The sequence below is a fragment of the Helicobacter pylori genome (assembly GCF_003636935.1).
In the GTDB taxonomy this organism is placed as follows: Bacteria; Campylobacterota; Campylobacteria; order Campylobacterales; family Helicobacteraceae; genus Helicobacter; species Helicobacter pylori_CH.
Window position 1 is genome coordinate 170,584 of record NZ_MVVH01000001.1, and the last position, 57,671, is coordinate 228,254.

General features: G+C 39.0%; 48 protein-coding genes and 3 pseudogenes (2 of these 51 only partly in view). 24 read left to right on the top strand and 27 right to left on the bottom strand.

The window, feature by feature from the left end; all coding sequences use genetic code 11:
- Positions 1-667 carry the 3' portion of a DNA-methyltransferase gene (locus EAL87_RS00860; RefSeq protein ID WP_120912593.1) on the top strand. 158 nt of this gene lie to the left of the window's left edge, so the window shows 667 of its 825 coding nt (coding positions 159-825); its start codon lies beyond the left edge, outside the window; it ends in the stop codon at positions 665-667.
- Between the two features lie 19 nt (positions 668-686).
- Here EAL87_RS00860 and EAL87_RS00865 read toward each other — a convergent pair whose 3' ends face one another.
- Positions 687-1,583, bottom strand: coding sequence for an alpha-1,2-fucosyltransferase (locus EAL87_RS00865; RefSeq protein WP_120912594.1), 897 nt, complete (start codon positions 1,581-1,583; stop codon positions 687-689).
- Between the two features lie 99 nt (positions 1,584-1,682).
- The gene (locus tag EAL87_RS00870; protein ID WP_120912595.1) at positions 1,683-2,213 is read right to left on the bottom strand and encodes a hypothetical protein; all 531 of its coding nucleotides are present in this window, start codon (positions 2,211-2,213) and stop codon (positions 1,683-1,685) included.
- Between the two features lie 72 nt (positions 2,214-2,285).
- Here EAL87_RS00870 and EAL87_RS00875 point away from each other — a divergent pair, with 72 nt between their 5' ends.
- From EAL87_RS00875 to EAL87_RS00890, 4 genes and pseudogenes are all read left to right on the top strand, one after another.
- A complete protein-coding gene (locus EAL87_RS00875) occupies positions 2,286-3,230 on the top strand; it encodes a D-2-hydroxyacid dehydrogenase (RefSeq protein WP_120912596.1) in 945 nt (314 codons plus the stop codon).
- 115 nt (positions 3,231-3,345) lie between these two features.
- Positions 3,346-3,723, top strand: a pseudogene (locus EAL87_RS00880) (site-specific DNA-methyltransferase); the annotation flags it as partial.
- A gap of 2 nt (positions 3,724-3,725) precedes the next feature.
- Entirely contained in the window at positions 3,726-4,868 is a 1,143-nt protein-coding gene (locus tag EAL87_RS00885) for an HNH endonuclease (protein ID WP_240444216.1), read from the top strand.
- Between the two features lie 179 nt (positions 4,869-5,047).
- Entirely contained in the window at positions 5,048-5,812 is a 765-nt protein-coding gene (locus EAL87_RS00890; RefSeq protein WP_120912597.1) for a glycosyltransferase family 2 protein, read from the top strand.
- Here the strand turns inward: EAL87_RS00890 and EAL87_RS00895 are convergent.
- The 3 genes from EAL87_RS00895 to tlpA form a co-directional block, all read right to left on the bottom strand.
- Entirely contained in the window at positions 5,809-6,570 is a 762-nt protein-coding gene (locus EAL87_RS00895) for an outer membrane beta-barrel protein (RefSeq protein ID WP_120912598.1), read from the bottom strand. The genes EAL87_RS00890 and EAL87_RS00895 overlap by 4 nt on opposite strands.
- 510 nt (positions 6,571-7,080) lie before the next feature.
- A complete protein-coding gene (locus EAL87_RS00900) occupies positions 7,081-8,187 on the bottom strand; it encodes an epoxyqueuosine reductase QueH (RefSeq protein WP_120912599.1) in 1,107 nt (368 codons plus the stop codon).
- Positions 8,187-10,214 (bottom strand): methyl-accepting chemotaxis protein TlpA, encoded by a 2,028-nt coding sequence (gene tlpA, locus EAL87_RS00905; RefSeq protein ID WP_120912600.1) that lies wholly within the window; start codon positions 10,212-10,214, stop codon positions 8,187-8,189. Before tlpA ends, EAL87_RS00900 begins: the two co-directional genes overlap by 1 nt.
- Positions 10,215-10,417: 203 nt before the next feature.
- Here tlpA and thrC point away from each other — a divergent pair, with 203 nt between their 5' ends.
- Positions 10,418-11,872 (top strand): threonine synthase, encoded by a 1,455-nt coding sequence (gene thrC / locus EAL87_RS00910; protein ID WP_120912601.1) that lies wholly within the window; start codon positions 10,418-10,420, stop codon positions 11,870-11,872.
- 104 nt (positions 11,873-11,976) lie between these two features.
- Positions 11,977-12,690 (top strand): hypothetical protein, encoded by a 714-nt coding sequence (locus tag EAL87_RS00915; RefSeq protein ID WP_120912602.1) that lies wholly within the window; start codon positions 11,977-11,979, stop codon positions 12,688-12,690.
- 94 nt (positions 12,691-12,784) lie between these two features.
- On the opposite strand, the pseudogene EAL87_RS00920 reads toward EAL87_RS00915, so the two are convergent.
- From EAL87_RS00920 to EAL87_RS00945, 6 genes and pseudogenes are all read right to left on the bottom strand, one after another.
- Positions 12,785-14,429, bottom strand: a pseudogene (locus EAL87_RS00920) (DNA methyltransferase); the annotation flags it as partial.
- 178 nt (positions 14,430-14,607) lie between these two features.
- Positions 14,608-16,305 (bottom strand): methyl-accepting chemotaxis protein TlpB, encoded by a 1,698-nt coding sequence (tlpB, locus tag EAL87_RS00925; protein ID WP_120912603.1) that lies wholly within the window; start codon positions 16,303-16,305, stop codon positions 14,608-14,610.
- Positions 16,306-16,503: 198 nt separating this feature from the next.
- Entirely contained in the window at positions 16,504-18,249 is a 1,746-nt protein-coding gene (locus EAL87_RS00930; RefSeq protein ID WP_120912604.1) for a bifunctional metallophosphatase/5'-nucleotidase, read from the bottom strand.
- A gap of 168 nt (positions 18,250-18,417) precedes the next feature.
- A complete protein-coding gene (locus tag EAL87_RS00935) occupies positions 18,418-18,885 on the bottom strand; it encodes an S-ribosylhomocysteine lyase (RefSeq protein ID WP_162972500.1) in 468 nt (155 codons plus the stop codon).
- A 37-nt stretch (positions 18,886-18,922) separates the two neighbouring features.
- Entirely contained in the window at positions 18,923-20,065 is a 1,143-nt protein-coding gene (locus tag EAL87_RS00940; protein WP_120912605.1) for a cystathionine gamma-synthase, read from the bottom strand.
- 20 nt (positions 20,066-20,085) lie between these two features.
- Entirely contained in the window at positions 20,086-21,003 is a 918-nt protein-coding gene (locus EAL87_RS00945) for an O-acetylserine-dependent cystathionine beta-synthase (RefSeq protein WP_162972502.1), read from the bottom strand.
- A gap of 113 nt (positions 21,004-21,116) precedes the next feature.
- On the opposite strand from EAL87_RS00945, the pseudogene EAL87_RS00950 reads away from it, so the two are divergent.
- A pseudogene (locus EAL87_RS00950) lies at positions 21,117-21,692 on the top strand (hypothetical protein).
- 238 nt (positions 21,693-21,930) lie between these two features.
- On the opposite strand, the gene dnaK reads toward EAL87_RS00950, so the two are convergent.
- Genes dnaK through EAL87_RS00965 form a run of 3 tightly spaced genes read right to left on the bottom strand, consistent with a single transcriptional unit; the run spans position 21,931 to position 25,223 of the window.
- Positions 21,931-23,793: a molecular chaperone DnaK gene (gene dnaK, locus EAL87_RS00955; protein WP_120912607.1), complete on the bottom strand. Its 1,863-nt coding sequence runs from the start codon at positions 23,791-23,793 to the stop codon at positions 21,931-21,933.
- A 30-nt stretch (positions 23,794-23,823) separates the two neighbouring features.
- Positions 23,824-24,396 carry a nucleotide exchange factor GrpE gene (gene grpE / locus EAL87_RS00960; RefSeq protein ID WP_120912608.1) on the bottom strand — a complete coding sequence of 191 codons (573 nt, stop codon included), beginning with the start codon at positions 24,394-24,396 and terminating at the stop codon, positions 23,824-23,826.
- Positions 24,396-25,223, bottom strand: a complete 828-nt coding sequence (locus tag EAL87_RS00965) for an HrcA family transcriptional regulator (RefSeq protein WP_120912609.1) — start codon at positions 25,221-25,223, stop codon at positions 24,396-24,398. The genes grpE and EAL87_RS00965 overlap by 1 nt, the downstream gene beginning before the upstream one ends.
- 210 nt (positions 25,224-25,433) lie before the next feature.
- On the opposite strand from EAL87_RS00965, the gene EAL87_RS00970 reads away from it, so the two are divergent.
- Entirely contained in the window at positions 25,434-26,072 is a 639-nt protein-coding gene (locus tag EAL87_RS00970) for a class II aldolase and adducin N-terminal domain-containing protein (protein ID WP_120912610.1), read from the top strand.
- Positions 26,073-26,092: 20 nt separating this feature from the next.
- A complete protein-coding gene (locus EAL87_RS00975; RefSeq protein WP_120912611.1) occupies positions 26,093-26,389 on the top strand; it encodes a hypothetical protein in 297 nt (98 codons plus the stop codon).
- Positions 26,390-26,399: 10 nt separating this feature from the next.
- Here the strand turns inward: EAL87_RS00975 and EAL87_RS00980 are convergent, their stop codons facing one another.
- Both EAL87_RS00980 and EAL87_RS00985 read right to left on the bottom strand, forming a co-directional pair.
- A complete protein-coding gene (locus tag EAL87_RS00980) occupies positions 26,400-28,283 on the bottom strand; it encodes a motility associated factor glycosyltransferase family protein (RefSeq protein ID WP_162972505.1) in 1,884 nt (627 codons plus the stop codon).
- 60 nt (positions 28,284-28,343) lie between these two features.
- Positions 28,344-29,888 (bottom strand): flagellin B, encoded by a 1,545-nt coding sequence (locus EAL87_RS00985; protein WP_000010011.1) that lies wholly within the window; start codon positions 29,886-29,888, stop codon positions 28,344-28,346.
- Positions 29,889-30,052: 164 nt separating this feature from the next.
- On the opposite strand from EAL87_RS00985, the gene topA reads away from it, so the two are divergent.
- Entirely contained in the window at positions 30,053-32,263 is a 2,211-nt protein-coding gene (gene topA, locus EAL87_RS00990) for a type I DNA topoisomerase (RefSeq protein ID WP_120912613.1), read from the top strand.
- Positions 32,256-33,182: a radical SAM protein gene (locus EAL87_RS00995; protein WP_120912614.1), complete on the top strand. Its 927-nt coding sequence runs from the start codon at positions 32,256-32,258 to the stop codon at positions 33,180-33,182. Before topA ends, EAL87_RS00995 begins: the two co-directional genes overlap by 8 nt.
- A gap of 130 nt (positions 33,183-33,312) precedes the next feature.
- Here EAL87_RS00995 and EAL87_RS01000 read toward each other — a convergent pair whose 3' ends face one another.
- On the bottom strand, positions 33,313-34,383 hold the full coding sequence (locus EAL87_RS01000; RefSeq protein ID WP_120912693.1) for a DUF874 family protein: 1,071 nt from the start codon (positions 34,381-34,383) through the stop codon (positions 33,313-33,315).
- A 103-nt stretch (positions 34,384-34,486) separates the two neighbouring features.
- A complete protein-coding gene (ppsA, locus tag EAL87_RS01005; protein WP_120912615.1) occupies positions 34,487-36,919 on the bottom strand; it encodes a pyruvate, water dikinase in 2,433 nt (810 codons plus the stop codon).
- A 185-nt stretch (positions 36,920-37,104) separates the two neighbouring features.
- On the opposite strand from ppsA, the gene EAL87_RS08320 reads away from it, so the two are divergent.
- From EAL87_RS08320 to EAL87_RS01045, 8 genes are all read left to right on the top strand, one after another.
- Positions 37,105-37,236, top strand: a complete 132-nt coding sequence (locus EAL87_RS08320) for a hypothetical protein (RefSeq protein WP_001892720.1) — start codon at positions 37,105-37,107, stop codon at positions 37,234-37,236.
- Positions 37,237-37,292: 56 nt separating this feature from the next.
- Complete coding sequence (thrS, locus tag EAL87_RS01015; RefSeq protein WP_120912616.1) at positions 37,293-39,131, top strand: threonine--tRNA ligase; 1,839 nt, start codon at positions 37,293-37,295, stop codon at positions 39,129-39,131.
- Positions 39,128-39,739, top strand: a complete 612-nt coding sequence (gene infC / locus EAL87_RS01020; protein ID WP_120912617.1) for a translation initiation factor IF-3 — start codon at positions 39,128-39,130, stop codon at positions 39,737-39,739. Before thrS ends, infC begins: the two co-directional genes overlap by 4 nt.
- Positions 39,720-39,914 carry a 50S ribosomal protein L35 gene (rpmI, locus tag EAL87_RS01025; RefSeq protein WP_001125542.1) on the top strand — a complete coding sequence of 65 codons (195 nt, stop codon included), beginning with the start codon at positions 39,720-39,722 and terminating at the stop codon, positions 39,912-39,914. Before infC ends, rpmI begins: the two co-directional genes overlap by 20 nt.
- 94 nt (positions 39,915-40,008) lie before the next feature.
- A complete protein-coding gene (rplT, locus tag EAL87_RS01030) occupies positions 40,009-40,359 on the top strand; it encodes a 50S ribosomal protein L20 (protein ID WP_050825700.1) in 351 nt (116 codons plus the stop codon).
- 198 nt (positions 40,360-40,557) lie between these two features.
- A complete protein-coding gene (locus EAL87_RS01035) occupies positions 40,558-41,421 on the top strand; it encodes an outer membrane protein (RefSeq protein ID WP_120912618.1) in 864 nt (287 codons plus the stop codon).
- 372 nt (positions 41,422-41,793) lie between these two features.
- Positions 41,794-42,225 carry a DUF1104 domain-containing protein gene (locus EAL87_RS01040; protein ID WP_120912619.1) on the top strand — a complete coding sequence of 144 codons (432 nt, stop codon included), beginning with the start codon at positions 41,794-41,796 and terminating at the stop codon, positions 42,223-42,225.
- A 279-nt stretch (positions 42,226-42,504) separates the two neighbouring features.
- The gene (locus EAL87_RS01045) at positions 42,505-43,329 is read left to right on the top strand and encodes a hypothetical protein (RefSeq protein WP_423750100.1); all 825 of its coding nucleotides are present in this window, start codon (positions 42,505-42,507) and stop codon (positions 43,327-43,329) included.
- Between the two features lie 279 nt (positions 43,330-43,608).
- Here EAL87_RS01045 and EAL87_RS01050 read toward each other — a convergent pair whose 3' ends face one another.
- From EAL87_RS01050 to EAL87_RS01065, 3 genes are all read right to left on the bottom strand, one after another.
- Positions 43,609-43,788 (bottom strand): hypothetical protein, encoded by a 180-nt coding sequence (locus EAL87_RS01050; RefSeq protein ID WP_162972506.1) that lies wholly within the window; start codon positions 43,786-43,788, stop codon positions 43,609-43,611.
- Positions 43,789-44,239: 451 nt separating this feature from the next.
- Positions 44,240-45,607 carry an L-serine ammonia-lyase gene (locus tag EAL87_RS01060; protein ID WP_120912622.1) on the bottom strand — a complete coding sequence of 456 codons (1,368 nt, stop codon included), beginning with the start codon at positions 45,605-45,607 and terminating at the stop codon, positions 44,240-44,242.
- Positions 45,607-46,848: a serine/threonine transporter gene (locus EAL87_RS01065; RefSeq protein ID WP_120912623.1), complete on the bottom strand. Its 1,242-nt coding sequence runs from the start codon at positions 46,846-46,848 to the stop codon at positions 45,607-45,609. Before EAL87_RS01065 ends, EAL87_RS01060 begins: the two co-directional genes overlap by 1 nt.
- Before the next feature lie 180 nt (positions 46,849-47,028).
- On the opposite strand from EAL87_RS01065, the gene EAL87_RS01070 reads away from it, so the two are divergent.
- Complete coding sequence (locus EAL87_RS01070; RefSeq protein WP_120912624.1) at positions 47,029-48,378, top strand: class II 3-deoxy-7-phosphoheptulonate synthase; 1,350 nt, start codon at positions 47,029-47,031, stop codon at positions 48,376-48,378.
- Between the two features lie 261 nt (positions 48,379-48,639).
- On the top strand, positions 48,640-48,774 hold the full coding sequence (locus EAL87_RS08325) for an HP0135 family lipoprotein (RefSeq protein ID WP_001222814.1): 135 nt from the start codon (positions 48,640-48,642) through the stop codon (positions 48,772-48,774).
- A 231-nt stretch (positions 48,775-49,005) separates the two neighbouring features.
- On the opposite strand, the gene EAL87_RS01080 is transcribed toward EAL87_RS08325, so the two are convergent.
- Genes EAL87_RS01080 through EAL87_RS01095 form a run of 4 tightly spaced genes read right to left on the bottom strand, consistent with a single transcriptional unit; the run spans position 49,006 to position 52,304 of the window.
- A complete protein-coding gene (locus tag EAL87_RS01080; RefSeq protein WP_000412952.1) occupies positions 49,006-49,464 on the bottom strand; it encodes a peroxiredoxin in 459 nt (152 codons plus the stop codon).
- A gap of 9 nt (positions 49,465-49,473) precedes the next feature.
- Positions 49,474-50,109, bottom strand: a complete 636-nt coding sequence (locus EAL87_RS01085; RefSeq protein WP_120912625.1) for a LutC/YkgG family protein — start codon at positions 50,107-50,109, stop codon at positions 49,474-49,476.
- On the bottom strand, positions 50,102-51,547 hold the full coding sequence (locus EAL87_RS01090; RefSeq protein ID WP_120912626.1) for a LutB/LldF family L-lactate oxidation iron-sulfur protein: 1,446 nt from the start codon (positions 51,545-51,547) through the stop codon (positions 50,102-50,104). The genes EAL87_RS01085 and EAL87_RS01090 overlap by 8 nt, the downstream gene beginning before the upstream one ends.
- Before the next feature lie 28 nt (positions 51,548-51,575).
- The gene (locus EAL87_RS01095) at positions 51,576-52,304 is read right to left on the bottom strand and encodes a (Fe-S)-binding protein (RefSeq protein ID WP_000867258.1); all 729 of its coding nucleotides are present in this window, start codon (positions 52,302-52,304) and stop codon (positions 51,576-51,578) included.
- 221 nt (positions 52,305-52,525) lie between these two features.
- Here EAL87_RS01095 and EAL87_RS01100 point away from each other — a divergent pair, with 221 nt between their 5' ends.
- Positions 52,526-54,175, top strand: a complete 1,650-nt coding sequence (locus tag EAL87_RS01100) for an L-lactate permease (protein ID WP_120912627.1) — start codon at positions 52,526-52,528, stop codon at positions 54,173-54,175.
- A gap of 57 nt (positions 54,176-54,232) precedes the next feature.
- Complete coding sequence (locus EAL87_RS01105; RefSeq protein ID WP_120912628.1) at positions 54,233-55,888, top strand: L-lactate permease; 1,656 nt, start codon at positions 54,233-54,235, stop codon at positions 55,886-55,888.
- A gap of 23 nt (positions 55,889-55,911) precedes the next feature.
- Here EAL87_RS01105 and EAL87_RS01110 read toward each other — a convergent pair whose 3' ends face one another.
- Positions 55,912-56,898, bottom strand: coding sequence for an adenine-specific DNA glycosylase (locus tag EAL87_RS01110; protein ID WP_120912629.1), 987 nt, complete (start codon positions 56,896-56,898; stop codon positions 55,912-55,914).
- On the bottom strand, positions 56,899-57,671 hold the 3' portion of the coding sequence (locus tag EAL87_RS01115) for a DASS family sodium-coupled anion symporter (RefSeq protein WP_120912630.1). Its footprint extends 676 nt past the window's final position; only the last 773 of its 1,449 coding nucleotides appear in the window; the start codon falls outside the window, past its right edge; its stop codon occupies positions 56,899-56,901.

Below are 57,671 nucleotides of genomic sequence, written 5' to 3' on the forward strand. Positions count from 1 at the left end.
CATACAGAGCGGCAAGATTGTGAGCGTCAATAAAGGCGATTGGGATAAAGAAAATGGGATTAACGATATTGATGAGTTTAATTACCAGTGGATCAACAACGCCAAAAAGGCTTTAAAAAACACAGGAAGCCTTTTAATCAGCGGGACTTACCACAACATCTTTTCTTTAGGGCGCATTTTACAAAAATTGGATTTTAAGATTTTAAACCTCATCACTTGGCAAAAAACCAACCCCCCGCCCAATTTCAGCTGCCGTTATTTGACGCATTCGGCTGAGCAAATCATTTGGGCGAGGAAAAGCCGCAAGCATAAGCATGTTTTTAACTATGAGGTTTTAAAAAAGATCAATAACGATAAACAAATGCGTGATGTGTGGAATTTCCCAGCGATCGCTCCTTGGGAAAAAGCAAATGGCAAGCACCCCACTCAAAAACCTCTCGCGCTGTTGGTGCGATTGCTTTTAATGGCGAGCGATGAAAATTCCCTCATTGGCGATCCTTTTAGCGGGAGCTCCACCACAGGCATTGCGGCTAATCTTTTGAAGAGGGAATTTATCGGTATAGAAAAAGAAAGCGAGTTTATCAAAATATCCATGAACAGAAAATTAGAATTAGACGCTCGCTACAAAGAAATCCGATCTAAAATCAAAGATTTGAATTTCCAATAAGCCCTTTTTTTAAGCCACTTTAAGCGTTATACTTTTGGGATTTTATCTCAAAATGGGATTCTATTTTCACCCATTCCTTACAAAGGATATTTTCATGCCCAAAAAGCCAGTGTTTGGGGCCAATAATGATTTTTTCTGGATTGTTTATCAAATAGGCCGCCCACCAGCTATAAGTGCTGTTAGCGATAATGCCATGCTGACAGGATTGCATGAGCAGCATGTCCCAATACGCCTCTTCTTCTTTATCCCTAGTGGTCATGTCCATAAAAGGGTAGCCAAGATCAAGATTTTGTGTGAATTTTAAGTCTTCGCAAAACACAAAAAGCTCCATGTTTGGCACGCGCTTTGCCATATACTCAACAGCCTTTTTTTGATAGTCAATACCAAGCTGACAGCCAATCCCCACATAATCCCCTCTTCTTATATGCACAAACACGCTGTTTTTAGCGGCTAAAATCAAAGAGAGCTTGCGGTGGTATTCTTCCTCTTTTTTTTTATTATTTCCATTTTCGGGGGGGGGTAGGGTGAAGGTTTGCTTGATTAAAGGGGATATAGCATCAAAATATCGTGGATCTTGGAAGTAACCATAAAAATAAGTCAAGCGGCTTGGCTTTAATAATTCAGGCTCGTATTCAAAAACGATTTCTTTGCTCACCCTATCAAACCCCATGCATTTGAGTGCGTCTCTTACTAGCTTGGGGAGGTGTTGCATTTTAGCTATAGCGATTTCTTTAGCGCTCGCATAGGGCAAATCAATAGGGAAAAGCTCTAATTGCATCTTCCTATTACTCCAATCAAAAGAAGTAATATCTAACAGCACAGGCGTGTTAGAGTGTTTTTGCAAACTTTTAGCGAAAGCGTATTGGAACATTTGATTCCCAAGCCCCCCGCAAATTTGCACCACCTTAAAAGCCATTCAATCCCTTTATATTGTCAAATGAAACGCTCATTTTAGCTCATTTTAAAGCCCTTTTTCAATAAAAGCCTAAAAAGTGGGGTGAGTAACGCTTTCAAGTCATTTGAATTTTTTATTTGAAAAAGACGCATGTGAGGGTTCTAGCAAGCGTTCTTGGTATTCTAAAAGAACCCTGTCTTCGCTATTGAGCGAGTAGGCTTCATCGTATTTGCGCTTGATGATGCCCTTTAAAATGGTGTATTGGACCTGGTATTTATCTTCTTTAAGCATTTCATCTACTAAAGCGTAAAGCTGGATGTCTTGAATGAGTAAATCCGAAATTTTAACGCTCTCTTTATCAAACAATTCTTCATTAGCGCAATATTCATTCACCAAAATAAGCACTCGGCTATACACATCAGATGCGATCTTAGCGTTTAGGGTTCTATAAATGTAGTCCTTGATTTTTTTGAGTTGCTCTTCTAAATCTTCACTAGCCTTGCTCGCTAAAGCTAAAATGCTTAAAATTTGAACCAGCGTCATCATTTTATGGCTTAAAGAGCGGGTGCGCCATTTAATGAGAAAGCGCATGAAATAAGACATTTTGACAGAAAGGCTACAAGGGAGGGTGTTTTTCTTGGGTTTTGGCATGTTCAGTTTCTTTAAAAAAGGGATTTTGTGGTTTAATTATATAACTTTAAAATTAAATCTAGGAGTAAAGGCATGAAAATATTCAAAAAAGGCGTGGTCTTAGACGCTAAAAGCGTGGGGTTAAAAGCGCTAGAAGTTTTAAAAGAAGTGGCGGATTTTGATTTTTATGAGGTTACTTCGCCCAGTCAAATCGTTGAACGATCAATTGAAGCTGAAATCATGGTGTTGAATAAAGTCGTTATCACTCAAGAGGTTTTAAGCCAATTACCCAAGCTCAAACTCATTTGCATCACCGCTACAGGCACGGATAATGTGGATGTGAAAAGCGCGAAAGCTTTAGGCATAGAAGTCAAAAACGTGAGCGCTTATTCTACGGAATCCGTAGCCCAGCACACTTTAGCATGCGCGTTGTCTTTGTTAGGGAGGATCAATGATTACGATCGTTATTGCAAAAGCGGGGAATATAGTCAAAGCGATATTTTTACGCACATTAGCGATATTAAAATGGGGCTTATTAAGGGGGGTCAATGGGGGGTTATTGGTTTAGGTGCCATCGGTAAGAGAGTCGCTAAGCTCGCTCAGGCTTTCGGGGCAAAGGTGGTGTATTATTCCCCTAAAGATAAAAAAGAAGAATATGAGCGCTTGAGTTTAAAAGAATTGCTTAAAACAAGTGATATTATCAGCATTCATACTCCCTTGAATGAAAGCACGCGCGATTTAATCGCTCTAAAAGAATTGCAAAGCTTAAAAGATGGGGCGATTTTAATCAATGCGGGGCGTGGGGGCATTGTGAATGAAAAGGATTTGGCTTTAACTTTAGAAACTAAAGATTTGTATTACGCGAGCGATGTGTTTGTGAAAGAGCCTTTTGAAAAAGATCATGCGTTTTTGAACCCAAAGATCCAAAATAAATTGCTTTTAACCCCCCATATCGCATGGGCGTATAGCGACAGCTTGAAAACCTTGGTAGAAAGAACCAAAGAAAATATCCAAGATTTTTTAGCTTCTCAAAAATAAACGCAAAAAAAAGGGGGGTTGAGCGTTTGGATTTTCTCCACACTGACGCTAATGTTTTTTAGCGTTTTTTAAAAAAGCGGACGATAGTTTTTCATGAAGCGGTTTTAGTATGCAAGCTTTAAAACAACAAGATAAAATAGAGAATATATCACTCAATCACACATTAGAAATTCTTAAAAATAAAGGTATAGAATCAAGCACTTTGACAATGTTGAATAATTATTTTTTTGATATGCAAAAAGTTTTAAAAAATTGTTTTGAAGTTCTTAATGATGGAGGATTTTGCTTTATTGTAGTTGGAAATTCTTGCTATAAAGGAGTACCGATACAAACTGATGAAATCTTGGCACAAGAGACACAAAAATTAGGCTTTAAATGCAAAGAAATTATTGTTGCTAGGAAGCTTAAAACATCTAGTCAGCAGATGAAGATCATTGATTCTAAATCTAAATTTTATTTACGAGAGAGCATAATTGTTTTGCAAAAGGGGTAATGATGGAATATGTTAATATGCGATATAAAAGGAATAGTACGGGTTTATTTTTTGACTCTTTCAAACATTTTAAGCACAATCTTTCCAATCTTATAGGAATAGAATTGCCCACACTTATTCATCTTGGTGCTAAAAGATATTTAAACACAAGCCTTTCTACCAACTATAAGTTAAAATATCCCGATATGAGAAAAATAGGACTTATAGATTATAATAAACCAAGTGATTATGATTTTGTTCTAACCAAAGAAGCGAAGCAAATAATAAATGCTTTTGATCGTTCTTCTATTAATGTTTATGATGAAAATATATCAAAAAGTGATAGAAAAAATATTGATTCTTTGTCGCCTAAAGACTTATTTTTATCTATTGTTAATTGGAAGCAATATAAGAAGTCAATTTTACAACTTATTTTATCCTACTATGATACTGCAGATTCCATTCGCCCATATTTGGTGCTTTTAAATTATATGAGAAATTACAATATAAAAATTTTAAAAAAAGAGTTTTTGCAAAATATCTTAGCCCATACAAAAGAAGATGTTTTACTTATGCAATACAATCAAGATGCTTTTAAAGATCTTAATTTGGAAACGCAAATAGAATTAAATAGACCCGTTTCATATATTTACAACTTTCTTATAACAGCTTTGGTGTTGGATGATTCTCATAATGTGATCGTTGATTTTAATTTTGTAGATATATTAAATGCTAGCATGAACAATATTTCATATTCTTATTATACTAAAAATAGTTTTAGACCAGTAGGAAAACAACAACTATTTAGAGAACATGTTTTAGAGGCTTATGATTATAAATGTGCCATAACCGGCAAATCATTATTTATTGATAGTAGATGTTTGCTAGAAGCAGCGCATATTATCCCATATAGAGACGGTGGATCTTTTGCTGTGAATAATGGCATAGCTTTAAGTTATGAGATGCACAAAATGTTTGATAATGGGTTATTTAGTTTTGGATATGAAAATGATGGTGAAGTGGTTATAATCACTTCATCATCAAATCGCATAGTGGATAGACAGGGCATTTTAGCCAACCTTAATCGTAAATCCATATTCTTGCCAGAACAATTAGATTTGCGTCCAGACCCAATCGTAAATCCATATTCTTGCCAGAACAATTAGATTTGCGTCCAGACCCACTAGCTTTGCAGTATAATAGGGATAAATTCTTGTTGCGGTGATGTTTTGGCAAATCACAATTCCACCTTATTTTAATGTCAAGGATTATGTAAAATAGCTATCAAGATTCTGTGCATTCTTATTCTAAAAATTAGAGAGAAACTTATCAAAAAAGGGTTTAATTGCTAAAAGTTTCTGTGATTACGGCGTGTTTTAATAGCGAAAAAACCATTGAAGACACCATTCTTTCCGTGCTTCATCAAACTTATAAAAACATTGAATACATCATTATAGATGGGGCTAGCACGGATAGCACTTTAGAAATCATTCAAAAATACAGGGATCAAATCGCTTGCGTGGTGAGCGAAAAAGACAAGGGCATTTATGATGCCATGAATAAGGGCATAAAGCGTTCTAGTGGGGATATTATCGCTTTATTGAACAGCGATGATTTTTACAAAGATGAATTTGTGGTAGAAAAAGTGGTGCATGAGTTTGAAAACAAAAATTGCGATAGCGTGTATGCGGATCTGGTTTTTGTCAAACCGGATCGTTTAGAAAAAGTGGTCCGTTATTATGAAAGCGGGGAGTTTAACCCTAAAACCTTGCTTTATGGCGTGGTGCCAGCCCACCCTACGCTTTTTGTCAAAAAAGCCATTTATGAACGCTATGGGCTATACAAAACCGATTATAAGATTTCAGCGGATTTTGAGATGATCATCCGCTTGTTTGTGGTGCAAAAAATAAGCTTTTCTTATTTGAAAGAAGTGCTAGTTATCATGCGCACCGGTGGGGTTAGCGCAAATGGGTTTAAAAGCCTTTTATTAAGGAATAAAGAAAACATAAGAGCATGTAAAGAAAACGGCATTCAAGCGAATGTTTTTTCCATGCTTTTAAAATACCCTAGGAAAATCATGGGCTTATTGAAAAGGGGAAAAGGGGATTAAAACGAAACGATTAAAGAAAGATTAGCGTTAAATCGTGGCTTGAATCTTTCTTGATGGTTGTTGTAGGTGTAAAAAACATTCCTCACTAAGGGCATTTCAATCCCTAACTGCAAGGACAAATAGCCGATAAAATCCACGATAAAACCAAAACGAAAGGGGGCTTGGAAAAAGGTTTTTTTGGTTCTTGGGATAATCGTTGTGATAGCGCCTGGTTTAATCGTATCCACTAACAACACCCCTTGTTCTAAAGCGATACCCAAATAACTCCTAAAACGATAAATATTTTTATCTACAAAAATCCAAGAAAAATCTAACGCGCCCCCATAATTTTGCACCATTAAGGTTTGAGGCTGAGAGAGCGAAACAGAATGGAAATAGTTATAGACGCTAAAGATTCTAAAACCGACTTTAGGGTGGTTTCTTAAAAAATGCTCTAAACCGGTAGCGGTGTTAAACCCTATGCTATTGGCTACAAAAGTCAAGCTTTGATTAGAAGTTGAAAAAGTGGCTTGCGAATAGTTGTATCCAAAAATGAAAAAGAATTTAAGGCTTTTTTCTAAAGCCCTTTTTAAGATTTGCTGGTTTTTGTCTAAGACTGGCTGTTTTTCGCTATTTTTATCAATGGTTAGGGGTTCAGGTTTGTCGTCTTCATTCTTGTTTTTAAAGTTTTCTAAGAATTTAGACCAAGTGATTTCATTAGCTTCTAAAAAGAGTGGGTTCAACGATAAAAAAAGATAAACAACAAACAGAGTTTTCAAATACAACCTTAATTTTTTAGTGTATTGTGCCTAATTATCTTAAATTAACTTTAAATTACTTGCATGTTTTGACTAATCATGACCCCTAATTATACACAATACTATATTTTACAATATGATATATTGCTTTAATTTTTGTTCTCACCAAGTATGGATCACTAAGCCAACTTTAACATTCTTTAATTTTTAAAAAATGGGGTTTTTAGGTTTTATCTTAAATTTATTTTGGGAATAAGTGAGGTATAAAAAACGCTAGCAACCATAGATTTTAACTCTAGCTTGCACCAAAACTTTAGTATAATGGCGTTGTGAGAACCATTAAAACTATGATTACTAATAATAATCTCATGGTTGGTTATCACCTTTTTAGGATAACCATCCACTTATCCCAAAACCTAACATGCTCCAAATGATTGCGACAAAGGAAAAACCTACAAGTTATTGTTTGCCTATACTATAGTTTAAAAACAGACTAAAAAGCCATAAAATGGAACAAATAAACCCCCGTGCTTACAGCAAATAAAACACCTTTTCTTCTTGAAACACGCTTTTAATTTCTACAAAAAGGGTTTTTTCTGTGCGTTCTTCTAGCACGATAATAGGGTTAATACTCTCGCTCCCGCTCACTAACGCCCTTAAAGACAACTCTTCTTCATAACTTAAGGGGTTAAGGTTGAGATCTTTTAAATTATCGTAGTTTTTTGCCATAAGAGTATTAAGGCCTTCTAAAGTTAAAAACAAGGTTTCATCTCTTTGGCTATAACCCACTAACGCGCTCAAACGCTGAGAAAAAACCCACCTTAAATCGTTGATTCTCACTTTAGCCTTACTTTTAGAGCGTGCCAGAATGCAGCAATTCAAGGGGTTTGAATTTTTAGAAAGCCACACGCCTCCATTTAATAAGCGGTAAGTTGCGATCGTTTTTTGGGCTAAAAAAGGCTTATTAGCGTCCTTTTTAGCTGCGTCTAGTGTTCTAAAAACTTGCGTTCTTTCTTCAACGCTTGCGGGTAAAATCTGGCGTTTTAAAGGCGAATAAAGTTCAAAGGGGCTTCTGTTTTGGGATTCTTTTTGGATTTTTAAAGCGAATTGGCAACCGCAATAATTTTGCCTGTAAAGCTCGTTTTCTCTCGCTAAAGCTTGCAAATTTAAATCCAACTCGCTCTTAAAATGTTCAAAATTATCGTTTCTAAACACAACAAATTCCAAATTGTGCCTTTGCGCAATGTGTTGCCCCTTAGCGATGAGCTGGTTAGGGTCTTTTTTAGGGCTTGTGAGTAAGGTGGTGGTGAATTTTTCTTCCCCTAATTCAAAGGCTTTCAACGCGCTCGCTTCTAAGCGTAAATCAAAGCACTCAAAACAGCGTTCGCTTTTTTCCCCTAACAATTCCTTACCCTTAGCTTTATCTAAAAATTTTTCTAATTCATAATCGCCCTCAAGCAATTCAATTTCTAGCATCTCACAAGTGCGTTTCACGTCTTCTAAACGCAACAAGTATTCGCTATAAGGGTGGATATTGGGGTTATAAAAAAACCCTATCATTTTTTCACCCACAAAAGCCTCTTTAGCCTTTTTTAAAAAATAGAGGTTATCCACTGAGCAGCAAATATGAATGAGCATTAAAACTGCTTTTTGTTCACATCTTCTAAAATATCGTTAGAGACTTTGTCAATTTCTTGACTGATTTCTAACGAATCGCTAGCGATTTTTAGATTGCCCTCAGTAACCGATCTTAAGGCTTCAATAGAGGCGTTGATCTCTTCTACTTCTTTAACCTGGTTTTTAATGCTCTCGCTCGTGTCTGAAATGCTTTGAACTAAAATATTAATATTGGCTTCAATCTCGCTGAGCGATTTTTGCGTCCTTTCAGCGAGCTTCCTCACTTCATCAGCCACCACCGCAAAGCCTCTGCCATGCTCACCAGCCCGTGCGGCTTCAATAGCAGCGTTTAGGGCTAATAGATTCGTTTGATCAGCGATGTCTCTAATGATTTCTACAATGCTTTTAATGTCTTGCCCTTGTTCAATCATGGCTTCACTTTGAGAGCTCACGCCTTGAATGGAAGTGGTGATATTTTCTATCGTTTTAGAAGTTTCCATCAAGCTTTTGTGTTGGGAGTTTGAAGCCTTTTCTAAATTCTGCACGCATTCTTTCAAATTCACGCTATCGTTCGCTAGATCTTTGGCAAAATTAGACGAAGTTTCTAGCATTTTTTGGATTTCTTGCCCTAAAGCGTTAGTAACCAGTTCCACCCTACCTGAAGCGTTTTGGATCCGCCCTCTAAAGTCCAAACCAGAATAGCTTTCAAAGATTTTGAAAATGCTTGGCATGTGAGTCCCCACGCTTTCTTGCAAATAATCCATGATCCCATTTAGCGCGTCCCTCAATTCCTTCAAATCAGGGCTTGCGGGTTCAGCGTTAATGCGCACTGCAAAATTCCCTGCTTTCACGTCTGAAACCACCTTAATGGTGTCTTGGACGGCTTGCTTGTCTTCTTGCATGGTCTTTTGGGTTTGCAGGATATTTTTATTGATTGCTGTTTGCATGCGCCCTAATTCGTCATTGGATTTCGCTTCAATCAATTTAATATCGCTGGAATGGGCTTGATTGTTCAATAATTTAAAGAAATGAGACAAGGTGCTAGAAACAGCTTCCAAACGATTGCTCACGATCGCTCGCATGAGTAGAGTGATCGCTATGATTAAGGCTAAAACCATGATTGCGCTCGCTACAACCACCACAAAACGCACCGATCCCACTTGCTCATAGACCTTGTCTTTTTCAATGATTAAAGCGATCATCCAATTCAAATTATCTCCGGTTGTATTTTTGCCTAGCATTTTAAAGGTTTCAACGGCTAAATAATTGTCCTTATGACTAAAGGGATCCAAGTATTCTAAAGTCGCTTTAGAGCCGTTTTCTAAAATAGCCATCACTTCATTGGTGGCTTTAGGCACGCTCTTATAAATTTCGGTGATGGACTTGTCTTGCAAATTTTTATTCGCGCTCAAAAGCACTTTACCTTTAACGCCAATTAAAAAGAGATCGCTCCTGTTTTTAGTGATTTCATTACTGAAGCTGTCAATGGAAATAAAAACCATCAAAGCCCCTACAACCTCTTGAGCGTTTTCATTCAATAAAGGTAAAAGAATATCAACCCCATAAACTTCCGCCCCATTAGGCATTTTCCTATAATAAGGCAAGCTTTTAGAAATTTCTTTAGTTTTCATCGCTTTTTGCACTAAAGGGTTATTCCTTAATGATGTGTTTTCCATCAATTTGATCGTATCGTTATCCCTTAAAAGCATCAACCTCAAATCTTCTCTGTCTTTAAAAAACATGCCCACCCCAGCGACATGCGAATTGTTTAAAATGAAGTTTTTTAACAAATGGATTTTGATTTCTCTTTTGGTGTCTTTAGGGAGCATTTCTTTGACAATGCCCATGCTCGTATAGGTGTTTTCCAGAACCCCTTGCACTTCCTTAACCTTAAAATGCAAACTATCTTGCATAGAACGCAAGGTGTTTTCTTTTAAAATTTCTTTCACCCTGCTGTTCAAGGACACCCCTAAAATGCTCACGCACACGATCACAATCAACGCCACCCACAATATGATTTTATTACCGATACTCAAACCTTTAGACAAAACACAACCTTACTATGATGAAATTTTTTGCCCATTTGCGGCAAAATTTTAAACCGCATTATAGTCTTATAAGTATAAATTAAAAATTAAACTAAATACTAAATTAAAAAGACGATCAATCATTCTCATTAAAAAATCGTTTTAAGGTTGCATTCGTTCTTTTAGGGTATGCTATGGCTAAAAATTTATGGTAAGGAAGAATAATGCCTTTTGTCCCCACGCGTTCTTTGAAAGAAAAAAAGATTGATTTTATTGAAGCGATACTTAACCCCAACGCCCCAAAAGGCGGGCTTTACACTTTAGAAAATTTTGAAACATTAGAATGGCAAGATTGTTTGAATCTGAGCTATAGTGAGCTAGTAGAATGCGTGTTTGAACGCTTGGGTTTAGAAGTTTCTAAAGGTTTATTGACAGACGCTTTAAAACGCTATGAGAATTTTGATAACCCTAAAAATCCAGCCCCTATTTTTGCGTTCAATGAAAGGCTTTTTATCCAAGAACTCTACCATGGGCCTAGTTTGGCGTTTAAAGACATGGCGTTACAGCCTTTAGCGAGCTTGTTTTCTAATCTAGCGGTGGGAAAAAATGAAAAGTATTTAATGCTCGTTTCTACAAGCGGGGATACCGGCCCTGCGACTTTAGAAAGTTTGGCGGGCATGCCTAATGTTTTTGTGGTGTGTTTATACCCCAAAGACGGCACAAGTTTAGTCCAAAAACTCCAAATGGTAACCCAAAGCGCTAGCAATTTAAAGGTCTTTGGGGTGAGTGGGGATTTTGATGATGCGCAAAACGCGCTCAAAAACCTTTTAAAAGACGACGATTTTAACGAAGCCCTAAAAACGCGCCAATTGAAATTAAGCGTGGCTAATTCCGTGAATTTTGGGCGTATCGCTTTTCAAATCGTCTATCATATTTGGGGCTTTTTAGAATTGTATAAAAAAGGCGCAATCAATTCTAAAGAAAAAATCACCCTAGCCATACCCAGCGGTAATTTTGGGAACGCTTTAGGGGCGTTTTATGCCAAAAAAATGGGCTTGAATATCGCTAAAATCAAGGTGGTAACCAACAGTAACGATGTTTTAAGGGAGTTCATAGAGACAGGCCGTTACGATTTAACCCACCGCTCTTTAAAGCAAACTTTCTCGCCGGCTATGGATATTTTAAAAAGCTCTAACGTGGAAAGGGCGCTTTTTAGCCTTTTTGGGTTTGAACGCACGCTGGAATTGATGCAAGCTTTAGAAGAAGAGAAATTTTACGCCTTAAAGCCTAAAGAATTAGCCCTTTTACAGGAACATTTTTCTTGTGCGAGCTGCTCAGATGAAGCTTGCTTGAAAACCATTCAAGAAGTTTATGCAGAGCACCAATACCTGATTGACCCCCACACCGCCACCGCTTTAAACGCTAGCTTAAAAACCAACGAAAAAACCCTTGTTTCTGCCACCGCTTCTTATGAAAAATTCCCTAGCACCACCCTTTTAGCCCTAAACGGGCAAAAAAAAGACGATAAAACCGCCCTAGAAGCGCTAAAAAACAACTACAATACCTCAAATAGCAAACGCCTTGATGATTTGTTTGAAAAAGAGATCAAACACCAAGAAGTTTTAAAACTCAATGAGATCAAATCTTCTATCCTTTTGTGGCTAGAAAGCATTCATTAATCTTTTTTAAGCCCTTATGCCTAATAAAATCTCAATTTTAAGTCAAACTACACTATAATAAGAAAATTCTAAACGGAAATTAAACTTTAATGAAAGGGATTTTGATGAGAAAAATCGTTTTAGTAGCGGTAGCCTTACTGATGAGCGCTTGCGCGAGCTATAAGATCACGCCTGAACATGTTACATCTTATAATAATGGGATTCAAGTGATGACTTCCACGCAAGCCAAATCTAAAGTCCAGCTAGAAATCGCTCAAAGCAAGTTAAAAGGCTTGAACGAGTCCCCTTTGGTGCTGTATGTAGCAGCGCAAGTTTTAGAGGGAAATCCTGTGGTGTTTAGCCGTAAAGCCATTTCGGTGTCTATCAACCAAACGAATTTACCGGTCTTAAGCTTAAGACAGGTGATGAAATCCAGTTTTGATTTTGAGGGCATTTTACAAAGTTTTAATATTGCCGTGCCAACCACCCCTATTGATAATGTCAATATGATCACCCCGCCTATGTTTTATTATGGGCAAGGGGGATTTTTAGCTTATAACGGCATGATGTATGGGGGAATGGGCATGTATGGGCCAGGCTTTGGCATGATGATGATGGATGATGTGGAAGAGCAAGAGGTCATGCAAGAAAGCCGCCAAGCTTTGAAAATCCTAGCGATCAACTACCTTAAAAACAACACTCTTAATGTTGAAAGTAAGGCTAAAGGAGGGTTTGTGGTGGTGGATACCAAAAATCTTAAAACCCCGGGCGTGGTGGTGATTAAAGTCTTTTTAGAAGATGAAATCCACACCTTTAAAATTGATATTTCTAAGGCTTAATCGCTCTTTTAATAAAAGCGTTTGGGTAGCTTTTCCAAAGGCTTTTTACTCGTATTAGCTGTGTCTAGTAAGTTTTTTAAAATTCGCTTTATTATGCATTTTTGTTATTTCTTAGAGCAGATTTTTTGAGCTTTTTCCACTCTTCATAACTTTTTACAATTTTGCTACTCCATAACTCCATTTTGTAAATTTCAAAATAATCAAATAAATTTGCATATGGCGGAGATGTTAAAACACAATCAACTTTATCTTTTGGTTTATTGTCTATAGATGAGCAGTTCTCTAAACTTATAACCTTAGAATTTTTTATATCAAATTCTCTTTTCAACACAAATGCCCTTAATGTGAGTGCCTTAAGATAAACTTCTATATCTTTAATCTTGCTTTCTCTATACTTAATGCCATTACCATCTTTTTTAAAATTCAGCATTTTTTCCAAATTGCAAAATACTAGAAAACGCACAAAATGATAAATTTTTTCATCTAAATCTTTAAAAGATTCTATAAAATCCATGATGAGATCAAATCGCTTTTTATTAGTATATTTGCCAAAAGATTCCCATTGTGGAAATGGATATTCTCTATTGCTATCCATAAAATTACCGACATGTTTTTCTGCTTTTTTTAAGTTATTAGAATCTAATTTTTCTAATTTTGCTTTAGCGACATTTATGGCAAATGGTGAAGTATCAAAACCATAGTAAACTTGCGTTTGTGTATTTAAAAAGCTAGAGCCAACACCACAAAATGGATCATAAACGCTCTCAATAGAACAACCAAAACGATGTTGCAAATGCTCTATAAGATAAGGGCTAAAGGCTTCTTTATAAGGAAAAACTTCATTTAAAGAGTCTAGTACATTATCACTATTGACTAAATTTGTTAGTGTTGTAGGGTAGCTTTTTATGATAGGGATAGCTTGAGAATCTGTGATTTTTTGTAATCTTTCAATAGCAATTTTGCAATATTTGCTTGATAACTCAATGCCGATAAACTGCCTATGTAATTGATCTGCTACATAAGCTGTCGTGCCCGTGCCATTAAAAGGATCTAACACAATATCATTTTGATAAGAATAAATTTTTAATAATCTCTCAATTAATTCTTCTGGGTAAGGTGCGGGATGTAAATCTTTTTTTGGCATTGTTGCTAACACATAAAATATTTTCAAAGCCTTGATCACTATCTTTATCAAAATACCAAATATTTTTTGTCCATTCTTTAAACTCTTGGCTAGTAATATCTGCTAATTCTCTCTCATTTTTATGAGTTTTATTTTCCTTATAAAACACTAATATTACTTCTCCTAAAGGTCTAAAAGACGGGCAAGAAGGGCTTTTCCAACTTCCCCAAGCTGTATTATTCCCTTGAAAGTGCTTAACATCTTTTCCCTTGTGCCAAGTTATAAGTTCAAACTCCTTAAAACCAATTTCATTCAAAATTTGTGTTATATAAATACTTAAAAATCTCACCTCCTTGCTATCTCTATTTTTTACCGCAAAAGGTACATTGACACAGATCCTCCCATCCTCCTTAAGCACACGGTAGCATTCTTTAAAAATATCGTGCATTGATTTGAGATAAGATTCAAAATTTAAATCATCATTATAATTTTCATATTTGTGTGCCACATTATACGGTGGCGAAGTAATAATAATGTCTATAAAATTATCTTCTATATGATTTTTTAGAATATATAAACTATCTCCATTTAGAATCTCTTGCAAACCTCTATTCATTTGAGTAGTATAGCATAACAATTATAACTTCATATAGGTTTTTATCATAGTTTGGTTGTCGCTTATGACCCTTCTTTAGTCTCACTTAAAAAATAAAATGATAAAAACCTTATTTAAATTTTATTTTGGGTCAAGATAACTTAAACTCCCATCAAGGATCCTTGAGTTATCTTGACCCTTAAGTTTTAAACAAATTCACTTGTTTGTCTAAATTCATGGTCGTTCCACTCACATGCGTAGCGATGTTTAAAATATCTGAAGAATCAGCCAAAGTCTTAGAAGCCACTTTTTCCACTTCTACAAAATCGCTTACCATAGCTTCAATTTGGTGTCCGGATTTAGCGTAATCGTCCATGCTTTGATTGCTGTCTGACACGACTGAGCTTAAATTAGAACTCATTTTTTCGTAAGTTTCTTGCACGCTTTTACTCATATCGCTCAAGCGTTCCATTTTTTGCGAATTGAGATTCATTTGCGAGCTCACGGCATTGATTTCTTGGACAATCACCATGATAGTGGAATTGATTTCGGCTAAAGATTTTTGAGTGCGCCCGGCTAAATTCCTAACTTCATCAGCCACCACCGCAAAGCCTCTGCCATGCTCGCCGGCTCTTGCGGCTTCAATAGCGGCGTTTAGGGCTAATAGATTCGTTTGATCGGCAATATCATTGATAATATCCAAAATGGATTTGACATCATCAGCGTTACGGCTTAGTTGCTCCACTTTGCTAGAGAGTTCCTCTTCAGTGTGCGCACTCTCTGTGATTTGAGAAAATAAATCCCCGATCGCATCCTTGCTCTCTTTGACAAGCCCTTGCGTTTCAATCAAGCGCTTCCTTAACCCTTGAGACTGCTCTATGGAAATATTCATCATGCTCGCTATATCAGTGGCTTTATTTTTTACGGAATTTAAGGTGGTTGAGGAATTTTTCATGCTCTTTTGGGTTTCTTGCGTGATTTGGACCAATTTATCCATTGAAGTTTTATTGAGGGTGGAAATCCCTTTAATCTCTTCCATAATCAAGCGGGCATTCTCCACAAACAAATTGACCCCACGGCCCACTTGCGAAATTTCATCGTTGCGATCATCCACATCAATTTTGACCCTCAAATCCTTATCCCCATGGCTAAAAGCGTTGATTTTAAGGACCAGTTCATCAATGCGTTTCACGATCCTTAATTTAGCGTATATGAGCGTCAAAACCACTAACGCTATCGTCGCTGTCAGTATCCAAAGGAATAGTTTTGTGGTGTTTTCATCAAAAACCTTATTCACGCCTTCTTTAATCGCTTTATTTTCGATGTTAATGTCAGTGTAATAAGAAGTCGCTGCGATCACCATTTGAGACACCTCATCATAATGCGAGTAGGCGAATTTTTTCTCCGGCACGCCTCCATCGTATTTAGGCATTTTATAATAAGTATAGCCACCCCCTTTTTTAGCCGCTTCCAAATACCCCCTAACATAATACACCCCATCAACGCTCTGAGCGTCAAGCCCTGATTGGCCTACGGTTTTAGGATTGACCGGATCAAACAATACCACTCCGTTTTTATCCACCACCACCATATAAATCATGCCCTTATCGTCGTTGATGCGTTTGAAATAATCTAACGCCATTTTTCTTGCAGTAGCATTATCAAAATTTTTGTAATACTCATGAATGCCCTGTTCAAGAATCTCTGTCATGTAAGCGAGCGTTTTTTCACGCTTTTTGTATTGCCCGGTTTCTAAATGTTCCATGAGTTGCGCTAACACATCTTTTTGCATGACCTTTACAAAACCAATAAAAAGCCCCCCTAAACCCAAAAGAGCGGCTAACACGACCAGCATGATACGAGTCCCTAGCGAAGCAAATACTGAAGCAAACATCATTTATCTCCTATAAATCATTTTTAAGTCAAACCCTAATTTGAGAGTTTAGCCTCCAAATGTACCCCCCCCCCCCGAAAAATGAGAAGAGACACAAAATAAAATTAAAACCCGGTTGTTTGAAAACGAAGCAGAGAACAAACAAAACAAAATTATAGAACACCCTTTTTTAAGTTAGGCTTAAAAATAAAATAAAAAATCTTATTTTACTTCACTCTCTTTAATGGATTTGACATTCAAAGTCCTCCCGTCTTTTGAAGTGGGGATTTTGATGCTCCCCTCTTTTAATTTTTCTCTCAATTTTTCCAACAACGGGTTTTTGAAATCGTAGTGGATGATTTCCCAGTTATGTTCCAGTTCAGGGGTTACTTTTGCGCCTTTTTTTTCCGTGATGTATTTGACAATCAAATCCCGTATCTGCCCGTTATCTTGCAATGCATCGTAAGAATCATAATACCTATCAGCGTCTGTAACCAATTTTAATGTCGTGGATAACGTCCCGAATCGGTAATTGTTGATCGCTAATTTATACACCGCTTTAGGGTCAATGGGCTTTCCGTTAATTGTCGGATTAACGATTCTTTGCCCGGCAGGTTTTGTAACATCAACTTGGTATTTCACGCCAGAAAACATATCAAAATTATAGCTGCGAATGTTTTCATTAAAACTGATCGTCAAATCCCCCGGTTGCAACTGGTTGTAAAATTGGTATGACCATTCCATGTATTTCAACAGATTTTCACCCGTTATATGCACTCCAATGAGCGTATTAGCGAACTTGTAAATGTAGGCGACATCTTTTCTTTTGAAAGGCCCTTTTTTCAAATTCGCCCCAAAATTGAATAAGGCTGCCGCTGAAACATCGGCGTTTGCGTAATATTTTTGCACTTTATTGATCAATTCTATCACCGGTGTTTCTTGCAACGCAGCGGTTGGCATCGTAGTGATTTTTTCTCCTCCTGTGATAAAATCAGGCCTATCAATAAAGGTTTTTGTAACTTCGCCGACCACTTCATTAGCGTATTCTTTTGATTTTTTATCCACGTATTCGTATTTTTTCGCTAATTCTTCATCTTCTGGCACGCCTTTTGTGGGTAAATTTTCAGTCGTTACGATTTTTTTCTTCGTTTGGGTGTCAAACACCACCACGCCCTTTGCCAGATAAGCCCCATACGCTCCAGGCTCAATGGTATGCACCTTTCCTATTTTAGTGTTATAAACCGCATGTTCATGCCCTGCAAAAATGATGTCAAATTGCGGGAATTTTTTCGCTAAATCCGGTACCCCATCGCCACCTTTCTCATCTTCTCGCCCCAAATGAAAAGCGCCAATCAAAATATCATACTTCCCTTTTAATTCTTTCAAAGTCTTTTTTAACGCTTCTTTGGCGTCCAAAAACTTCAATCCTGCAAAATGTTCAGGCGTAGAGGCCTCCCAAGTGGGGATGTGCGGCACCACATACCCCACAACCGCCACCCTCACGCCATCAATTTTTTTAATAAGATAAGGCTTCACAAACGGCTTATTATCCGTAGTCTTGATGATATTCGCATTCACGACACCGCCATTAAATCCCTTAATGTTTTTCTCTAAAAAATCTTTACTGAAATTAAACTCGTGGTTCCCAAGCACACGAATGTCAAATTTCAAATCGTTTTCGGCTCTAACTAGCGGGTGGATAGGCTCATCATTAAACAACTCCGCGCTATTACCCTGCAACAAATCCCCGCTGTCAATCAAAATCACATTTTTATTTTCAGCCCTTTGCTTTTTGATTAAAGTCGCAATCCTTGTCAAGCCGTTATTGGGTTTTTGTTCCCCCACGGCATAATCATACGAAAAAAGCCACCCATGAATGTCTGAAGTTTCTAAAAACACGATTTTGACTTCTTTTGCAGATATTGAAAGCGCTAGCGTTAAAAAGATGACCAAAATCAATTTTTTCATTGAAATCCTTCCATAAAAGAGATTCATAACATTAATTTTTACATAATATTAACACTGGTGCGATGATTCCTGCTAGAATTTAACGCCTATGGGCAAAATGGGTAAGATTGGTAAAACTTATAAGAGAATAGGGGAGCGTTTTAAAATAATCCCCCCCAAAACAACCCCTTAAACCCCCACTTCAGACCATTCAGCGCGTTTGTCTAAAAAAGCGCGTGCTAAATTCTGTGCGCCCTCTAAAGTGTGGTTAGCCGCCCAACCGCATTGCTTTTCATTGCTGGCAGGCACTTCTGTAGCCTTTAACACATCTTGCATCGTCTTTTCTAAAACCTCTAAAATCTCTGTGTAGTTGTCATGGTTTAACACCGTGAGATAAAATCCCGTTTGGCAACCCATAGGCGACCAATCCACAACATAATTGGCATGGTTGCGGATGATCTCAGCGACTAGATGCTCTAAAGAGTGTAGGCTTGGCATGTCCATGTGATCTTGGTTGGGTTGTTTGAAGCGCACATCGTATTTGACAATCAAATCCCCATTAACGCCCTTTTTGCGATCAGCTACACGCACATAAGGGGCTTTGACTTTGGTGTGATCTAAATTAAAACTCTCTACATTCATTTTTGGTGTTTTCATGTTTTTAACTCCTTTATTCATAAATTGTAATGAAACTTTAGCCTATTTTAGCGAACGCTTGCTCTAAATCTTCTAACAAATCCTGTTCATGCTCAATCCCCACAGACAAGCGCACCAAGCCATCTCTAATCCCTGCGGCTTCTCGTTGTGTTTTAGGGATACACGCATGGGTCATAAACGCTGGAACCCCCACCAAACTTTCCACCCCGCCCAAACTCTCGCCTAAAATGAATAACTTAAGGCTTTCTACAAAAGCAGTTGCCTCGCTGTCGTTTTTGAGGGTGAAAGAAAGCATCCCACTAAAGCCACGCATTTGGGCTTTGGCTAGCTCGTGTTGGGGGTGAGTGGGAAGGCCCGGGTAATAAACCCTTTCTACTTTAGGGTGTTTTTCTAAAAACTCAGCCACGCAAAGAGCGTTTTTTTGATGGGCTTGCATGCGTAATCCCAGCGTTTTAATCCCTCTTTGCAACAGCCAGCTGTCTTGAGGGCCTAGCACCCCACCGATAGCGTTTTGGAAAAAAGCGATCTCTTGGGCTAGCGCTTCATTATTGGTGGTTACAAGCCCAGCGACCACATCGCTATGCCCGCCTAAGTATTTTGTGCCGCTATGCACCACAATGTCCGCTCCCAAAAGAAGCGGGTTTTGGCAATAGGGGGTGGCAAAGGTGTTATCCACGATAGTGAGCAAACCATGATCTTTAGCGACACTAGTGCATTGCTTTAAATCCGTGATTTTAAGCAAGGGGTTACTAGGGGTTTCTAAATAAAGGGCTTTGGTGTTAGATTTGATAGCCTTTTTGATTTGGGATAGATCGCTAGTGTCTATAATGGTGCAAGAAAGCCCGTTTTTAGAAAGCACCTTGTCAAACAAGCGGAAAGTCCCCCCATAGACATCATCGCCTAATAACACATGATCGCCTGATTGCAAGAGGGAAAAAACGGCGTGGATTCCAGCTAAACCGGAGGCAAAAGCAAACCCCTTAACCCCCCCTTCTAAATCGGCGATGAGTTCTTCTAAAGCAAAGCGTGTGGGGTTTCCTGAGCGAGAGTATTCATAGCCCTTGTGGCGGCCTATGGCGTCTTGGCGGTAGGTGGAAGTTTGATAAATAGGCACGCTCACCGCCCCCGTTGTAGCGTCCTCACTAATGCCCCCATGGATTAATTTGGTTTGCATGCGCATGGTTTTTCCTTTTTATGAATTTATAAATAAATACCTTTAGAAAGATAACGATCGGCAACATCCGGGAAAATGGTTAAAACCTGACTGCCTTCAGGAAGGCGTTGCACTTCTTTCAAGGCTGCCACAAAAGCTGCCCCACTAGAGCTCCCCACTAATAAGCCGTTTTTCTTGGCTAACTTCCTAGTGTAGCTAAAACCCTCTTCATCTGAAATCGTTTCAAAGCCATCAATATCCAAATTTGCGAAAAAAGGAGGGATGAATTCCACGCCAATGCCCTCAATCTCATGAGGCCCAGGCTCTCCCCCATTCAAAATAGAACCCTCTGGCTCCACCCCAATCAAGCGGATATTAGGGATGCGTTCTTTCAAATACCTAGCTGTGCCTGCAAAAGTGCCACCACTCCCTATCCCGGCTACAAAGCTCGTAAAATTTGTGCCTAATTCTTGGACAATCTCAGGGGCTAGAGTGTGGTAGTAAGCGGCGGGATTGTCAGGGTTTTCAAATTGCAAGGGCAAATAGCTATCATGGATACTTTCGGCTAGCTCTTTACTTTTTTTAATGGCGCCAGAAATCCCCTCACTAGTAGGCGTGTTGATCACTAAAGCCCCCAAAGCTCTCATGATTTGCTGTTTTTCTGTGCTGAATTTTTCCGGAACAACAAAGATGGTTTTGAGATGGTGCTTGAGTGCCACTAAGGCTAGAGCGATGCCGGTATTGCCTGCGGTAGGCTCAATAATGGTCGTTGTGGAAGTGATTTTGCCCGTTCTAAACCCTTCTTCTATAAGGTATTGGCCTAAGCGATCTTTAACGCTCCCTCCTGGGTTTAAATGCTCCAGTTTGGCGTAAATAGTGGAATTTATGGGAATGGGGTAATCCTTGTTAGTGAATTTAAAAACGGGAGTGCGGCCTATGGCGTCTTGCATTGTGGTGATAATCATCATTCCTCCTAAAGATAACAATAACTCAATTTTAGCGATTATGCCTAAACTCGTTAAATGGAGTAAAATTTAAGATAGAATGTCGGCTTATTAAGATTGATAAGGAGCTTTCAATGAAAACGATAGAATGGAATGAAGAGCAAAGAAAAGCGTTCCAGGACTTGTTAAGAGAATTTGCAGCGTCAATTGACGCTAAAGCACAAGAGGGAAAGCAAACAGGCAAAACCCCAACGAACCCAAAATACGCTTCATACCAAAGAGGGCTGAACAAGTTTTTAGTGCCATGGGGTTATGCGTGTAAAATCAGTCTTGGCTCTGGGAATTTATCCAAGAAGCCATCCATCGCCTTTTGCCGTTAGGATATTTTAGGGGAAGGATTTGTCAATGGTGAAAAACCAACCCCAAAAAAAGGTTTTTACCTCTGGCTTGCTTACTATTGGCGCAACGATTTTGAAAAGTTTTATCTTTGCATAGGTCGATCCATAGAGGAGAATGGGGAAAAAGAGTGTCAAAAATGCCCAGCGTATGACAAGATCATCGATTCTAATGGAGACACATACTACCAAGAGTTCTATGACGATTTAGAAACCGATCTTGAAAACATTACCAACGATTTTTTACGCTTTGCTAACGAATTTAATCAAATCCCCACTGCGTATTTTGAATTAGAGCCTAGTGCAAGCCATTAAGAAATAACCCTATACAAAAAAGGAACTCCCCCATAAGGGATTTTCCTAAAATCCCACCAACGCTTTTTAAAATAAGTCTTGAAAAGCTATCGCTTGATTAAACCAAGCTTTGATATTTGGATTAAAAAACGCTTTGAGTGTTTTTTAGATTTTGCAATCGGTATCCCATTGATGAAAATGAGGAAAGCAAGCGGGTTTTGATTAAAACCGCTCGCTTGAAAGAAGTTTTAAAAGCGTTTCACTCCACTTCCGCATCAATCACATCATCGTCTTTTTTCTTGGGCTGCTCGGCGTTGTTTTTATTCGCCATGGCTTCGCCTAATTTTTGAGCCGCTTGCGCTAATGATTTCGTTTTGTCTTCAAGCTCCGCTTTAGTAGCGTTATCGTTTTTGATACAATCTTTAAGAGCGTTAATGGCGTTTTGGATCTCGTTAGCGTCGTTTTCATTCAAATTCGTTTTATGCTCATCAAGGCTCTTTTGGGTTTGGTGCGCCAAACTATCGGCATGGTTTCTCGCTTCAATCACTTCTTTTTTCCTAGCGTCTTCTTCTTTGTGCAATTCAGCGTCTTTAACCATTTTTTCAATCTCGCTATCAGACAACCCGCTAGAGCCAGAAATTTTAATCTCTTGGCTTTTGCCGGTATTTTTATCTTGCGCTGAAACGGTTAAAATCCCGTTAGCGTCAATATCAAAGGTTACTTCAATTTGCGGCACGCCTCTTGGAGCTGGCGCGATGCCTTGCAAATCAAATTTACCCAAAGATTTATTATCCCTTGCCAATTCCCTTTCGCCCTGTAAAACCATAATGGACACAGCGGGCTGGTTGTCTTCAGCGGTTGAGAACACTTGAGATTTTTTCGCCGGAATAGTCGTGCCTCTATCAATCACTTTAGTCATCACGCCCCCTAAAGTTTCAATCCCAAGACTTAAAGGCGTAACGTCTAATAAAAGCACATCTTTCACATCGCCTTTTAGCACGCCCCCTTGAATGCTCGCGCCCACCGCTACAACCTCATCAGGATTGACGCTTTTATTCAAATCTTTATTAATAAACGCTTTCACCCTTTCTTGGACTTTAGGGATACGAGTGGAGCCGCCCACCATCACCACTTCTGAAATCTCATTTTTGGTTAGCCCCGCGTCTTTGATCACGCTTTCAATTTTAGAAATCGTTTCTTCCACGAGATCTTCTGTCAAGCTTTCAAATTTAGCCCTAGTGAGTTTTTTAACCAAGTGTTTAGGCCCGGTAGCGTCTGCGGTGATAAAGGGCAAATTGATTTCAGTCTCCATCGCAGAGCTCAGTTCTTTTTTAGCGTTTTCAGCCGCTTCTTTTAAGCGTTGCAACGCCATCACATCGTTTTTAATTTCAATGCCCGTTTCGCTTTTAAACTCAGCCGCTAAGAAATCAATCACACGATTATCAAAATCATCGCCCCCTAAAAACGCATCGCCCCCTGTGGCTAAAACTTCCACGACATTATCGCCTGTTTCTAAAACGGTAACATCAAAAGTCCCCCCACCCAAATCATAAACCATGATTTTTTCGCTCTCTTTTTTATCCAAGCCGTAAGCTAGTGCCGCGCTGGTAGGCTCATTGATGATCCTTAAAACATTAAGCCCTGCAATCGTGCCGGCTTCTTTAGTCGCTTTCCTTTGGCTGTCGTTAAAATAAGCAGGAACGGTGATCACCGCTTCTGTAACGCTCTCGCCTAAATAACTTTCAGCGTCTTCTTTGAGCTTCATTAAAATTTTGGCTGAAATTTCTTGAGGGGTATAAACTTTACCCGAAATCTCAATCGCGCAAGCCCCATTCCTATCCACAATCTTATAAGGCAAGCGTTTTTCAGCTTCTTTAGCCTTATCTTCATTAAACATCAAGCCCATGATTCTTTTAATAGAATAAATGGTTTTTTCTGGGTTGGTAACCGCTTGTCTTTTCGCGCTCTCGCCCACTAAAATCTCACCCTTATCCGTAAAAGCCACAATAGAAGGAGTGGTGTTTTTACCCTCTTTATTCGCAATAATCTTTGCTTCATTGCCTTCATAAACTGCCATTGCGGAGTTGGTTGTCCCTAAATCAATTCCAATAACTTTTCCCATGCGTTATCCTTTTTTATTAAAATAAATGTTTTAATCGTTTTTAGCAATGCTCACCATTGCCGGCCTCAAAACCCTACCCTTATACTTGTAACCCTGTTGCAAAACCTGCACGATTTTCCCATTTTCTTTTTCTTCGCTTTTGACTTGCATGATCGCATTGTGGAAATTAGGATCAAATTCTTCTAAACATTCAATCCCCTCAATGCCATGCCTTGCCAAAACTTCATGCAACTTTTCCATCGTAAGCTCCAAGCCTTTGGTTAAAGCGCTCTCTTTATTTTCTTCTACAGCGCTCTTATGAGCCCCAAGAAGCGCATCAATCACTGGCAATAGATCCAATGCGATTTTTTCATACGCATACTCTAACGCCATGCTCTTGTCTCTTTCTAAGCGCTTTTTCACGTTTTCAAAATCCGCATGCACCCTCAAATATTTTTCGTGCATTTCTTTATATTTAAGCTCAAAATCTTCCTTAATCTCGCCTTCTTTTTCGCTTGCTTCTTGTTTTTCTTCATATTGTTGTTCTTTGCAAGTGCAAGTCTTTTCACAAGACTCTGGCTCTTTTTGGCTTAAATCGTGTTCTTGGTTGTGTTCATCTTTCATTATTCCTCCTTAATGGTTTGAAAAAACCCTTCATAATCGCATTCCAATTTCCCCACACAAAGCAGTTGCATCCGCATGTTTTGAAATTCTATGGGGCGTGTTACTAACATGCAATCAGGCTCTATAAAATGCAACCCCTTTTTGAAACGCTCCAAAACCTTACCCCCTAAAATGTCAAAAAATAAAGGGCTGTTTAAAAGCGTTTTTAACCCCATCAGATTAAAGCGCATCATTTGCGCACTGGAATACTCCAAACGCTCTAATTGCCTGGCCAAACTCAACGCATTGACAGAAGCAGCGACCAATCGCACTTCTTCAACGCTTCTGCCCACAAGCTCCAATAAAAACTTCTCCATTTTAACGCTGTAACTTATCGCGCAAGAAAACGCCAAAAAGTCCAGAATCAAAAAGCGTTTTTCGCACTCGATGACTCTTTCTAAACGCTCCAAGCTGGGTTTTTTTAACAAAACAAAAAGCCCAAAATTCTCGCTAGCGTTTTTTAGGCGTTTTTCATTCACCTTTAAAACTTCAAAGTGCAACGACTTGTGCCAATAGTTTTCAAACGCCTTAAAAGTGGGCAATCTAGCACCGCTAGAATGGGCTTGATGGAGCATGCCTTCTTTAGAAAGGATTTGAAAATAATTCCTGATCGTCGCGCAAGATATTTTCAAGTTTGCCAACTCTTTCAAGCGTTTAGAGCTAATGGGTTCTAAAATCTGCAGATAGGTTTTAACAAACGCATCTAACAAACTCTCTTTTTTATTCAAATCAGAACCTACTTCAATTCTTCTTAACATCATTATTTGAAAAATCTCGTCAATCACCATTCTTGATGAAAGAACTCTCGCATTATAGCATAAAAAGTTAATAATCTATCACTTGTTTTAAAAAAGTGATAAAAATTACCCGATTTTTCTTTAAAGTTTAGCCTATATCACTAAATTTATTTACTAGCATTAAATTAGAATTTTTTATAGAATTGATTTAATTTAGATCTGTTGGGCAACTAATACCTTTTATTAAAAAAACTTGTTATCATGCTAAACATGAACACACACACAAGAGGCATTGACAGCGGACTGATTCATTCGCTCCAAAGCATTTCATTATCCATGTTTAGAAAGGGTTTTTTTGGGCTTTATCAAGGCTCTATTTCAGCGCGCATTGGCGCAAATCAGTTTGTGATCAATAAAAGAAACGCTGTTTTTGATCAACTAAATGAAAACACCTTACTAGTCTTGCATGACAAAATAGATTACCGCTGGAAAGAAGCGAGCTTGGATTCGCCCATTCATGCGAGCGTGTATCGGGAGTTTTTGGACGCTAAATTCATCGCTTACGCGCGCCCTCCTTATAGCTTGGCGTATTCCTTGCGCCACAACCGATTGCTCCCTAGAGATTATTTAGGGTATCGTTCTTTAGGCGAAGAAATCGTTATTTTTAACCCCAAAGATTATGACAGCTGGCAAGAAAGAGCGGATACAGAAATTTTACGCCAGTTGCAAGAGAGCAAAAAATATTTTGTTTTCATTAAGGGGTGTGGGATTTTTGCCTACCACAGAGAGCTTTCTAAACTCATGGAAGTTTTTGATTTGATTGAAAACTCATGCAAAGTTTTACGATTGGGCGATTTAATGGATTGTTGCTATAATGACGATCCACGATTGAGCGTGTAAAAAGTTTAAAAGGATAAAACATGACCATCAACACCCATTACACCCCTAATTTCACACAGCTCCAAACCTTGAACAATATCAATAATGACGCAACCATAAAGGACAGGAATCAAGTAGAGCAGGATTTACAACAAAGCAGTATTCAAGATGGTTTCAGCCAAAATAATACGCAAAACGCCCCTGATTTTGACCGACTACAAGCTTTAAACGCTATCAATAACGACGGCGAGATTAAAGATAAATCCCAAGTTGAGAAAAGCCTTGTTGATGGCGAAAATATCCCTGAAATTTATTCCAGCCTAGACACATACGCTTAAAAAAGGGTTTTTACCATTCTTTTAAAGCCATTTTGATCGCTTCTATCACGCAATCCATCCCACCCGCTAAACTAAAAAGCCAGTATTTGTGCGCATAAATGTATTCTAATTGCTTGGCCCTTAATCCGTCTTCATTATTCGTTTTCTTGCACACGATTTCAGCGATATGCAATTCCTGGTGGAAAATGTAAGATTGTATCGCATCCATGAAATACGAATTGAATCGCTTGTCATCAAAAAGCTCTTTAATGTTATCAATTTCAGCGCTCAAATTTTCTAATTCGTTAAAATCCAACTCTTCTAATTTTTTTTCTTCATGAAGCTTTTCCACTTTTTCTAAAAACTCTGCCACTTTTAAAAACACTCTTTCAACTTGAGTTTTTTTCTCATTGGCGTATTTAATGATCTCTTCGCATTTTTGCTTGGCGATCTTTAAATTTTTAGCCTGTTCTGATTGAGTGGGATAAATAAGATTGATAGGAGGCTTTGGCTTGGATTGGTCTATTTTTTCGCACACTTCTTTAAAAGGCATTTCTTTAGTCCCTTTAATCCTAGCCCCCCCTTCAGTAGCGTTAATGACTTCTAGTTTATAGGGCGTGTTAAAAATATCTTTTTCAAAAAATTCTAAGAAAAGTTTCCACACTAAAGTGGTTTCTACTTCCCCGTTACCTCCGTATTTTTCTATAAAAATCTTATCTTTATCTTTTTTAGGCTTGATCTCTCTATCGCCATAAATCGCCCCACTAGCGTGGCTGTTACCGCTTTGTGAAAAGCTCAAATCTTGCCCAATAAACACGCACCTTTTGAAACGAGAATGCACCACTAATTCATACGCCATGTTTGCTGCACTCATGCCTATGCCCACATAACCATACTGGTGCAAATCAAAAAGGTTGGTATAGCCAAAGGGGCGGAAACTGAATTGCTTAACCCCCTTTTTAACCGCTTGAATCAATCGTTTATGCACAATGGAAGTCAGAGCAAAAATAACGCCTTCTTGAAAATCTAAGGGGGTTTCTTCGTAGAATTTTGCCGTTAAATCCACCCTTTCTAAAGACAGCACAATATCAGGCTTGATACCAGCTCTGGCTAAAATAGGGAAAGAAGCGTCTATGCAAAAAAGCGTCGCATAAGGAGCGATTTCTTTTAAAAGGGGGAGTTGCTTATTTAAACTAGGCCCGGTTGAAACAATAATCGCGGTGTCTCTGTTTTTCAAAGCGTTCACAAAATCCACTAAACTAGGGCTTTTGATGACTTCAGGCAAATTAGCCGCATGCTGTTTGATGCCTATGAGCGCGTCTTTAGCGTCATTGCCTACGCTAATAGCGCCATGCTCTAAAGCGCGCGTGAAATGCTGGTTGATTTCTATCATTTGATGAGAGTATCGTTCATAATAGGCATTAAAAAGTTTTAAATCATACATTCTTGCGTATAAACGAGATTTTTTATCCATATCAAATAATGAAGCGATCATGTTGTAATTGCAAAAACTTGCATGCAACAAAATCAAGCGGTTTTCTAAAATCTCCGTGGAAAAATCCAAAAGATTCAATACAATGAAAATAATCTCTATTTCAGGCTCAATGACCACCAAGCGTTTTAAATTATCATTGCCTAAAAGCAAGCGATAAAACACCCCATTACCCAAACCAAAATAATACAAATAAGGATAGAGCATGTAAATTTCGCTATTTTTATACTGCTCTAAGCTTGAATCTAGCGGGCTTTTTTCAAATAAGGGCGTGTTTGTTTCTTTATCTAAGAGGTTGAAATTCGCGCTATCATTCCCTAAAAACACTTCGTATTTTTTGTTTTCTTTAATGGCTTTGAGCTGTGCGAACAAAAGAGGGTCTTTTTTGAAAAGAGCTTGTAAGTTTTTTTGATAAATATCCATCATTCTAACTTATAAAAATAACTCATAAAAAAGGCTAACGCCCCTTTGAATTAAGGGCTGTTATTGTAAAAGCCTTAAGACATTTTGTTGCACCGCATTCGCTTGCGCCATAGCAAAACTCCCGCTTTGCGCCAAAATATTGTATTTAGAAAAGTTCGCACTCTCTTCAGCAAAATCCACATCCCTGATTTGAGATTCAGCCGCTTTAACATTCACTTGGGTTACAGAAATGTTATTGATGGTGGTAACCAATTCCATTTGCACCGAACCCATATCCGAGCGGATCTTGTCTAATTGCGTGCGTGCAGAATCTGCCATATCCATCACAATCATCGCCCCTTTAAGGCTTGTTACCCCAGCCCCTATGCCTTGAGAATTGGTCTCCGCTTGCGCGCCATTAGCGTTCGCCCCGGCTGCTGAAGCCACATTCGCATCAAAAATGCCCCTAACCGCTCTCAAATTCACGGTGTATTCTGCCACCCCTTGAGCGGAATGAAAGCCCACATGGCTGAAATTCACACCGCTCACAATGATGTCTCTAGCGTCGGTCCTGGTCAAGGTTAAGCGCCCAATCACCGCATGCTGTGTCCCAGAAATCCCTGCAAAATTCCCTCCCCCAAAAACCTGGCCGCTCGCGCTCGCTGCATGCACAGAAATCGCACGCCCGTCAATGGAGTGCAAATTAATGCGCCCTTGAATGTCCAAGCTCGCTTCTACGCCGGTTCTGTCTTTGACGGAGTTGATCGCATTAGTCAACCTCCCATCGGCGTCGTTTTTATGCACATCATTCACGGTTCCAATTTCTACGCCATTAATGGTAAGCTCCCTCACAGTTCCTGATTGCACGGGAGTACCACCGGTAGCCATGACATTATAAGATGCCCTAACGCCTAAAGTGTTAGAAAAACGATTGATGATTTCGCTTAACGCCCCAATCCCAGTGCCAGCGCTTGTAGAAATGCGTACGGTTTCAATCTTATAATCGTTCACGCCATTGACTTGTTTGAAATTCAAGCCCACTTCAGTCAAGTTTTGCGCCGCTGCACTAGCCAACATGCCTGCACCGCTAAAAGAAGAGGTTTCCATGCGCACATGCCCAATTTTATCTGAACTTGTTGAGCCAATAGACGCTTTAACCGTGGTGTTAGAATACGCACCAATTTGAAACTCTTTGTTAGAAAAACTTCCTGAAAGCATTTGTTGGCCGTTAAAGCTTGTGGTGTTAGCGATATTGTCCAGTTCTTCTAACAACCTTTGAATATCGCTCTGGAGTGCTCTTCGGCTTTCTAAAGTTTGCCCGTCTTGAGCGGCTTGAACGGCTTTGGTTTTAATGGTGTCTAAGATTTTGATTTGCTCATCCATCGCTTTATCTGCGGTTTGAACCATACCAATAGCGTCATTAGCGTTGCGGATCGCTTGACCCAAATTCGCGCTTTGACTCCTTAAGCTATCTGCGATCGCCATCCCACTAGAATCATCAGCGGCTTTATTGATCCTAAGCCCTGAGCTTAACTTTTCAAGCGAGCTTGAAAGGTCTCTGTTGTTTTGAACCCCTACCGCATGAGAAGTTAAAGCGGCGATATTGGTATTTATCCTAAAACTCATGTTTGCATCCTTTGCATAGATATTTGCTGTTAGTCAAGCAAAGGGTGTTCCAACTCTTTGATTTTTTAGTGCCGCTATAGTTTTCATGGTTTAATGAATCGTTTAGTCAAAATTCTGCGCTACAATCATTCATTAATAGGTATAAAATTAATTAAAGGCGTTCAATGAAGCACCTTATTATCGTAGAATCCCCCGCAAAAGCCAAAACCATTAAAAATTTTTTGGATAAAAATTACGAAGTCATCGCCTCTAAAGGGCATGTTAGGGATTTATCCAAATTCGCTTTAGGCATTAAGATTGATGAAACAGGCTTCACTCCTAATTATGTCGTGGATAAAGATCATAAAGAGCTTGTCAAACAGATTATAGAACTTTCTAAAAAGGCATCTACCACCTACATCGCCACCGATGAAGACAGAGAAGGGGAAGCGATAGGCTATCATGTGGCATGTTTGATTGGGGGGAAATTAGAGAGCTACCCTAGGATTGTTTTTCATGAGATCACGCAAAATGCAATTTTAAACGCTCTAAAAACCCCACGAAAAATTGACATGTCTAAGGTCAATGCCCAACAAGCCAGACGCTTTTTAGATCGAATCGTGGGTTTTAAGCTCAGCTCGTTGATTTCATCAAAAATCACTAAAGGTTTGAGCGCTGGGCGGGTGCAAAGCGCGGCTTTAAAACTTGTGATTGATAAAGAAAGGGAAATCAAAGCCTTTAAGCCTTTGACTTATTTCACGCTAGACGCTTTGTTTGAGCCGGATTTAGAAGCGCAACTCATTAGCTATAAGGGCAACAAACTCAAAGCCCAAGAGCTTGTTGATGAAAAAAAAGCCAAAGAGATTAAAAACGAATTAGAAAAAGAAAGCTATTTTATTTCTAGTATCGTTAAAAAATCTAAAAAATCCCCCACACCGCCCCCTTTTATGACTTCTACTTTACAGCAAAGCGCTTCCAGTCTTTTAGGCTTTTCGCCCACAAAAACCATGAGTATCGCTCAAAAATTATATGAAGGCGTAGCCACCCCGCAAGGCGTTATGGGGGTGATCACTTACATGAGAACCGATAGCTTGAATATCGCTAAAGAGGCTTTAGAAGAAGCGAGGAATAAGATTTTAAAAGACTATGGCAAAGACTACCTACCCCCTAAAGCCAAAGTCTATTCCAGCAAGAATAAAAACGCCCAAGAAGCCCATGAAGCGATCAGACCCACTTCTATTATTTTAGAGCCAAACGCTTTAAAAGACTACCTTAAGCCTGAAGAATTAAAGCTCTATGCTTTAATTTACAAACGCTTTTTAGCTTCTCAAATGCAAGACGCTCTTTTTGAAAGCCAAAGCGTGGTTGTGGCGTGCGAAAAAGGCGAGTTTAAAGCGAGTGGCAGAAAACTCCTTTTTGATGGCTATTATAAAATTTTAGGCAATGACGACAAGGACAAATTGCTCCCCAATTTGAAAGAAAATGACCCCATTAAATTAGAAAAACTAGAGAGCAACGCCCATGTTACAGAACCTCCAGCGCGCTATTCAGAAGCGAGCTTGATTAAAGTTTTAGAAAGTTTAGGCATAGGCAGGCCCAGCACCTACGCCCCAACGATTGCGCTTTTGCAAAACAGAGACTACATCAAGGTAGAAAAAAAGCAAATCAGCGCTTTAGAGAGCGCTTTTAAGGTGATAGAAATTTTAGAAAAGCATTTTGAAGAAATCGTGGATTCCAAATTCAGCGCTTCTTTAGAAGAAGAACTGGACAATATCGCTCAAAATAAAGCCGACTATCAGCAAGTCTTAAAGGACTTTTACTACCCCTTTATGGATAAAATTGAAGCCGGGAAAAAGAATATCATCTCTCAAAAAGTGCATGAAAAAACCGGCCAATCATGCCCTAAATGCGGTGGGGAATTAGTCAAAAAAAATAGCCGTTATGGGGAGTTTATCGCTTGCAATAATTACCCTAAATGCAAATACATCAAACAAACTGAAAACGCTAATGATGAAGCCAAGCAAGAATTGTGCGAAAAATGCGGAGGGGAAATGGTGCAAAAATTCAGCAGAAACGGGGCGTTTTTGGCTTGCAACAACTACCCTGAATGCAAAAACACCAAATCGCTAAAAAACACCCCTAACGCAAAAGAAACAATAGAAGGCGTGAAATGCCCAGAATGCGGAGGGGATATTGCCTTAAAAAGGAGTAAGAAAGGCTCGTTTTATGGCTGCAACAATTACCCTAAATGCAATTTTTTATCCAACCATAAGCCCATCAACAAGCGTTGCGAGAAATGCCATTATTTAATGAGTGAAAGAATGTATCGCAAAAAAAAGGCGCATGAATGCATTAAGTGCAAAGAGCGCGTGTTTTTAGAGGAAGATAATGGCTAAAGAAAATCCGCCTGTCGTTTTTGGGCCTGTTTTATCCAGGCGTTTTGGGAAGTCTTTGGGCGTGGATTTATCGCCCTCTAAAAAACAATGCAATTACAATTGCATTTATTGCGAGTTGGGTAAAGCCAAGCCCATTGAACGCATGGAAGAAGTGATAAAAGTAGAAACCTTGATTAACGCCATTCAAAACGCCCTAAACAACCTTACCACCCCCATTGATGTTTTAACCATTACCGCTAATGGCGAACCCACTCTATACCCTCATTTATTAGAGCTTATCCAAAGCGTCAAGCCTTTTTTAAAGGGCGTTAAAACTTTGATTTTAAGCAACGGCTCGCTGTTTTATGAGCCAAAAGTCCAACAAGCCTTAAAGGAATTTGACATCGTTAAATTTTCTTTAGACGCTATTGATTTGAAAGCCTTTGAAAGAGTGGATAAACCCTATTCTAAAGACATTAACAAGATTTTAGAGGGGATTTTGAGCTTTTCTCAAATTTATCAAGGGCAACTGGTGGCTGAAGTGCTGTTAATTAAGGGCGTGAATGATAGCGCAAACAACTTAAAACTCATCGCTGACTTTTTAAAAAAAATCAATACCGCCAGAGTGGATTTAAGCACCATAGACAGGCCCTCAAGTTTTAAAGCTCCTAAATTGAGCGAAGATGAATTGTTAAAACGCTCTTTGTTTTTTGAAGGGCTTTGCGTGAGTTTGCCTAAACGATCCATTACTCAAGCCAAAAAATTGATTTCTTGCGGTATAGACGAATTGCTCGTTTTAATTTCTAGGCGTCCTTTAAGCGCAGAAGAAGCCCCACTAATACTAGATTCTAACGCTTTTAAGCATTTAGAAACTTTGTTAAACCATCAGCAAATTACGATTAAAAAAGTCGGCTCTTTGGAGTTTTATTGCGCGTTTTAACCTCCATTTGTTAGTTTTACCTTACTTTAGGGAGCTTAAGCTTTTAAAAAGGTTCTCTTTTATTACCAAATAACGCTACCATAAAAAATCAAAAGCCGACAGATAATTAAAAACTTAATGTTTTTAACCGCTACACCCTTTTACTATAACCATAACCCGCTTTTTCTGCTTTTTTCTCGGTATTAGCAACTACTTTTATTTCTTTATTGACATCAGCAAATATTTTTTGAACGAACAAAAGGCTTTGAGAGGTTGAAAGGTGGGCTTGTGGGTCTGGTTTTAAATGCCTCATTTCAAGCATTTTAGCTTGAGCTTTAGAGCGTATTTTTAAATTTTCTTTTTGCCATTCTTCTGTAGCATTAAAATCTCTAGGATCTAGTTCTAAATAAGCGATAGAACTTGGTTTATAAAAATCCACTTGTTTAGCGATAGCTTTTTGTGAATAGGGCAGAGATTCTAATTCTTTTTGCAAATAAGCTATAAGCTCTTGCGCTTTTGATCCTCTTTGAGAGCGGGGTTGTTTGGAGTTTGGAAGGTGTTTTGGCTGGATAGGGGTTTGATTGGTTTTTGTAGGTTTAGGGGTTTTGCATTCAGCTTCTATTTCTATAGCAATACCACCCTTAATCCCTAATTTTTTAATAAAGAATTGACTATGATTTTCTTGGCAATTTTGTTCTGCGTATTTAATGAAATCTTTCTGTGTATTGTTTGTCTTTTGTCTTTCTTGTTCTGTCTTTTGTTTTTCTTGTTCTAGTTCTATCCCACTCTTGTTTGCTCTATCCCTAGCATTTTCAGCTTCCTTTTTTTCTTGTTCTAGTTTTATTTGTTTATCAATATCACCAGCGCTACAAGCGGCTAATAATAAACTTGTCGCTATTGTTAATCCTGAATATTTCCACCAATTGATTTGATTCTCTTTTTCAGCTTGTTTGGATTTATCTTGGACTTTATCGTCTAATTCTTTTGCCCTCTTGCATGCGGCATGGGTTAATACTACTAATGCCGCCTTGCTTTTCTTGGGGTGTTTTTTTACAAGTTCTCTAACTCTCTTCATAATCTTTGTAAAAAACCCACCAATTGATCTGATCGTATTTGTAATGGCACTCACTTGTCTAAAATGAGTCTCTCTATTTGCCTTTGTGTTAGCTGTCTCTGTGTTTTTGCCAACTTTATTTGTTTTTCCTGTTTTTACTGATTTTATTACCAACCTTTTTTCAAAAAACAATCCCACCCATCAAATCTCTAAATTATATCATGGAAACTAATACGAAAAATCCACTCAAGTTAAATTAACCCATTTATTATCAAGTTAAGCCATGTTCTTTCAACTCTTTTTCTAACTTGGCTACAGCGTTCCAAGTGGGGATCACGCTATCAGGGTTTAAAGAAATGGAAGTGATGCCCTCTTTGACTAAAAACTCTGTTACTTCAGGGTAATCGCTTGGGGCTTGCCCGCAAATCCCGCAATATTTGTTGTGCCTTTTACAAGCTTCAATCGCTTTTTTAAACATTCTTAGCATCGCTTCATTCCTTTCATCAAAGACATGGCTGACCAATTCGCTGTCTCTATCCACGCCTAAAGTGAGCTGGGTTAAATCATTAGAGCCAATAGAAAAGCCATCAAACAAGCTTAAGAAATCATCAGCCAAAATAACATTCACCGGCAATTCACACATGATATAAATTTCAAGCCCATTTTTACCGGATTCTAAATTGTTTTTTCTTAAGATTTCTAGGACTTTTTTGCCCTCTTCAATGGTGCGCAAAAAAGGGATCATCACTTTCATGTTGGTTAATCCCATTTCTTCCCTCACTAACGCTAAAGCTTCACACTCCCACGAAAACGCTTCATTATAGCTTTCTGAATAATACCGACTAGCCCCCCTATAGCCAAGCATAGGGTTTTCTTCATTAGGCTCATAGCTAGAGCCGCCAAGCATGCGCATGTATTCATTGGATTTGAAATCGCTCGTTCTCACAATGACAGGTTTAGGGTAAAACGCCGCGCTGATCATGCCAATGCCTTCAGCGATTTTTTTCACAAAAAAATCTTTAGGGTTAGCATAGCCTGCCATGAGGTTTTCAATTTCATTTTTTTCTTTCACGCTTTTTTTGTGGTGCAAATCCACTAAAGCTAAAGGGTGGGCTTTGATTTGATTTAAAATAATCATTTCCATTCTGGCCAGCCCTACGCCGTGATTAGGGAGCTGAGAAAAGCCAAAGGCTTTTTCAGGGTTTCCAATATTGATATAAATTTTTGTTTGAGTTTCTTGCATGTTAGAAAGCTCCACCCTTTCAATTTCATGCTCATAAATGCCCGCATACACATAGCCCTCTTCACCCTCTGCGCAAGAAACCGTGATTTCCATGCCGGTATAAAGGCTATCAGTCGCCCCGCTCACCCCAACAATGGCTGGCACGCCAATTTCTCTCGCCACAATAGCGGCATGGCAAGTGCGCCCCCCACGATTAGTGATAACCGCGCTCGCTTTTTTCATGCAAGGCTCCCAATCTGGGTCGGTATTATCCGTAACTAAAATTTCGCCCTCTTTAAAAGAATTCATGTGTTCCAAATCATTGATGATGCGCACTTTTCCTGAGCCAATTTTACTCCCAATCGCTCTGCCTTGTAAGATGATTTCTTTTTTTTCGTTAGGGTTTTTGAATTTGAATTTTTCAAAGACTTGATTTTCTTCTTTGGTTTTTTGACTTTGAACGGTTTCTGGGCGCGCTTGAACGATAAAAATTTCCCCACTATCGCCATCTTTAGCCCATTCTATATCCATGGGGCGGTATTGTTTGGCTTCTTTAGAGTAGTGTTTTTCAATTTCAATGGCGTATTTGGCTAAAATCAGCACGTCTTCATCGCTCAATGAAAAGGATTGCCATTCTTTTTTGGTGGTTTTAATGTTTCTGGTGGGGTGTTCGCTACCTCTTGGGGCATAGACCATTTTTTGCGTTTTATTGCCGAGTTGGCGTTTGATAATGGGGCGTTTGTTTTGCTCTAAAGTGGGCTTAAACACATAAAATTCATCAGGGTTTATCGTGCCGCCCACCACATTTTCGCCTAACCCCCACGCTGAAGTGATAAACACCGCGTCTTTAAAACCGGTTTCGGTGTCAATAGAAAACATCACGCCCGCGCTGCCTTTATCCGCTCGCACCATTTTTTGCACCCCCACGCTGAGCGCGACTTTTAAATGATCAAACCCACGACTCGCTCTATAACTAATCGCTCTATCGGTAAAAAGCGACGCTAAACAGGATTTGATATAATGGATCAATTCTGTTTTACCCTTAATGTTTAAATAAGTGTCTTGCTGCCCGGCAAAAGAAGCGTCCGGCAAATCTTCTGCAGTAGCGGAGCTTCTTACCGCCACATCGGCTTCTTTCATGTTGTATTGTTGGCTTAAAATTTCATAGGCTTGAAAGATCTCATCTCTTAAATCGCTAGGAAAAGGCGTGCCAAAAATAAGCTCTCTGATTTGTTTGGAGCGGATTTTTAACACATCAATTTCCGTGGCATCAACATTTTCTAAAAGCTCTATGATTTTTTGTTTAGCCCCCCCTTGCTCTAAAAGATACCAATACGCTTCGCTGGTGATCGCAAAGCCATCAGGCACTTTAATGCCAATAGGTACTAATTCTTGAAACATCTCGCCAATGCTAGCGTTCTTGCCCCCAACCAGATTCACATTCTTATTGTTCAACTCTTTGAAAAACTTGATATATCGCACAAAACTCCCTTAAAATGATCATTAAGTCTCTTAAAACATAAAATATAATAATGATAGCATGATAGAGCTTTAGTTTTAGCTAGTTTGTATTCTAAGCTTTCTAATAAGGGGTGTATTCTTTTTGGTTTATGATTTTATTGTATAATGGGCGGTTAGTTAGGTATTTTTGAATAGAAAGGGTAGTTTTGTATAGGCGGTTGCTATTGAATTTGCTTTGTATGGTGTTTTTACAAGCGTGTTTAAAGCCTATGAGCGACCCTAAAGCTGAGAAAGTGGATTCGCAAGTGCAATGCGGGTTTGGCTCAAAAGATTGCTAAAAGCATTGAAAAAATATTGAAAAAGTATTAAAGAAAGGAAACATAAGTTTTAAAGAATGAGTGCGGAACTGATTGCTGTTTATAAAGACGAGCAAATAATAGATTTAGAGAGCGCGAAAGTCTTAGGGCTGAGCGATGGGATTAAAGCGTTAAAAGGGACAGAGCCGGTATATTTTGATGATTCGCCTTTGGCTTTGGAGGTGATTAGGCATTCATGTGCGCATTTGCTCGCGCAAAGCTTGAAAGCCCTTTATCCGGACGCGAAATTTTTTGTAGGCCCTGTGGTAGAAGAGGGGTTTTATTACGATTTTAAGACTTCTTCAAAAATCAGCGAAGAGGATTTGCCTAAAATTGAAGCGAAAATGAAAGAATTTGCGAAGTCAAAGCTCGCTATCACTAAAGAGGTTTTAACCAGAGAGCAAGCTTTGGAGCGTTTTAAGGGCGATGAATTAAAGCATGCGGTGATGAGTAAAATCAGTGGCGATGCATTTGGCGTGTACCAACAAGGCGATTTTGAAGATTTGTGTAAGGGGCCGCACCTCCCAAACACCCGTTTTTTAAACCATTTCAAGCTCACTAAACTGGCTGGGGCTTATTTGGGCGGCGATGAAAACAATGAAATGCTCATTAGAATCTATGGCATCGCTTTTGCCACCAAAGAGGGCTTAAAAGACTATCTTTTCCAAATAGAAGAAGCAAAAAAACGAGACCACAGAAAGCTAGGCGTGGAGCTAGGGCTTTTTAGTTTTGATGATGAAATAGGGGCAGGCTTACCTTTATGGTTGCCTAAAGGGGCAAGGCTCAGGAAACGCATAGAGGATTTGTTGAGTAAAGCGTTACTTTTAAGAGGCTATGAGCCGGTTAAAGGCCCTGAAATTTTAAAGAGCGATGTGTGGAAAATCAGCGGGCATTATGACAACTATAAAGAAAACATGTATTTCACCACGATTGATGAGCAAGAATACGGCATAAAGCCCATGAATTGCGTGGGGCATATTAAAGTCTATCAAAGCGCTTTACACAGCTACAGAGATTTGCCCTTAAGGTTTTATGAATACGGCGTGGTGCATCGGCATGAAAAAAGTGGCGTGTTGCATGGGCTTTTAAGGGTTAGGGAATTTACCCAAGACGATGCACATATTTTTTGCTCTTTTGAGCAGATCCAAAGCGAAGTGAGCGCGATTTTAGATTTTACGCATAAGATCATGAAAGCGTTTGATTTTAGCTATGAAATGGAATTATCCACAAGGCCGGCTAAATCCATAGGCGATGATAAAGTTTGGGAAAAGGCCACTAACGCTTTAAAAGAAGCCCTAAAAGAGCACCACATTGATTATAAGATTGATGAAGGGGGAGGGGCTTTCTATGGGCCTAAGATTGACATTAAAATCACTGACGCTTTAAGGCGTAAATGGCAGTGTGGCACGATTCAAGTGGATATGAATTTGCCTGAACGCTTCAAGCTCGCTTTCATTAATGAACACAATCACGCTGAACAGCCGGTGATGATCCACAGAGCGATTTTAGGCTCGTTTGAAAGGTTCATTGCGATTTTGAGCGAACATTTTGGGGGGAATTTCCCTTTCTTTGTCGCGCCCACTCAAATCGCTCTCATTCCTATTAATGAAGAACATCATGTTTTTGCTTTGAAATTAAAAGAGGAATTAAAAAAGTGCGATATTTTTGTAGAAGTGTTGGATAAAAACGACAGCTTGAATAAAAAGGTGCGCTTAGCCGAAAAGCAAAAAATCCCTATGATTTTAGTGTTAGGGAATGAAGAAGTGGAGACAGAAATTTTATCCATTAGAGACAGAGAAAAACAAGATCAATATAAAATGCCCTTAAAGGAGTTTTTAAGTATGGTTGAATCTAAAATGCAAGAGGTTAGTTTTTGAGTAGAAACGAAGCGTTGTTAAACGGAGACATTAATTTTAAAGAAGTGCGTTGCGTGGGCGATAATGGCGAAGTGTATGGGATCATTTCCTCTAAAGAAGCGCTCAATATCGCTCAAAATTTAGGTTTGGATTTGGTTTTGATTTCAGCGAGCGCGAAACCTCCTGTGTGTAAGGTGATGGATTACAATAAATTCCGCTACCAAAATGAAAAGAAAATCAAGGAAGCCAAGAAAAAGCAAAAACAAATTGAAATCAAAGAGATCAAGCTTTCCACTCAAATCGCACAAAACGATATTAACTATAAAGTCAAGCATGCGAGAGAATTTATTGAAGCCAATAAACATGTCAAATTCAAAGTGGTCTTAAAGGGTAGGGAGAGTCAAAACTCAAAAGCCGGGTTGGATGTGCTTTTTAGAGTCCAAACGATGATGCAAGATTTAGCCAACCCTGAAAAAGAGCCAAAAACCGAGGGGCGTTTTGTCTCGTGGATGTTTGTGCCTAAGGCTAAAGAAACCCCCAAAAACGAAAAGAAAACTAAAGAAAATAATCCGCCTTTTAATCGTATTAACCTTATGAAAGGAGAAAATCATGCCAAAAATGAAGACTAATCGCGGCGCGTCTAAGCGTTTCAAAGTTAAAAAAAACTTGATTAAGCGTGGCAGCGCTTTTAAAAGCCATATTTTGACTAAAAAAAGCCCTAAGCGTAAAGCTAATCTAAACGCGCCAAAACATGTGCATCACACTAACGCGCATTCTGTCATGTCGTTGCTTTGCAGGGCTTAGGGATTGTGGGTTAGAAAGTGGAGTTAATCCCCTTGTTTAAGGGAAAGTCGTTTAAAAACGCACCTAAAAATATTTTAAAAAGAAAGGTAAAGAAATGAGAGTTAAAACAGGCGTTGTGCGCAGAAGACGCCATAAAAAAGTCTTAAAACTCGCTAGAGGGTTTTATAGTGGCAGAAGAAAGCATTTTAGAAAGGCTAAAGAACAGCTTGAAAGGAGCATGTATTACGCCTTTAGGGATCGCAAACAAAAGAAAAGAGATTTCAGGAGTTTGTGGGTGGTAAGGATCAATGCGGCTTGCAGAATGCATGAAACAAGTTATTCGCGCTTCATGCATGCCTTAAAAGTGGCTAACATTGAATTAGATCGCAAGGTTTTAGCAGACATGGCGATGAATGACATGCAAGCCTTTAAGAGCGTGTTAGAGAGCGTGAAAGAGCATCTTTAATCTCTGTTGGCTGTTAGGTTTGAGTTTTAGTCTAAAAAGGTGAGAGAATTTAGGAATTTTTACTAAAAAGTTCCTAAAATTGATTTTTATTTCAATTTATTCTTATTCAATCGCTATTTTTAATCAAAAAGAAAGTAATTTTATAGTAGAATGTAGCATTTAAAACTCAAATAGAGAAAATGTAGAAGGAAGGAATACATGAAGAAATCTGTTATAGTAGGTGCTATCTCTCTAGCAATGACAAGCTTGTTGTTGGCAGAGACCCCCAAGAAGCAAGAAAGTGCTATTAAGACTAGCCCTACCAAAAAAGGTGAAAGAAATGCTGCTTTTATAGGGATTGATTACCAGTTGGGTATGCTCAGCACGACCGCTCAAAATTGTTCCCATGGGAATTGCAATGGTAATCAAAGTGGGGCTTATGGCTCTAACACGCCTAACATGCCCACAGCAAGCAATCCAACAGGAGGGCTTACCCATGGCGCTCTAGGGACTCGTGGGTATAAGGGCTTAAGCAACCAACAATACGCTATCAATGGTTTTGGTTTTGTTGTGGGGTATAAGCATTTTTTTAAGAAAGCCCCACAATTTGGAATGCGTTATTACGGATTCTTTGATTTTGCAAGCTCTTATTATAAGTATTACACTTATAATGATTATGGCATGAGAGACGCTCGCAAGGGTTCTCAAAGTTTCATGTTTGGCTATGGGGCTGGCACAGATGTGTTGTTTAACCCAGCTATTTTCAATCGTGAGAACTTGCATTTTGGGTTTTTCGTTGGCGTTGCGATTGGTGGCACCTCTTGGGGTCCAACAAACTATTATTTTAAGGATTTAGCTGAAGAGTATAGAGGGAGTTTCCACCCATCAAATTTCCAAGTCTTGGTGAATGGTGGGATCCGCTTAGGCACTAAACACCAAGGTTTTGAAATTGGCTTGAAAATCCAAACCATTCGCAACAATTATTATACCGCTAGTGCGGATAATGTTCCTGAAGGGGTTACTTATAAATTCACCTTTCACCGCCCCTATGCCTTTTATTGGCGTTACATTGTAAGCTTTTAAGGTGTTTTAGGGTTAATCTTATGGGGGGTATAGAAAAGGGCTTTTGCTCTTTATAGCCTTTTATAATTTTCTTTTCTTACGCCAAAGCCGTTATTTAAAGCATTATCACAGCGTTATTGCAAACCCACAAAAGCATGGTATCAGTCGTTGCAAGCGACTTGTCTGATCAACAAGCAGCAAAGATTTTTAAAATCAAATAACAAAAGAGTTTGATTATCATCAAGCGATAGTTTTTATCCCATTTTTTAAAAAAATAAAGAATATTAATAAAGCCTATCAATATTTGATGAGAATAAGGAATATAAGTTGTTTTTAATTGAGTAGATGGTAAAATCCCCACGATTTCATTATTTTTTGAATTGGGAGTATTTGATGAAAAAATTGGCGTTTTCCTTATTATTTGCAGGGACTTTTTTGGGTCTTTTTTTGAATGCGAGCGATTTTAAGAGCATGGACGATCAGCAACTGTTAGAGCAAGCCGGGAAAGTCGCTCCTAGCGAAGTCCCTGAGTTTCGCACAGAAGTCAATAAGCGATTAGAAGCGATGAAAGAAGAAGAGCGTCAAAAATATAAAGCGGATTTTAAAAGAGCGATGGATAAGAATTTAGCTTCTTTAAGCCAAGAAGATCGCAACAAGCGTAAAAAAGAAATTCTTGAAGTGATTGCTAACAAAAAGAAAACAATGACCATGAAAGAATATCGTGAAGAGGGGTTGGATTTGCATGATTGCGCATGTGAAGGCCCTTTTCATGATCATGAAAAAAAGGGGAAAAAAGGGAAAAAACCAAGCCATCATAAGCATTAATGCTTAGGGTGTGCTGAGTATTTTTTGATTTTTGTTGCTTATTGGGGTTTAAAGTTTTTGGGGTGTTTGTATTTTTTTGATATTTATAGTATCATACTCAAACAGTAAAGACCCTTTGAAAGTCTGTATTTTAAGATGACCAAAATAGCTTGAATTTTAAGTGGATTTTTTAAAAAAGAGGTTTTAATGAATAGCAGTACTTGTTTCTGTGCAATTAAATTATATAATTAGGAGTTTGGTGTGAAGCGAATTTTATTTTTTTTAGTAGCTACGACTTTTTTGTTGAGAGCAGAGACGGCTTCTGCCACTATTAACACTACAGTTGATCCCAATGTGATGTTTTCTGAAGGTTCCACAGGGAATGTGAAAAAGGACCGCAAGAGGGTTTTAAAAAATATGGTTAATTTGGAAAAAGAGCGCGTGAAGAATTTTAACCAGTATTCTGAAACCAAAATGAGTAAGGGCGATTTATCCGCTTTTGGAGCTTTCTTTAAGGGGAGTTTGGAAAGTTGTGTGGAGCAAAAGATCTGTTACTATGAGTATAAAGATGGCAAAGTTTCTTTTGTGGTGAATGACAGAGAGAAGTTTTATAAACATGTACTTAAAGATTTGGGGACAGAGCTTTCACTCCCCCTATTTAATTGGCTTTACAAGGGTTCAGATTTTGGGGCTTTGCATGAGCAGTTTGGGGACATGTATGATGGGTATATCAAGTATTTGATCAGCATGGTTAGGATAAGCCAAAAAGAAAAGGCTAGAAAAGTGGATGCAGTCGCTCTTAAGAAAATGGAAGAACAAGCTGAGAAAGACACTAAGGCAGCCTTTCAAAAGAGGAGCAGTGGGGAGCTTGAAAGCCATACTGATAGCCCTGAATTTATAAGCTCTTCTAAGAAAACGGATCTTTCTGGCACAGATATGGCTCAAACTCCTGTAGAGGGTGCTAGTGCATCTAAAGAGATCGTTTCAAAAGAGTCAGAGGCTTCTTCAAAAAAGCAAAAAAAACCCAAGAAAAAACGCCGCCTTTCAAAGAAAGAAAGGCAACAACAAGCCTTGCAACAAGAATTTGAAAAGCAAATTAGCGGCTCTGGTGAGCCTGAAAAATAATTGGCTTATCTTTTTGAGTAGAGAGGAGAGGGCTAGATAAGTCTTTTAAACGCTTCTTTTCTAGGCTTTTTAATCGCTTTTCATCGTTAAAATCTCTGTCCTACTTTTTAGGACTACCCTTTTTAAAAACCACCACTTTTTTAAACTTTAAGCTTTTTGGTTCTTTTTATGCTGACGATTAGATTAGGGTTTTGTTGCATAAAAATCTTTGAATATAATGGTTGATAGAGTTAAAAATAATCTCCTTTTAAAACTCCTTAGCAGAAATCCCAATCGTCTTTAGCGTTTGGAATGAATGCCACTTAATTCATAGTAATATCCCCATTCGTATCTAGTATAGGAAGTGTGCAAAGTTACGCCTTTGGAGATGTGATGTGTGAGAGAGGATGCGTTGGAGCTTAAACTCTGTAAAATCTCTACGATAGGGATACAGAGTGAGAACCAAACTCTCCCTAACATCAGTCTAGGAAGCCCAAGCGTCTTTGGCGATTGGGCGCTTCACGATATTCCAACGCATTTTATGAAAGCGTGTAAAAATTTTTGGTTTTATTTTAATGGAATATTAGTAATCAAATTTAAAAAATACCTTTGAGTATTTTTACAATCAAAATAAAAAAGCTTGTGTAAGCAAGCGATCGTTTTTCATGATGCGCTCTTAGGGGATTTTAAAAAAGGGGGTTGTAGGGGAATAATTTCAAAATGCCCTATCCTCTTATGAGTTTAAATAAACTTAATGAGTTTTATTATTGAATGGAATTTAAAAACGATGAAACAAAGTTTTAAAACCCTATTTTTTAAAATTTTTTAAGAATATCAAAGCGGATAAGGCTTATTGATATTTGATAAAAACAAACCTTTTTACTTTCTTTAGAAACCTAAAGCCTCATAAAGCTTAAAATTACCTTAACCCTTAGCATTCTAGCGTTTTGGCTAACCCCCCTAACGAGGTCTCTTTGTATTTTTCATCCATGTCTTTTCCGGTCGCATACATCGTAGCGATCACTTCATCTAGGCTCACTTTAGGCTTGTATTCATCTTCTAAAGCCAGTTTAGAAGCGCTGATCGCTTTAATTGCCCCTAAAACATTGCGTTCAATACAAGGGATTTGCACCAAGCCCCCCACCGGATCGCATGTCAATCCTAAATGGTGCTCCATAGCGATTTCACTAGCGATCAAAACCTGTTGCGTGGTCGCTTGGCACAAATGGGCTAACCCCCCCGCAGCCATAGAGCTTGCCACGCCAATTTCAGCCTGACACCCCGCTTCTGCACCGCTCAAGGAAGCGTTTTTCTTGTAAAGATAGCCAATCGCCGCGCTGGTGAGTAAAAAATCATTGATAGACTTTTGCGATAAATTTTCAAACAAATGGTTTTTAGCGTATAAAAGCACGCTTGGCACCACCGCGCACGCTCCGTTAGTGGGGGCGGTTACCACCTTTCCCCCGCTAGCGTTTTCTTCAGCAATGGCGCGAGCGTAAAGCGAAATGTAATCAATCAACGCTAAGGGGTCATTCCCATTTTTGGGGTGTTTTTCTAAACGCATTTTAACGCTTGGGGCTAATCGTGTTACTTTCAAAAAACCAGGCAGATACATTTCTTTAGAATTAGCCCCATTATCATAACACTCAAGCATCGCATGATAAATTTTAGCCATCGTTGCATCAGGGTGGTTTTTCAGGGCATTTTCTCTCAAACGCACGATTTCAGCGATGCTTTTTTGATGCTTTTGGCATAATTCTAGCAATTCCTTAGCGCTTGAAAAATCATAGGCGACGCTTTCATTTTCACTCTCTTTAGACAAGTTGTCTAATTCTTTTTCGGTATAGACAAACCCTCCACCAACAGAATAATAAGTCTCTTCTTTTAAAATCTCATTTTTAGCGTTAAAAGCTTTTAGAATGAGAGCGTTTTGGTGTCTTGTTAAAGGCTTGTTGTCAAAAATCAAATCTTTAGAATAATCAAAAGGGATATGATGCTGGTTAGCGAGTTTTAAAACTTTGTTTTCAAACGCTTCATGCAATAAGGCTTTTTTGGTTGTTATATCTAATTCGTTAGCATAAATGCCATGCAAGCCAATTAAAACCGCCTCATCGCTCAAATGCCCTTTACCGGTTAAAGCCAATGAGCCATGCAAGGTGATTTGAACGCGTTTAACCTGCTCTAAAATGCCTTTTAACAACCCGCAAAATCTCGCCCCCGCTTCCATAGGCCCTATGGTGTGTGAAGAGCTAGGCCCCACGCCGATTTTAAAAATGGATAAAATAGAAAAACTAGCCATTAAAATAGTCCTAAAAACACGCTCAAAGCCGTCAAGCTCCCAAAGACAAACACAAAAATATCCACTTTGAAGTTTCTAAAACGCTTCAAACTAGAAACGCTATAAAACGCTATCATGGGCATCACAAACAGAATGAGCGCGATAATGGGGCCGCCTAAATTTTCAATAAAATCCAAGATATTAGGGTTAATATAAGCCACAAGCGTGATAGTCAGCCATAAAAAAATCGTTACGCTCACGCTCAAGGTTTTAGAAGATTTTTTCAATTTTAAACTTTGAGTGATAATGCCTTCTAAACCCTCCTTAGCCCCATAATAATGCCCAAAAAAAGATGAAAAAATCGCTAAAAAAGCCACCACAGGCCCCGCATAATTGATTAAAGGGTTGTTTAAAGTGTTAGCAAAATAGCTTAAAATGGGGATGTTTTGTTCCCTTGCTTTCATAAAATCATCAGCATTCAAGCACATGACACAAGAAAACACAAAAAACATCACAAACCCTAAAAGCATCAGCGATGTCCCTAATTCAATTTGATTGAGTTTATACTCTTTGAAAGCACCGTATTCTTTTTCCACGTTTTGAGTGAAGGTTGAAATGATAGGGCTATGGTTGAACGAAAACACAAGCACCGGTAAGGTTAGCCAAATCGCCAACACAAATTCTTTAAAACTCGGCACCACAAAAAGATTAGCGCCTTGCCAATAAGGGATAAGATACAAAGAAAAAAGCAATAAAATCAAGCATAAAGGATACACTAAAGCGTTACAAATGCGCGTAACAATCGTAGCGTTAAAAACCATTACGAGCATCATTAAAGAAACTAACACTACAGCCAATAATCCCCGATGAAAAGGCGCTAAATGCAACTGGTTGGTGAAAAAATGATCAAACACATTCGTGATACCCACCCCATAAGCCAAGCAAATAGGATAAATCGCCAAGAAATAAAGCAAAGTGATAAGAAAACCCCATTGAGTGCCAAAATGAGAGCGAACGACCATGGTAATGTCTTCTTTATCTTTAGATCCTATAAAATAAGCTAAAGCTCTATGCCCCAGATAAGTTAAAGGGAAAATGATCGCGCTCATCACCACAATAGCCCATACCCCATGCCCACCGGCTCTAATAGGCAAAAATAAAATCCCAGCCCCCACCGCCGTGCCAAATAAGGACGCCATCCAACGCAAATCAAACGCATTGATCTTTTTGAGATCGCTTGAAACCGCTTTTTCTTGTGCCATGCTATTAAACCGCCCTTTTATCGTGTTAAAGAGTTCTCATTGTAGCATAAAGCTTTTTATGATTGGGGTTTTTTGAGATTAAGGGGTGGTTTTGGGTGCACATTTATTCCCTAAAATCCACGATTTAACCCGCACAAGCTATAATAACGCTTAAAAAAAGATTAATAAAGGATTATAGAAATGTCAAACACAAATTGGTCGCCCACTTCATGGCATTCTTTTAAGATAGAGCAACACCCCACTTATAAAGATAAGCAAGAATTAGAAAGGGTCAAAAAAGAATTACACTCTTACCCTCCTTTAGTGTTTGCTGGCGAAGCGAGGAACTTGCAAGAGCGTTTAGCCCAAGTCATTGACAATAAGGCGTTTTTGTTGCAAGGGGGCGATTGCGCGGAGTCGTTTTCTCAATTTAGCGCTAATCGGATTAGAGACATGTTTAAAGTGGTGATGCAAATGGCGATTGTGCTTACTTTTGCTGGCTCTATACCGATCGTGAAAGTGGGTCGCATTGCCGGGCAATTTGCCAAGCCTCGCTCCAATGCGACTGAAATACTAGATGATGAAGAAGTGCTAAGCTATAGGGGGGATATTATCAACGGGATTTCCAAGAAAGAAAGAGAGCCAAAGCCTGAAAGAATGCTTAAAGCCTACCATCAAAGCGTAGCGACTTTAAACCTTATCAGAGCCTTTGCTCAAGGCGGGTTAGCGAATTTGGAGCAAGTGCATCGTTTCAATTTGGATTTTGTCAAAAACAACGACTTTGGGCAAAAATACCAGCAAATCGCTGACCGGATCACGCAAGCTTTAGGGTTTATGCAAGCATGCGGGGTGGAGATAGAAAAAACGCCTATTCTTAGGGAAGTGGAATTTTACACGAGCCACGAAGCGTTACTGCTCCATTATGAAGAGCCTTTGGTGCGTAAGGATAGTTTGACTAACCAGTTTTATGATTGCTCCGCGCACATGCTATGGATTGGCGAAAGGACAAGAGATCCTAATGGCGCGCATGTGGAGTTTTTAAGGGGGGTTTGTAACCCTATTGGCGTGAAAATCGGGCCTAATGCGAGCGTGAGCGAAGTGTTAGAATTGTGCGATGTTTTAAACCCGCGCAACATTAAGGGGCGTTTGAATTTGATCGTGCGCATGGGTTCTAAGATGATTAAAGAGCGCTTGCCTAAACTTTTACAAGGGGTGTTGAAAGAAAAACGCCATATTCTATGGAGCATTGATCCCATGCATGGCAACACGGTTAAAACCAGCTTGGGGGTTAAAACAAGGGCTTTTGATAGCGTGTTAGATGAGGTGAAAAGCTTTTTTGAAATCCATAGGGCTGAAGGGAGTTTGGCTTCAGGGGTTCATTTGGAAATGACAGGCGAGAATGTTACAGAATGTATCGGTGGCTCGCAAGCGATCACCGAAGAGGGTTTGAGCTGCCATTACTACACGCAATGCGATCCAAGATTAAACGCCACTCAAGCCCTAGAACTCGCTTTTTTAATCGCTGACATGCTCAAAAAACAATGTGCTTGATTGGAATCAATCACAAAAAGCCTGTGTAAGCGAGTGGATAGTTTCTTGTAATGCAAGTTTAGGGGGTTAAGGGGGTATTGTAAAGCGTAAAATATTCCCTTATCCCTTTATGAGTTTAAAATAAAGTTTGAAAAACAAGTTTTTTAAAAATTAAATAAGGCTTATTTGTATTGATTAAAACGAATTAAATATTAATCTTTTTTTAACTCTTTTTCTTTATAATTATCGTTAGCATTTTAATATTATTCAAAGGAGTTTAGAATGAGAATTTCTTTTCTAGCTGTAATTTTAGCGTTATTGTTTGTGGCTTGCCATGAAACTAAAAAACAAATTTTACAAAACGAGGCCGATAGCACCCCTTCAGAAAAAACCATTTGGCAACCTGAACAAAAATAGAAAATTGTAAAAATACTCAAAGGCATTTTTTAAAATAAATACAATAAAAAAGCTAGCGGGTGATAGTTTTTTGTAAAGCGATCTTAGGGGCTATTAAGGGGGAATGGTTTCAAAACACTCCCTATCCCTTATGAAGTTTATTATCAAACGAAGTTTAAAAAACAAGTTTTTAAAAGTGAGAGAGTAGCTAAAAAGCTTAAAATTAAAACGGGCGAAAGCTTGAGAGTTAAACTACAAACTCTCTAAAACCTTTTGAGCATGGCCTTTGGCTTTGACATTGTAGAAGCATTTTTCTAAAACACCTTGCGTGTTGATAATGAAAGTGGAGCGGATAATCCCCAAATGCTCCTTCCCATAAAGCATGCGTTTGCCATAAGCTTTGTAAAGATTGGCGGCTTTTTTATCTTCATCGCAGAGCAAAATCACATTCAAAGAGCATTGGCTGATAAATTTTTGATGCGATTGCGCGTTATCAGGGCTTACGCCTACGACAACAGCGTTTTTCTTTTCAAATTCACTAAACAGAGCGCTAAAATCTTTGGCTTCTAGAGTGCATCCGGGGGTGTTGTCTTTAGGGTAGAAATACAGCACCACTTTTTTATGGAGCAAATCTTTTAAAGAAATTTCTACGCCATCGCTGTTTTTCAACCTGAAATCAGGGGCTAATTGCCCTACTTCTAATTTTTCCATTCTTATCCTTTAATAGAGAATGACAGCGACTTTTTGAGGCCCATGCACCCCAAAAACGGTTTTTAATTCAATATCAGCTGTCCGGCTAGGCCCGCCAATAAGGAGCATGTTTGTGGGTAATGCGCCGTTTTGGCCTTGATTTTTTAAAGCTTGCACGCCTTCGCTCAAATTGCGCACAATGGATTCTTTTTTCAATAAGATGATGCAATTAAGGGTGATGAGCGAAAGCAACCGTGGGCTTGCATGCGAAGAAACCGCCCCAATCATGCCCAAGCTTGAAATCCCACAAACCCCATGCAATAAAGCCGTATCAATCTCAAACAACTCTTCACGCATCGCTTCAATTTCTTTATCATAAGGCTGTAAAGTAAAATCCTTAAACGCTTCAAAATTCAAATTTAAATCTGTAGAGTGTAAGACTTTTTTGCTTTTAAAATTTTCTAAAGCCTTTAAGATTGCTTGCTCTAAATTTTCTTTAGCGCTTTCAATGACTTCAGCTTTATTCAACACCTGGAAATGCTTGTATTCTTCCACCAAGTCTTCAAACTCCACTTTAATGATATTTCTATAAATAGGGTTTGCTCCTTGAATGGCATGCTTGGCTCTGGCTTCTTTAATGCGCTTTAAAATAAGCTCTTTACTCATAAATCACCCCTTCTAAGTGTTGGACTTTGGCATGCAAGCTCGTGTCCATATTGGGTAAGGTCCTAACACTCGCCCACTCTTTGACTAAAGGCAGTATAGGTGCTAAAAGCTTGCCTAAAGGCGAGAAAAATTGAGCCATTTTCAATTGGAAACGCCACTTAGCCCCATCGCTTGCCATTTTGGCAAACATTTTCATAGAGAATTTTTCCATCCCGCTGTGTTGGGTGCTTTTAGCCCCCTTGACCACACCCCTGCCCTCGCCCACTTTATCCGATCGTAAATCTCTAATGAGTTCGGCTAAAGGGATTTCTACGGGGCATACTTCAGTGCAACGCCCGCAAAGACTGCATAAATTAGGGATATGCCCGTAATTATTCAAGCCAAAGAGTTGGGGGGATACCACCACGCCTATAGGGCCAGGATAAGTAGAAAGATAAGCATGCCCACCGATTTTATCATACACAGGGCAGTGGTTCAAACAAGTCCCGCAACGGATGCATGAAAGAGCGCGATAATACTTTTCATCAGCCAAAATATTAGAGCGGTTGTTGTCTAATAAAATGATGTGGGCTTCTTTAGGACCGTCTAAATCGCCCTCTTTTCTAGGGCCTGTGATAATGTTTTGATAGCAAGTGATCGGCACACCCACAGCACTTGGAGCGAGCAAATTGTTTAAAATCGCTGCATCATCAAAGCTTTCTACTAATTTTTCAATCCCACAAATTGCGACATGCACATCGCATGCGGTGGTGCTCATCCTGCCATTGCCTTCATTTTCCACTAACCAAACCGCCCCCTCATTAGCGATAGCGAAATTAACCCCACTAATCCCCATTTTAAAGCTTTCAAATTCTTTGCGCATGTACTTTCTAGCAATCGCATTAAGCTTTTCAGGCTCTTCTTCATAAGCGGCGTTGAGTTTTTCTTCAAAAATCTTACCGATTTGTTTGCGGTTTTTATGGATGGCTGGCACGACAATATGCACAGGGTGTTCATTAATGAGCTGGATAATCAATTCGCCCAAATCCGTTTCTTGCGCTTGAATGCCCTTTTCTTTCAAGTAATGGTTCAAGCCAATTTCTTCGCTCGCCATGGATTTTTGCTTTAAAATACGCTTGATATTCTTTTCTTTAGCGAGGTTGTAAATGATTTCATTGGCTTCATCGCCGTCTTTAGCGTAATGGATTTTAAAGCCGTTTTTGGTGGCGTTTTTTTCAAACAATTCCAAATACTCATCAAGCCTGGATAAAATCTTAAGCTTGACTTCTTTGCCTAATTCTCTTAAATTTTCCCACTCGCTGTAACGATTTTTAAGGAGATTTTTGCGATTAATGCGTAAGGTATCCATTGCAGAACGCAAATTTTCCCTTAATTGCATATCGCCTAATTGATCGGTGATGATTTCTTCGTATTCTTGGTCGCTATGATATTTTTCCATGATCATTCCTTAAAACAATTCTTTAATATTAAAGCCCAAGCCTTGAGGCTAAAAAGTCATAAAAATGCATGGGTTTTGTTAGAGAGCCCATTTTTTGCATAGCGGTGCTGATATTCATCAAACATCCCGCATCCGCTGAAACAATCACATCCACTTGACGGCTTTCTATGTCTTTAATCTTTTCTTTGACCATAACCGCTGAAATTTCAGGCTCTTTAACCGAAAAAGTCCCCCCAAACCCGCAGCATTCTTCTTCTTTTTCCAATTCAATGAGTTCCACGTTTTTAAGCTGTCTGATGAGATTTTTCGCCGAGTCAATCACTTTAGCTACTCTTAAGGCATGGCAATTAGAATGCCATGTGATTTTAAGAGGTTCGCCCTTATCTTCATATTTGACTTGCAATTTTTTATCCAAAAACTCGCTCAATTCATACACCCTAGAGCAAAAATCTTTAACCATGTTAAATTCCGCATGCCCTTCAAACAATTCCAAATAATCATGCCGCATCATCCCTGTGCATGAACCGCTAGGCAAGATAATAGGGTAGTCGTTGTTGGAATAAAGTTTGATATTGTATAAAACGACTTTTTTTGTTTCTTCATAATACCCTGAATTGTAGCTTGGCTGGCCGCAACAGGTCTGGTCTTTTTTAAAAACCACTTCCAAATTTTCCTTACGGAGTAATTTGATAGCGTTAAGCGATGCGTTGCTGTATATGGCTGCTCCTAGACAAGTAGCAAAGAAATTGACTTTCAAAGAATGCTCCTTAAAATTCCAAATTAAGAGTTTCAAACATAGTATAATACTCAAAATTAGTAAAATTGTGAAACACAGGTTGATCAACCCACTCGCTCAAACATTGTTACTAAAATAAACCACAAGCCTGTTGAATTTGACTTAATATTAAATGCTACTTAAAATTAGTTTTTTCTTTTAAGTAAGATAAAAAAATACTTTTAATTATTCAAGGAAAATTGATGGAATTTTATCAAGTCTATGACCCATTAGGCCATATTTGGCTGAGCGCTTTAGTCGCACTTTCGCCTATTGCACTCTTTTTTATTTCTCTTATTGTTTTTAAACTTAAAGGGTATAGCGCTGGGTTTTTAAGCTTAGCGCTTTCAATCCTTATTGCGTTATTTGTGTATAAAATGCCCGCTCAAATGGTGAGCGCGAGTTTTTTCTATGGCTTCCTTTATGGCTTGTGGCCGATCGCTTGGATTGTGATCGCTGCGATTTTTCTTTACAACCTTTCAGTGAAGTCCGGGTATTTTGAGATTTTAAAAGAAAGCATTTTAAGCTTGACACCGGATCATCGCATTTTAGTGATCTTGATTGGCTTTTGTTTTGGCTCGTTCTTAGAAGGTGCGATTGGTTTTGGAGGCCCGGTAGCGATCACAGCAGCGATTTTAGTCGGCCTTGGGCTAAACCCCTTATACGCTGCCGGGTTGTGCTTAATCGCTAACACCGCTCCTGTAGCTTTTGGCGCGGTGGGTATCCCTATTACGGCAATGGCTAGCGTGGTGGGTATCCCTGAGTTAGAGATTTCTCAAATGGTGGGCAGAGTGTTACCCATTTTTTCCATTGGTATTCCTTTTTTCATCGTGTTTTTAATGGATGGTTTTAGAGGGATTAGAGAAACTTTTCCTGCAGTGGCCGTTACCGGGTTTAGCTTCGCTATCGTGCAATTTTTAAGCTCTAATTATCTAGGGCCGCAGCTTCCGGATATTATTTCAGCTTTAGTGTCATTGATTTCTACCACTTTGTTTTTAAAATTCTGGCAGCCCAAACGCATTTTCACCAGCAATGGCAAAGAACCCACGATCAGCACAGAAAAACACCATATTTGTAAGGTGGTTGTGGCGTGGATGCCTTTTGTGTTGCTCACGATTACGATTATTATATGGACGCAACCCTGGTTTAAAGCGCTCTTTAAAGAAGGCGGGGCGTTGGCGTTTTCTAGCTTTGCGTTTGAATTTAATTCTATCAGTCAAAAGATTTTTAAAACCGTTCCCATTGTTACTGAAGCGACCAATTTTCCTGTCGTGTTCAAATTCCCTTTAATCTTAACGACAGGCACTTCCATTTTTTTAGCCGCTCTTTTAAGCGTGTTTTTGTTGCGCGTGAAAATCAGCGATGCGATAGGGGTGTTTGGGGCCACTTTAAAAGAAATGCGTTTGCCGATTTTAACCATTGGCGTGGTTTTAGCGTTTGCGTATGTGGCTAATTATAGCGGCATGAGCGCCACGCTCGCTTTAGCGCTAGCGGATACTGGGCATGTTTTCACTTTCTTTTCGCCTGTTGTAGGCTGGCTTGGGGTGTTTTTAACCGGAAGCGATACAAGCTCTAACCTTTTATTTGGCTCTTTGCAAATGCTCATTGCTACACAGCTTGGCTTGCCTGAAGTGCTTTTCTTAGCGGCAAACACTTCAGGGGGCGTTGTGGGTAAAATGATAAGCCCTCAAAGTATCGCTATCGCTTGCGCGGCGGTGGGGTTAGTGGGGAAAGAGAGCGAATTGTTCAGATTTACAGTAAAATACTCCATCGCTTTGGCAATCATCATGGGGATTGTCTTCACTCTTATTGCTTATGTCTTCCCCTTTATTATCCCCATCATTCCTAAATAAGGGGGTTTTTTAAAGAGATCTAGCGCTAAGAGAATATTTTTAAAAAGGGATTTTTTAGTGCTAGAATTTCATCAAATTTATGACCCTTTGGGTAATATTTGGCTGAGCGCTCTTGTAGCCTTATTGCCGATCTTATTGTTTTTCTTATCTTTAATCGTGTTCAAATTCAAAGGTTATACAGCGGCTTTTTTGAGCGTGGCCCTGTCAGCCGTTATTGCGGTTTTAGTGTATAAAATGCCTGTTAGCATGGTAGGTTCAAGCTTTCTTTATGGCTTCCTCTATGGCTTATGGCCGATCGCTTGGATCATCATTGCAGCGATTTTTTTATACAAGCTCAGCGTTAAATCCGGCTATTTTGAAATCTTAAAAGAAAGCATTCAGTCCATCACTTTAGATCACCGGATTTTAGTGATTTTGATTGGCTTTTGTTTTGGATCGTTTTTAGAAGGGGCGATCGGCTTTGGAGGGCCTATTGCCATTACCGCAGCGATTTTAGTGGGGTTGGGGTTAAGCCCTTTATATTCTGCTGGGTTGTGTTTGATCGCTAATACCGCTCCTGTGGCTTTTGGCGCGGTGGGTATCCCTATAAGCGCGATGGCGAGTGCGGTAGGGGTGCCAGCGATTTTAATTTCAGCCATGACGGGTAAAATTCTCTTTTTTGTGAGCCTGTTAGTGCCGTTTTTCATTGTGTTTTTAATGGATGGCCTTAAGGGGATTAAAGAAACTTTTCCGGCCGTTTTTATCGCGGCTTTTTCTTTCGCTGGCGCGCAATTTTTAAGCTCTAATTACTTAGGGCCAGAATTGCCCGGCATCATTTCAGCCCTTGTTTCACTCGTTGCAACAGCGCTCTTTTTGAAATTCTGGCAGCCTAAAGTGATTTTTAGAAGCGATGGCAAAGCGGCTTCATTCACTAAAAGTAACCATCATATTTGTAAGGTTTATGTCGCTTGGTCCCCTTTTGTGATCTTGGTTTTAGTCATTGTGTTATGGATACAGCCTTTTTTTAAGGCTTTATTTGAAAAAGACGGCTTGTTGGCTTTTTCTAATTTTTATTTTGAGTTTAATAACATCAGTAACCACATCTTTAAAAGCCCGCCTTTTGTGGAAGCCAATCAAAGCGTGAGTTTTCCGGTGGTGTTTAAATTTTTCTTAATCAACACGGTTGGCACTTCCATTTTTTTGGCCGCTCTTGTTAGCATGCTTGTTTTAAGGGTGCGAGTGAGCGATGCAGTGAGCGTTTTTGGCGAAACCTTGAAAGAAATGCGCTACCCCATTCTTACCATTGGTCTAGTCTTAAGCTTTGCCTATGTGTCTAATTACAGCGGGATTTCTTCCACTCTAGCCTTAGCGCTCACGCATACGGGTTTGGCTTTTACTTTTTTCTCGCCCTTGATCGGATGGGTAGGCGTGTTTTTAACCGGAAGCGATACGAGTTCTAACCTTTTATTTGGCTCTTTACAGCAACTCACCGCCCAACGATTGCACCTCCCTGAGGTTTTAACCCTAACGGCTAATACCGTGGGTGGGACTTTGGGCAAAATGATAAGCCCTCAAAGCATCGCTATCGCTTGCGCAGCGGTGGGATTAGCCGGGAAAGAGAGCGATTTGTTCAAATTCACGGTTAAATACTCGCTTATTTTTGTAGCGATCATGGGAGTCGTGATCAGCGCGATTGCGTATTTGATCCCTGAAGTGGTGCCTGCGATAAAGTAGAGTCATTTTGGATTTGGCAGGGTTTAACCCCCAAATAAATTTTTTTGTTTTAAAAAATGCAAGATTTTAAGCGTCATAGAGCTTATGGGTAAGGTTTCTAAGTCTTTAAGGCTATAAAAACGAACGGGGTTTTTTAAATCTTTTATCGCAGCGAGATAGAGGTTTAAATGGAGCTTGAATTTAGTGTGGCTGTGTTTGATGGTGCCTAAAAAGGGGAGTTTGCATTCTAAATTTTCTTTTAAATTAGGGAAATGGTGCATCCCAAAATAGAGTTTTTGCTCTATTTTTTCTAAAGCGATTTGGTTATTTTTAATCACAACGCCCAAATAACGCTCTTCTTGAATGATTTCTTGTTTTTTCTTAAGCGTGTGTTTTTCTGGGTGGTTTTTACCTAAACAACAAGGGTTTAAAGGGCAAATTGCGCATTTGGGTTTAGGGGAGCAGATTAAAGCCCCTAGATCAATTAGGGCTTGGTTATGATTAAAGCTTTCATTAGGATTGAGAAAGTCATTCGCTTTAATTTGTAAGTCTTTAGCGTGGATATTAGGATCTAATCCAAAAAGCCTTAAAAGCACGCGCTTGATATTAGCATCCACGCATGCGCTCTTTTCTCTAAAGCCAAAACATAAGATCGCATTAGCTGTGTATGTACCAATCCCAGGGAGTTTTAACAGGCTTTGATAGTCATTGGGTAATTGTGAGTTATGTTCTTTAGCACAAATTTCAGCGCTTTTTTTTAAATTTTTAGCCCTTGAATAATAACCAAGCCCTCTCCAAAGCAATAAAACCTCCTCTAATTGAGCGTTCGCTAAGTCTTTTAAAGTGGGGAAGGCTTTTAAAAAAGGGAAATAAAAACGCTCAACCACCGTGTTGATTTGGGTTTGTTGGCTCATCACTTCGCTGATATAGACTTCATAAGGAGCGTTAATGCCCTTTAAATTCCTAAAGGGTAAACCTTTGCGCCCGAATTCTTCATACCATTTTAAAAGGGCGTTGTGTAAAGTTTCCAGCTACAACCACCTATAAGCGATGAATTTGACCCAAGGTGTGCACACGCTTAAAAACACGATTAAATACACAAAACCAAAAATAAACCCTAATTTCCAAAAATCCTTGCTTGGAATATACCCGCTCCCGTAATAAATGGTGGATGGGCCTGTGCCATAGGGCGTTAAAATCCCCATAATCCCTAAAGAAAGCATTAAAAACAAGCTCAATTCTTGCAAATTGACCCCTTGAATATGCGAACCAATCCCTACAAAAAGCGCAAATAACGCGCTCACATGGGCGGTGATGCTAGCGAAAAAATAATGCGACAAATAAAAGAGGGCTACAATAAACAATACCGCTATTAACGGATCCAAGTTGGCATGCTCTAAAAAATTTTTAGCCGCATTGCCGATAAAATTTAAAAACCCTACATTTTTAAGCCCGTCAGCCATCGTGAGCAGTGATCCAAGCAATAAAAAAATATTGAACGCACTCTTGTTTTTAATGATGTCTTCATAGCTTACAATCTTGCAAAACGCCATTAAAACCATGACAATCAAAGCCGTCGCGCTCGCATGCAAGCCTAAAGGTTTGCCAAAAATCCAACCCAGTAAAGCCAATAAAGTGAGGCTGAGCATTAAAATTTCTTTTAAAGAAAACCTCCCCATGCCCTCTAATTCTTTTTTAGCCCACAAACTCACTTCTTTTGAGCCTTTTAAGGTGGGTTTGCAGGTTTTATACGCCAATAAAGGCACGAGTAAGATCAAAAGCACCCCACAAGGCAAGAACGCTA

Bases quoted from the DNA above. Each gene is read 5' to 3' on its own strand.
- thrC (WP_120912601.1), top strand. From the start codon at position 10,418: ATGCCTTTTGTCCCCACGCGTTCTTTGAAAGAAAAAAAGATTGATTTT.
- EAL87_RS01065 (WP_120912623.1), bottom strand. From the start codon at position 46,848: ATGGCACAAGAAAAAGCGGTTTCAAGCGATCTCAAAAAGATCAATGCG.
- EAL87_RS00975 (WP_120912611.1), top strand. From the start codon at position 26,093: ATGACCATCAACACCCATTACACCCCTAATTTCACACAGCTCCAAACC.
- EAL87_RS00985 (WP_000010011.1), bottom strand. From the start codon at position 29,888: ATGAGTTTTAGGATAAATACCAATATCGCCGCTTTAACTTCTCATGCG.
- EAL87_RS00945 (WP_162972502.1), bottom strand. From the start codon at position 21,003: ATGATTATCACCACAATGCAAGACGCCATAGGCCGCACTCCCGTTTTT.
- EAL87_RS01035 (WP_120912618.1), top strand. From the start codon at position 40,558: ATGAAGAAATCTGTTATAGTAGGTGCTATCTCTCTAGCAATGACAAGC.
- EAL87_RS00940 (WP_120912605.1), bottom strand. From the start codon at position 20,065: ATGCGCATGCAAACCAAATTAATCCATGGGGGCATTAGTGAGGACGCT.
- thrS (WP_120912616.1), top strand. From the start codon at position 37,293: ATGAGTGCGGAACTGATTGCTGTTTATAAAGACGAGCAAATAATAGAT.
- EAL87_RS00915 (WP_120912602.1), top strand. From the start codon at position 11,977: ATGAGAAAAATCGTTTTAGTAGCGGTAGCCTTACTGATGAGCGCTTGC.
- EAL87_RS01050 (WP_162972506.1), bottom strand. From the start codon at position 43,788: ATGTTAGGGAGAGTTTGGTTCTCACTCTGTATCCCTATCGTAGAGATT.
- EAL87_RS00885 (WP_240444216.1), top strand. From the start codon at position 3,726: ATGGAATATGTTAATATGCGATATAAAAGGAATAGTACGGGTTTATTT.
- EAL87_RS00930 (WP_120912604.1), bottom strand. From the start codon at position 18,249: ATGAAAAAATTGATTTTGGTCATCTTTTTAACGCTAGCGCTTTCAATA.
- EAL87_RS00865 (WP_120912594.1), bottom strand. From the start codon at position 1,583: ATGGCTTTTAAGGTGGTGCAAATTTGCGGGGGGCTTGGGAATCAAATG.
- EAL87_RS00995 (WP_120912614.1), top strand. From the start codon at position 32,256: ATGGCTAAAGAAAATCCGCCTGTCGTTTTTGGGCCTGTTTTATCCAGG.
- EAL87_RS00875 (WP_120912596.1), top strand. From the start codon at position 2,286: ATGAAAATATTCAAAAAAGGCGTGGTCTTAGACGCTAAAAGCGTGGGG.
- EAL87_RS00935 (WP_162972500.1), bottom strand. From the start codon at position 18,885: ATGAAAACACCAAAAATGAATGTAGAGAGTTTTAATTTAGATCACACC.
- dnaK (WP_120912607.1), bottom strand. From the start codon at position 23,793: ATGGGAAAAGTTATTGGAATTGATTTAGGGACAACCAACTCCGCAATG.
- EAL87_RS01090 (WP_120912626.1), bottom strand. From the start codon at position 51,547: ATGGAAAAATATCATAGCGACCAAGAATACGAAGAAATCATCACCGAT.
- EAL87_RS00970 (WP_120912610.1), top strand. From the start codon at position 25,434: ATGCTAAACATGAACACACACACAAGAGGCATTGACAGCGGACTGATT.
- topA (WP_120912613.1), top strand. From the start codon at position 30,053: ATGAAGCACCTTATTATCGTAGAATCCCCCGCAAAAGCCAAAACCATT.
- EAL87_RS01060 (WP_120912622.1), bottom strand. From the start codon at position 45,607: ATGGCTAGTTTTTCTATTTTATCCATTTTTAAAATCGGCGTGGGGCCT.
- EAL87_RS01100 (WP_120912627.1), top strand. From the start codon at position 52,526: ATGGAATTTTATCAAGTCTATGACCCATTAGGCCATATTTGGCTGAGC.
- rpmI (WP_001125542.1), top strand. From the start codon at position 39,720: ATGCCAAAAATGAAGACTAATCGCGGCGCGTCTAAGCGTTTCAAAGTT.
- EAL87_RS00980 (WP_162972505.1), bottom strand. From the start codon at position 28,283: ATGGATATTTATCAAAAAAACTTACAAGCTCTTTTCAAAAAAGACCCT.
- EAL87_RS01070 (WP_120912624.1), top strand. From the start codon at position 47,029: ATGTCAAACACAAATTGGTCGCCCACTTCATGGCATTCTTTTAAGATA.
- EAL87_RS08325 (WP_001222814.1), top strand. From the start codon at position 48,640: ATGAGAATTTCTTTTCTAGCTGTAATTTTAGCGTTATTGTTTGTGGCT.
- EAL87_RS00900 (WP_120912599.1), bottom strand. From the start codon at position 8,187: ATGCTCATTCATATTTGCTGCTCAGTGGATAACCTCTATTTTTTAAAA.
- EAL87_RS00870 (WP_120912595.1), bottom strand. From the start codon at position 2,213: ATGCCAAAACCCAAGAAAAACACCCTCCCTTGTAGCCTTTCTGTCAAA.
- EAL87_RS01085 (WP_120912625.1), bottom strand. From the start codon at position 50,109: ATGAGTAAAGAGCTTATTTTAAAGCGCATTAAAGAAGCCAGAGCCAAG.
- grpE (WP_120912608.1), bottom strand. From the start codon at position 24,396: ATGAAAGATGAACACAACCAAGAACACGATTTAAGCCAAAAAGAGCCA.
- rplT (WP_050825700.1), top strand. From the start codon at position 40,009: ATGAGAGTTAAAACAGGCGTTGTGCGCAGAAGACGCCATAAAAAAGTC.
- EAL87_RS00965 (WP_120912609.1), bottom strand. From the start codon at position 25,223: ATGGTGATTGACGAGATTTTTCAAATAATGATGTTAAGAAGAATTGAA.
- tlpB (WP_120912603.1), bottom strand. From the start codon at position 16,305: ATGATGTTTGCTTCAGTATTTGCTTCGCTAGGGACTCGTATCATGCTG.
- EAL87_RS01080 (WP_000412952.1), bottom strand. From the start codon at position 49,464: ATGGAAAAATTAGAAGTAGGGCAATTAGCCCCTGATTTCAGGTTGAAA.
- EAL87_RS01040 (WP_120912619.1), top strand. From the start codon at position 41,794: ATGAAAAAATTGGCGTTTTCCTTATTATTTGCAGGGACTTTTTTGGGT.